At 68.2% G+C, this 50902-nt stretch carries 52 protein-coding genes; 25 read left to right on the forward strand and 27 right to left on the reverse strand.

The genetic code is table 11. The features are described 5' to 3' along the window. The first annotated feature begins 147 nt into the window (after positions 1-147). Positions 148-1431: an ATP-binding protein gene (locus tag FHR04_RS17405; protein WP_139404509.1), complete on the forward strand. Its 1284-nt coding sequence runs from the start codon at positions 148-150 to the stop codon at positions 1429-1431. Positions 1432-1521: 90 nt separating this feature from the next. On the opposite strand, the gene FHR04_RS17410 is transcribed toward FHR04_RS17405, so the two are convergent. Then, on the reverse strand, positions 1522-1725 hold the full coding sequence (locus FHR04_RS17410; protein WP_139404510.1) for a hypothetical protein: 204 nt from the start codon (positions 1723-1725) through the stop codon (positions 1522-1524). A gap of 126 nt (positions 1726-1851) precedes the next feature. Between FHR04_RS17410 and aceE the strand changes: the two genes are divergently transcribed. The 4 genes from aceE (at position 1852) to FHR04_RS17430 (ending at position 8873) form a co-directional block, all read left to right on the forward strand. Further along, positions 1852-4581, forward strand: a complete 2730-nt coding sequence (gene aceE / locus FHR04_RS17415; protein ID WP_139404511.1) for a pyruvate dehydrogenase (acetyl-transferring), homodimeric type — start codon at positions 1852-1854, stop codon at positions 4579-4581. A 94-nt stretch (positions 4582-4675) separates the two neighbouring features. Beyond that, on the forward strand, positions 4676-6532 hold the full coding sequence (locus tag FHR04_RS17420; protein WP_139404512.1) for a 2-oxo acid dehydrogenase subunit E2: 1857 nt from the start codon (positions 4676-4678) through the stop codon (positions 6530-6532). 89 nt (positions 6533-6621) lie between these two features. Next, positions 6622-7125 carry a hypothetical protein gene (locus FHR04_RS17425; protein WP_139404513.1) on the forward strand — a complete coding sequence of 168 codons (504 nt, stop codon included), beginning with the start codon at positions 6622-6624 and terminating at the stop codon, positions 7123-7125. A gap of 341 nt (positions 7126-7466) precedes the next feature. Continuing rightward, positions 7467-8873 (forward strand): SAM-dependent methyltransferase, encoded by a 1407-nt coding sequence (locus FHR04_RS17430; RefSeq protein WP_139404514.1) that lies wholly within the window; start codon positions 7467-7469, stop codon positions 8871-8873. 41 nt (positions 8874-8914) lie between these two features. Here the strand turns inward: FHR04_RS17430 and FHR04_RS17435 are convergent, their stop codons facing one another. Next, positions 8915-10186: a DUF4127 family protein gene (locus FHR04_RS17435; RefSeq protein ID WP_139404515.1), complete on the reverse strand. Its 1272-nt coding sequence runs from the start codon at positions 10184-10186 to the stop codon at positions 8915-8917. Between the two features lie 121 nt (positions 10187-10307). Here FHR04_RS17435 and FHR04_RS17440 point away from each other — a divergent pair, with 121 nt between their 5' ends. From FHR04_RS17440 to FHR04_RS17450, 3 genes are read left to right on the forward strand one after another with little or no spacing between them, the layout of a single operon-like run. Continuing rightward, the gene (locus FHR04_RS17440; protein WP_139404516.1) at positions 10308-11468 is read left to right on the forward strand and encodes an ABC transporter permease; all 1161 of its coding nucleotides are present in this window, start codon (positions 10308-10310) and stop codon (positions 11466-11468) included. Beyond that, positions 11468-12181: an ABC transporter ATP-binding protein gene (locus tag FHR04_RS17445; RefSeq protein ID WP_139404517.1), complete on the forward strand. Its 714-nt coding sequence runs from the start codon at positions 11468-11470 to the stop codon at positions 12179-12181. The genes FHR04_RS17440 and FHR04_RS17445 overlap by 1 nt, the downstream gene beginning before the upstream one ends. Positions 12182-12190: 9 nt before the next feature. Continuing rightward, positions 12191-12664, forward strand: coding sequence for a methyltransferase family protein (locus FHR04_RS17450; protein ID WP_139404518.1), 474 nt, complete (start codon positions 12191-12193; stop codon positions 12662-12664). Here the strand turns inward: FHR04_RS17450 and FHR04_RS17455 are convergent. Both FHR04_RS17455 and FHR04_RS17460 read right to left on the reverse strand, forming a co-directional pair. Further along, positions 12661-13902 (reverse strand): metallophosphoesterase, encoded by a 1242-nt coding sequence (locus tag FHR04_RS17455; protein WP_139404519.1) that lies wholly within the window; start codon positions 13900-13902, stop codon positions 12661-12663. The genes FHR04_RS17450 and FHR04_RS17455 overlap by 4 nt on opposite strands. A 78-nt stretch (positions 13903-13980) precedes the next feature. Next, positions 13981-14523 (reverse strand): hypothetical protein, encoded by a 543-nt coding sequence (locus FHR04_RS17460; protein ID WP_139404520.1) that lies wholly within the window; start codon positions 14521-14523, stop codon positions 13981-13983. 158 nt (positions 14524-14681) lie between these two features. Between FHR04_RS17460 and FHR04_RS17465 the strand changes: the two genes are divergently transcribed. Continuing rightward, positions 14682-15569, forward strand: coding sequence for a metalloenzyme domain protein (locus FHR04_RS17465; RefSeq protein ID WP_170214007.1), 888 nt, complete (start codon positions 14682-14684; stop codon positions 15567-15569). Between the two features lie 172 nt (positions 15570-15741). On the opposite strand, the gene FHR04_RS17470 is transcribed toward FHR04_RS17465, so the two are convergent. Together FHR04_RS17470 and FHR04_RS17475 are read right to left on the reverse strand one after the other, a co-directional pair. Then, positions 15742-16353 (reverse strand): phosphoribosylanthranilate isomerase, encoded by a 612-nt coding sequence (locus FHR04_RS17470; protein ID WP_139404521.1) that lies wholly within the window; start codon positions 16351-16353, stop codon positions 15742-15744. Between the two features lie 4 nt (positions 16354-16357). Next, positions 16358-16603 carry a hypothetical protein gene (locus FHR04_RS17475; protein WP_039685591.1) on the reverse strand — a complete coding sequence of 82 codons (246 nt, stop codon included), beginning with the start codon at positions 16601-16603 and terminating at the stop codon, positions 16358-16360. Between the two features lie 74 nt (positions 16604-16677). Here FHR04_RS17475 and FHR04_RS17480 point away from each other — a divergent pair, with 74 nt between their 5' ends. Beyond that, on the forward strand, positions 16678-17937 hold the full coding sequence (locus FHR04_RS17480) for an aminoglycoside phosphotransferase family protein (RefSeq protein ID WP_170214008.1): 1260 nt from the start codon (positions 16678-16680) through the stop codon (positions 17935-17937). Positions 17938-17949: 12 nt separating this feature from the next. Here FHR04_RS17480 and FHR04_RS17485 read toward each other — a convergent pair whose 3' ends face one another. The 3 genes from FHR04_RS17485 to FHR04_RS17495 all read right to left on the reverse strand — a co-directional run bounded on the left by FHR04_RS17485 (position 17950) and on the right by FHR04_RS17495 (position 21684). Next, positions 17950-18366, reverse strand: a complete 417-nt coding sequence (locus FHR04_RS17485; RefSeq protein WP_139404523.1) for an OsmC family protein — start codon at positions 18364-18366, stop codon at positions 17950-17952. 40 nt (positions 18367-18406) lie between these two features. Beyond that, positions 18407-21199, reverse strand: coding sequence for a hypothetical protein (locus tag FHR04_RS21050; protein ID WP_170214009.1), 2793 nt, complete (start codon positions 21197-21199; stop codon positions 18407-18409). Between the two features lie 86 nt (positions 21200-21285). Continuing rightward, entirely contained in the window at positions 21286-21684 is a 399-nt protein-coding gene (locus FHR04_RS17495) for a Fur family transcriptional regulator (protein WP_039685586.1), read from the reverse strand. Between the two features lie 120 nt (positions 21685-21804). Between FHR04_RS17495 and FHR04_RS17500 the strand changes: the two genes are divergently transcribed. The 6 genes from FHR04_RS17500 to FHR04_RS17525 all read left to right on the forward strand — a co-directional run bounded on the left by FHR04_RS17500 (position 21805) and on the right by FHR04_RS17525 (position 26589). Further along, a complete protein-coding gene (locus FHR04_RS17500; protein WP_139404524.1) occupies positions 21805-22758 on the forward strand; it encodes a biotin--[acetyl-CoA-carboxylase] ligase in 954 nt (317 codons plus the stop codon). Positions 22759-22812: 54 nt separating this feature from the next. Beyond that, the gene (locus tag FHR04_RS17505; RefSeq protein WP_139404525.1) at positions 22813-23391 is read left to right on the forward strand and encodes a biotin transporter BioY; all 579 of its coding nucleotides are present in this window, start codon (positions 22813-22815) and stop codon (positions 23389-23391) included. Between the two features lie 169 nt (positions 23392-23560). Then, complete coding sequence (locus tag FHR04_RS17510; RefSeq protein WP_139404526.1) at positions 23561-24547, forward strand: carbohydrate kinase family protein; 987 nt, start codon at positions 23561-23563, stop codon at positions 24545-24547. Continuing rightward, positions 24544-25572 carry an endolytic transglycosylase MltG gene (gene mltG, locus FHR04_RS17515; RefSeq protein ID WP_139404527.1) on the forward strand — a complete coding sequence of 343 codons (1029 nt, stop codon included), beginning with the start codon at positions 24544-24546 and terminating at the stop codon, positions 25570-25572. Before FHR04_RS17510 ends, mltG begins: the two co-directional genes overlap by 4 nt. Before the next feature lie 91 nt (positions 25573-25663). After that, positions 25664-25864: a hypothetical protein gene (locus FHR04_RS17520; protein WP_139404528.1), complete on the forward strand. Its 201-nt coding sequence runs from the start codon at positions 25664-25666 to the stop codon at positions 25862-25864. Continuing rightward, positions 25861-26589, forward strand: a complete 729-nt coding sequence (locus FHR04_RS17525) for a DUF421 domain-containing protein (RefSeq protein ID WP_139404529.1) — start codon at positions 25861-25863, stop codon at positions 26587-26589. The genes FHR04_RS17520 and FHR04_RS17525 overlap by 4 nt, the downstream gene beginning before the upstream one ends. A 195-nt stretch (positions 26590-26784) precedes the next feature. Here FHR04_RS17525 and FHR04_RS17530 read toward each other — a convergent pair whose 3' ends face one another. The 9 genes from FHR04_RS17530 to FHR04_RS17570 all read right to left on the reverse strand — a co-directional run bounded on the left by FHR04_RS17530 (position 26785) and on the right by FHR04_RS17570 (position 35365). Then, positions 26785-27099 carry a hypothetical protein gene (locus tag FHR04_RS17530; RefSeq protein ID WP_039685581.1) on the reverse strand — a complete coding sequence of 105 codons (315 nt, stop codon included), beginning with the start codon at positions 27097-27099 and terminating at the stop codon, positions 26785-26787. Positions 27100-27224: 125 nt separating this feature from the next. Beyond that, positions 27225-28358, reverse strand: a complete 1134-nt coding sequence (locus FHR04_RS17535; RefSeq protein WP_375782592.1) for a cytochrome P450 — start codon at positions 28356-28358, stop codon at positions 27225-27227. A gap of 127 nt (positions 28359-28485) precedes the next feature. Beyond that, a complete protein-coding gene (locus FHR04_RS17540; RefSeq protein ID WP_139404530.1) occupies positions 28486-29913 on the reverse strand; it encodes a phytoene desaturase family protein in 1428 nt (475 codons plus the stop codon). A gap of 67 nt (positions 29914-29980) precedes the next feature. Continuing rightward, complete coding sequence (locus tag FHR04_RS17545) at positions 29981-30688, reverse strand: hypothetical protein (protein ID WP_183944838.1); 708 nt, start codon at positions 30686-30688, stop codon at positions 29981-29983. After that, the gene (locus tag FHR04_RS17550; RefSeq protein WP_249039196.1) at positions 30685-31839 is read right to left on the reverse strand and encodes a glycosyltransferase family 2 protein; all 1155 of its coding nucleotides are present in this window, start codon (positions 31837-31839) and stop codon (positions 30685-30687) included. The genes FHR04_RS17545 and FHR04_RS17550 overlap by 4 nt, the downstream gene beginning before the upstream one ends. Beyond that, a complete protein-coding gene (locus FHR04_RS17555) occupies positions 31836-32492 on the reverse strand; it encodes a lysophospholipid acyltransferase family protein (RefSeq protein ID WP_249039197.1) in 657 nt (218 codons plus the stop codon). The genes FHR04_RS17550 and FHR04_RS17555 overlap by 4 nt, the downstream gene beginning before the upstream one ends. Then, entirely contained in the window at positions 32485-33417 is a 933-nt protein-coding gene (locus FHR04_RS17560) for a carotenoid biosynthesis protein (RefSeq protein ID WP_221265602.1), read from the reverse strand. The genes FHR04_RS17555 and FHR04_RS17560 overlap by 8 nt, the downstream gene beginning before the upstream one ends. A 2-nt stretch (positions 33418-33419) precedes the next feature. Beyond that, positions 33420-33833: an NUDIX domain-containing protein gene (locus FHR04_RS17565; protein WP_338084768.1), complete on the reverse strand. Its 414-nt coding sequence runs from the start codon at positions 33831-33833 to the stop codon at positions 33420-33422. Continuing rightward, positions 33830-35365 carry a phytoene desaturase family protein gene (locus tag FHR04_RS17570; RefSeq protein WP_139404531.1) on the reverse strand — a complete coding sequence of 512 codons (1536 nt, stop codon included), beginning with the start codon at positions 35363-35365 and terminating at the stop codon, positions 33830-33832. The genes FHR04_RS17565 and FHR04_RS17570 overlap by 4 nt, the downstream gene beginning before the upstream one ends. Before the next feature lie 52 nt (positions 35366-35417). On the opposite strand from FHR04_RS17570, the gene FHR04_RS17575 reads away from it, so the two are divergent. Further along, positions 35418-35921: a GNAT family N-acetyltransferase gene (locus FHR04_RS17575; RefSeq protein WP_170214010.1), complete on the forward strand. Its 504-nt coding sequence runs from the start codon at positions 35418-35420 to the stop codon at positions 35919-35921. Positions 35922-35962: 41 nt separating this feature from the next. Further along, positions 35963-36187 carry a hypothetical protein gene (locus FHR04_RS17580; RefSeq protein ID WP_139404533.1) on the forward strand — a complete coding sequence of 75 codons (225 nt, stop codon included), beginning with the start codon at positions 35963-35965 and terminating at the stop codon, positions 36185-36187. Position 36188: 1 nt separating this feature from the next. Here FHR04_RS17580 and FHR04_RS17585 read toward each other — a convergent pair whose 3' ends face one another. Beyond that, positions 36189-36770, reverse strand: a complete 582-nt coding sequence (locus tag FHR04_RS17585) for a GNAT family N-acetyltransferase (protein ID WP_249039199.1) — start codon at positions 36768-36770, stop codon at positions 36189-36191. A gap of 38 nt (positions 36771-36808) precedes the next feature. Further along, a complete protein-coding gene (locus FHR04_RS17590; RefSeq protein ID WP_139404535.1) occupies positions 36809-37267 on the reverse strand; it encodes a ketosteroid isomerase-related protein in 459 nt (152 codons plus the stop codon). A gap of 232 nt (positions 37268-37499) precedes the next feature. On the opposite strand from FHR04_RS17590, the gene FHR04_RS17595 reads away from it, so the two are divergent. The 4 genes from FHR04_RS17595 to FHR04_RS17610 all read left to right on the forward strand — a co-directional run bounded on the left by FHR04_RS17595 (position 37500) and on the right by FHR04_RS17610 (position 41588). After that, a complete protein-coding gene (locus FHR04_RS17595) occupies positions 37500-38978 on the forward strand; it encodes a hypothetical protein (RefSeq protein WP_170214011.1) in 1479 nt (492 codons plus the stop codon). 101 nt (positions 38979-39079) lie between these two features. Further along, positions 39080-40129, forward strand: coding sequence for an A/G-specific adenine glycosylase (gene mutY, locus FHR04_RS17600; protein WP_139404551.1), 1050 nt, complete (start codon positions 39080-39082; stop codon positions 40127-40129). Positions 40130-40172: 43 nt separating this feature from the next. Continuing rightward, entirely contained in the window at positions 40173-41003 is an 831-nt protein-coding gene (locus FHR04_RS17605) for an isoprenyl transferase (RefSeq protein WP_039685570.1), read from the forward strand. Between the two features lie 84 nt (positions 41004-41087). Further along, the gene (locus FHR04_RS17610) at positions 41088-41588 is read left to right on the forward strand and encodes a hypothetical protein (RefSeq protein WP_139404537.1); all 501 of its coding nucleotides are present in this window, start codon (positions 41088-41090) and stop codon (positions 41586-41588) included. 13 nt (positions 41589-41601) lie between these two features. On the opposite strand, the gene phoU is transcribed toward FHR04_RS17610, so the two are convergent. The 3 genes from phoU to FHR04_RS17625 all read right to left on the reverse strand — a co-directional run bounded on the left by phoU (position 41602) and on the right by FHR04_RS17625 (position 43944). Beyond that, a complete protein-coding gene (gene phoU, locus FHR04_RS17615) occupies positions 41602-42246 on the reverse strand; it encodes a phosphate signaling complex protein PhoU (RefSeq protein WP_139404538.1) in 645 nt (214 codons plus the stop codon). Between the two features lie 61 nt (positions 42247-42307). Beyond that, positions 42308-43258: a sensor histidine kinase gene (locus tag FHR04_RS17620; RefSeq protein ID WP_249039200.1), complete on the reverse strand. Its 951-nt coding sequence runs from the start codon at positions 43256-43258 to the stop codon at positions 42308-42310. Continuing rightward, positions 43255-43944, reverse strand: coding sequence for a winged helix-turn-helix domain-containing protein (locus FHR04_RS17625; RefSeq protein WP_139404539.1), 690 nt, complete (start codon positions 43942-43944; stop codon positions 43255-43257). The genes FHR04_RS17620 and FHR04_RS17625 overlap by 4 nt, the downstream gene beginning before the upstream one ends. A 200-nt stretch (positions 43945-44144) precedes the next feature. Here FHR04_RS17625 and metK point away from each other — a divergent pair, with 200 nt between their 5' ends. Then, positions 44145-45380: a methionine adenosyltransferase gene (gene metK, locus FHR04_RS17630; RefSeq protein WP_039685562.1), complete on the forward strand. Its 1236-nt coding sequence runs from the start codon at positions 44145-44147 to the stop codon at positions 45378-45380. Between the two features lie 90 nt (positions 45381-45470). On the opposite strand, the gene FHR04_RS17635 is transcribed toward metK, so the two are convergent. The 3 genes from FHR04_RS17635 to FHR04_RS17645 all read right to left on the reverse strand — a co-directional run bounded on the left by FHR04_RS17635 (position 45471) and on the right by FHR04_RS17645 (position 49154). Further along, the gene (locus FHR04_RS17635; RefSeq protein ID WP_139404540.1) at positions 45471-46415 is read right to left on the reverse strand and encodes a pseudouridine-5'-phosphate glycosidase; all 945 of its coding nucleotides are present in this window, start codon (positions 46413-46415) and stop codon (positions 45471-45473) included. A 179-nt stretch (positions 46416-46594) separates the two neighbouring features. Then, positions 46595-48091, reverse strand: coding sequence for a peroxidase family protein (locus FHR04_RS17640; protein ID WP_139404541.1), 1497 nt, complete (start codon positions 48089-48091; stop codon positions 46595-46597). Between the two features lie 106 nt (positions 48092-48197). Next, a complete protein-coding gene (locus FHR04_RS17645) occupies positions 48198-49154 on the reverse strand; it encodes a carbohydrate kinase family protein (RefSeq protein WP_139404542.1) in 957 nt (318 codons plus the stop codon). An 86-nt stretch (positions 49155-49240) separates the two neighbouring features. Between FHR04_RS17645 and minD the strand changes: the two genes are divergently transcribed. Together minD and minE are read left to right on the forward strand one after the other, a co-directional pair. Further along, positions 49241-50041: a septum site-determining protein MinD gene (gene minD, locus FHR04_RS17650; protein ID WP_039685553.1), complete on the forward strand. Its 801-nt coding sequence runs from the start codon at positions 49241-49243 to the stop codon at positions 50039-50041. A 1-nt stretch (position 50042) separates the two neighbouring features. Continuing rightward, complete coding sequence (gene minE / locus FHR04_RS17655) at positions 50043-50294, forward strand: cell division topological specificity factor MinE (RefSeq protein ID WP_139404543.1); 252 nt, start codon at positions 50043-50045, stop codon at positions 50292-50294. Between the two features lie 290 nt (positions 50295-50584). Here the strand turns inward: minE and FHR04_RS21055 are convergent, their stop codons facing one another. After that, positions 50585-50755 (reverse strand): glycine zipper domain-containing protein, encoded by a 171-nt coding sequence (locus tag FHR04_RS21055; protein WP_170214012.1) that lies wholly within the window; start codon positions 50753-50755, stop codon positions 50585-50587. Between the last annotated feature and the right edge of the window lie 147 nt (positions 50756-50902).

The following is a 50902-nucleotide window of genomic DNA, read 5'->3' on the forward strand; positions in this document are numbered from 1 at the left end:
ATGGCTCGGAAGAATTGCGCCATGTGCTGCGGTGGGTCCCGGAGAGAATCGGCGAGATTCTCCACGTCTTGATACGCCCTTTTCCCGCACTGGGACAGCCGGAAACTGAAGTTGTCAGCTACTGAGGCTCGTATAAAACCTGCTTCATTGGAGAAGACCGCCGTAGCTTTTGCTAATGCTGATGGCGGGGAAATATTTGTTGGAATTCAAGACGACAAAACAGAGCCTGATGTTCACAAGCGCTGGATAGGTCTCTCAGATATTGAAGATTACAATCCGCATATTGCAGTTTTATCGCATCTTTCCCCTACCATCCCTTTCCGCATTAAGTTCTATTGCTGTCCTGATTTTAACGAAAGTATTATTCTAATGATTAATATTGATAAAAGTAATGCAGTTCATAAAACTTCTGCGCAGGAAGTTTATGTCAGACAGTCAGCGCAGAATCAAAAACTCACTGATATTCAAAGAATTATATCCCTTAGTTACTCTAAGGGTGCCACCACCTTCGAAGATGAAATTCTACCAAATTGTCCGCCAGAAATTGTTGCAGAAAGTAAAGCTGTTGCAGAAATGCTTGCCGAAATTAACTCAAATCTTGATGGTATTGAGTATCTTTTGAATCAGAATCTTCTGCGATCAGATGATTTTTCTCCAACCGTAGCTTCTGTTTTGCTTTTCGCTGATGAGCCGCCATCTTACATGACGCGGCTCTGCTCAGTCAAAGTTGTAAGATATGAAACTAGAGAAGATGATCCGGAGAGGGATCATTTGAAAGATATATTTACAATAGAGGGCAGTAGTTATAAGCTTATTTACAAAATAATTGATAAGATTGCGGAAGTTTTAAGCGGTATACAGATATGGACTACGCATGGTCTCAAACCTGTAGATTATCCGAAAGAAGCAGTGTGGGAAATAGTAGTAAATGCTATTATCCATAGAGACTATTCAATATCTGATCATGTGCAAGTTAAAATATTTAACGATAGAATAGAGATTATTAGCCCAGGTAAGCTGCCAGGTTTTGTGAATGTCGAAAATATTCTTGATCAGCGTTTTTCGCGTAATCCCAGAATAGTGAGACAATTAGCAAGATATAAAAACCCGCCAAATAAAGATATGGGTGAGGGGTTAGACACAGCATTTCAAAAAATGAAGGAATGGAAATTAAAAGATCCTATTATCGAGGAATTGGCTAATAGTGTTATGGTGACAATACCACATGCGCCATTAGCTACTCCCGAGCAAGCCATACTTGAATTTTTAGAGAATAACGAATCTATCAAGAACGCTCAGGCACGCGATTTGACCGGTATAAGATCTGAGAACTCAGTAAAAAATGTCTTTTACCGTCTTAGAGATGCCGGGAGGATAGAGCGTGTACCAGGTCTCCTTGGATCCTCTGCGGCGTGGCAAATAAAAAAATAGAAACCAGAAAGTTCAATGAAGTTAAATCGAAAGCCAAGAGACGAGCCCTGATTTTTATGCGATACGTGTATCGACATAAATCTATATAGCTCACTTACACCATTCAAACCTCGCCAACCCCTCCCGTCCCTCCGCCGTTCCCCCCAATTCTTTCCCGGCCAGGGACAGGAAATACCAGCCGTCTGCCGCGCCGTAATCCATCACCAGATTATAGGTGCTGCCCTCCAGCGTGCGCGTCAGCGTCTGGCCCTTGCGGGCGGTGACGCCGGAACTGCTGTCCGGGTTTTTCTGCATTGACGCCCCCCAGTATGGCAGCGGCGGGGGCCAGGAAACCGTACATCTGCACTCACCACCCGGCGTGGTCAATGAATGGACAAACGCCTGTTGGAAGTGTGGAAGGGGGTGGCCTAGACTGGCCGCATGACAAAACCGCCGCCCAACCGCCCGCCGCGCGCCGCATTGCCTCCCAGCGAGCGCGATTCGCTCAACAGCGTGGAAACGCAGGAGTGGCTGGACTCTCTGATCTACGTGCTGGCCGACGCGGGCCACAACCGCGCGGCGGAACTGCTGCTCGAACTCGATCACTACGCCTACTTTCAGGGCGCGCCCATCGAGTTCAAGCAGAACACGCCGTACATCAATACCATCGACGTGGAGGCCCAGCCCGAGTACCCCGGCAACGAGGAACTGGAGCGCAAGTTCCGCAACGCGATTCGCTGGAACTCGGTGATCATGGTGCTGCGCGCCAACAAGGCCAGCGACGGCATCGGCGGCCACCTTGCCACCTACGCCTCGGCGGCAGAGCTGTACGAGGTGGGCTTCAACCACTTCTTCCGGGGGCCGGAAGCCGGGCCAGACCGCGACATGGTCTTCTTCCAGGGCCACTCCTCTCCCGGCATCTACGCCCGCAGTTTCCTGGAAGGGCGCTGGGGCGAAGACCGCATGAACCGTTTCCGCCGCGAGCTGTCCCCCGACGGCCCCGGCCTCTCCAGTTACCCCCACCCCTGGCTGATGCCCGACTACTGGGAATTTCCCACCGTCAGCATGGGCCTCGGCCCCATTCAGGCCATTTACCAGGCGCGCTACATCAAGTACCTGGAAAACCGGGGCCTCAAGCCCAAGGGCGACGCCCGCGTGTGGGCCTTCCTGGGCGACGGCGAGATGGACGAGCCGCAGAGCATCGGCGCGATCCGCTTTGCCGCCTACGAGAACCTGGACAACCTGATCTTTGTGCTGAACGCGAACCTCCAACGCCTGGACGGCCCGGTGCGCGCCAACTCCAAGGTCATTCAGGAGTTCGAGGCGCTGTTCCGGGGCGCCGGCTGGAACGTGATCAAGGTGATCTGGGACGGCAAGTGGGACGAGCTGTTGCAGAAGGACTACAACGGCGAGATCGTCAAGCGCTTCGAGCTGCTGGTAGACGGCGAGTCGCAGCGCTACGCGGCCTTTGGCGGGCGGGAACTGCGCGAGAAGTTCTTCAACACCCCAGAACTCAAGCGCCTGATCGACGGCTGGAGCGACGCCGATCTGGAACTGCTGAACCGGGGCGGCCACGACGTCCACAAGATCTACGCCGCGTACAAGGCGGCCACCGAGCACAAGGGCAGCCCCACCATCATCATTCCGCGCACCGTCAAGGGCTACGGCCTGGGCGAATCGGCGCAGGCCCGCAACGTGGCCCACAACGTCAAGAAGCTGGACGTGGACAGCCTCAAGGCCCTGCGCACCCTGCTGGAACTGCCCCTGACCGACGAGCAGGTGGAGCATCTGGACTATTACAACCCCGGCCCCGACAGCCCGGAAGTGAAGTACGCGCTGGAGCGCCGCGCCGCGCTGGGCGGGCTGGTGCCGTCGCGCCACGTCGAGTACCCGCACCCCACCGTGCCCACCGGCGAGTTCTACGAGGAATTCGCGGGCGGCAGCAAGGGCCGCGCCGTGTCCACCACGATGGCCGCCGTGTCGATCCTGAGCAAGCTGCTGCGCGACAAGGAAATCGGCAAGTACATCGTGCCCATCGTGCCCGACGAGGCCCGTACCTTCGGCATGGACGCGCTGGTGCCGCGCATCGGCATCTACAGCCCGCGCGGCCAGACCTACACCCCCGTCGATAGCGGCAGTCTGATGGTCTACAAGGAAAGCATCGACGGCCAGATGCTCGAAGAGGGCCTGACCGAGGACGGCGCGATGTCCTCGTGGATCGCCGCCGCCACCAGCTACGCCAACCACGGCGTGCCTACCATTCCCTTCTACGTCTTCTACTCCATGTTCGGCATGCAGCGCATCGGCGATCTGGTGTGGGCTGCCGCAGACCAGATGGCGCGCGGCTTCCTGCTGGGCGCCACCGCCGGGCGCACCACCCTGAACGGCGAGGGACTCCAGCACCAAGACGGCAACAGCCACCTCCAGGGCTACGTGGTGCCCAACATGAAGACCTACGATCCGGCCTTCGCCTACGAGCTGGCGGTGATCATCGAGGCGGGCATCCAGCGCATGTACGTGGAGGGCATCAACGAGTTCTACTACATCACGGTGGACAACGAGAACGAGGTGCAGCCCGCCATGCCCGACGACGGGCGCACCCATCAGGAAATCCACGACGGCATCCTGAGGGGCATGTACGTGTTCCAGCGCAGCGGCAACAAAAAGGCCAAGCTGCGCGCCCAGATTCTCGCCAGCGGCCCCGCGATGGACGCCGCGCAGAAGGCGGTGGAGATGCTGGCCGATTACGGCGTGGCGGCAGACCTGTGGAGCGTGACCAGCTACAAGGAACTGCATCAGGACGCCCTGCTGACCCAGCGCCACAACATGCTGCACCCCACCGAGACGCCCAGGGTCAGCTACGTGGCCGAGCAACTGACCCCCGAGAACGCCCCCGGCGTCCTGATCTCGGTGAGCGACTACGTCAAGCTGGGCGCGGACGGCCTGAACGGCCACCTCGACCGCAAGCTGTGGACATTGGGCACCGATGGCTTTGGCCGCAGCGAGGGCCGCGCCGAACTGCGCGACTTCTTCGAGGTGGACGCCAGGCACGTTGTCGTCGCCACCCTGTACGCCCTCCAGCGCGACGGCAAGGTCAAGGGCGACGTGGTGGCGAAGGCCATTGCCGATCTGGGCATTGACCCGGAACGCGACGCCCCCGTGTTGCGCTGAGCCGCCCATTGCCTCCTCTCTCCACGTGGGAGAGGGGGTTGCCACCCCAGCGCCCCAGAACTCAAATCAGAACCACAAACCAAGGAGCCTCCAAATGGCGACAGAACTGAAACTCCCCGACGTCGGGGACAACATCGAGAAGGGCACCGTCGTCACCGTGCTGGTCAAAGCCGGGGACACCATTGCCGAGGGCGATCCGATCATCGAGATCGAGACCGATAAGGCCGTGATTGAAGTCCCGGCCAGCGAGGGCGGCACCGTGGAGGCCGTGTCGGTCAACGTGGGCGACACCGTGAACGTGGGCGGCGTGATCCTGACGCTATCGGGCGGCACGGCGGCGGGCGACTCAGCAGCCTCGGCCCCAGCCCCAGCCGCACAGGGCGGCGGCGATCAGGCCGCGAACGTGGAATCCAGCGCCACCGCCGCTGACCCAGGCACGGCCAACCGCGTGGCCCAGGCCCAGCAGGAATCTCAGAAGGCCCAGGCCGCGCCCGCCTCCGCCCCGGCCCAGTCGGGCGGCGGCCGCACCGAGGTCAAACTTCCCGACGTGGGCGACAACATCGAGAAGGGCACCGTCGTCACCGTGCTGGTCAACGTAGGCGACACGGTCAAAGAGGGCGATCCGGTGATCGAGATCGAGACCGACAAGGCCGTCATTGAAGTCCCGTCCAGCGCGGGCGGCACGGTGGAGAACATCGGCGTGGCGGTGGGCGACACCGTCAATGTGGGCGGCACCATCCTGACGCTGTCGGGTGGGGCGGGTGGCGCCCAGGCTCCGGCTTCGCAGGGCGGCGGCGATGGGGCGGCCACCGTGGAATCCAGCGCCACGGCCCCAGACGCGGGCACGGCCAACCGGGTGGCGCAGGCCCAGCAGGAAGCGCAGAAGGAGCAGGCCGCGCCGCAGGGTGGTCAGACCGCGGCCCCCGCCGCTTCCGGCAATCACGACAAGACCCCCGCAGCGGCGTCGGCGGGCACGCAGGCCCCCGGCGCGCAGCGGCCCTACAACACCCAGACCTACGACGGGCGCACCGTGATTCCCGCCGCCCCCAGCGTGCGCCGCATGGCCCGCGAGATCGGCGTGGACATCCACGACGTCCACGGCACCGGCATCGCCGGGCGCATCAGCGAGGAGGATGTCAGGCGTAGCGCCGGAACGCCCAGCGTGCCGCCTGCCGCCGCCGCCCAACCATCAACCGTCCCCCATCAACCATCAACCCCGGCCGCCCCGCTGCCCAATTTCGAGAAGTGGGGCACGGTCAAGCGCGAGGACATGTCCGGCATCCGCAAGGCCACCGTGCGCTCCATGACCGCCTCGTGGACGACCATTCCGATGGTCACGCACTTCGACAAGGCCGACGTGACCGCGATGGAGGAGACCCGCAAGCGCTTCGGCGCACGTGTGGAGAAGGCCGGCGGCAAGCTGACCATGACCCACATCCTGATGAAGGTGGTGGCGAACGCCCTGCGCCAGTTCCCCAAATTCGGGGCGAGCCTGGATCTGGCTGCCGAGCAGGTGGTGTTCAAGGACTACGTGAACATCGGCGTGGCGGTGGACACCCCGGTGGGCCTGCTGGTGCCGGTGGTCAAGGACGCCGACCGCAAGAGCATCACCGAACTGGTGCTGGAACTGTCCGAACTGGCGGGCCGGGCGCGCGAGCGCAAGCTCAAGCCCGACGAGATGTCGGGGGCGACGTTCACCATCTCCAATCTGGGCGGCATCGGCGGCCACGCCTTTACCCCCATCGTCAACAGCCCCGAAGTCGCCATCCTGGGCGTCTCGCGCGGCGGTATGGAACCGGTGTGGAACAAGGAGAAGGGCGAGTTCGAGCCGCGCAACATGCTGCCCCTCTCGCTGACCTACGATCACCGCCTGATCGACGGCGCGGACGCGGCCCGCTTCGTGCGCTTCATTGCCGAGGCGCTGGAAGATCCCTTCCTGATCTCGCTATAACCCAGGCTGAACAGGGAAACCCTCGTCCGGTGGGCGGGGGTTTCCTGTTGTCGTGATTCTGTCAGGGTTGAGCCACTATCGTCCTGAACGTGAAAAAACTGCTGCTCTTTGCGCCCGTCCTTCTCGCGGCATGTGCGCCTGCCTATACTGGTCCCAAACCCGGCCCCAACGAAATCATCGTGGAAGCCACTTCTCCCAGCCCGATGCCTAACACCCTGGGGGATGAGCAGTCGGCGGGCGTCACAGGATTCGTCGTAATCTCTGTCCTGCTGCTCAAGAATCAGGCGGACGAGCTGGGACTTCCTGCGGGATACAGCAACTTCTCTTTTCCAAACGGTGCAGAGAGCATGCAGCGTCTCAGCGCTCAGGATCGCCCTATGCACGTCAAGGTCGATTGGCAGGCCAGCAGGCCGCCCACACAGAACACCGTGAATGTCCAGTGGGAGAGCCGTCCCATCGGCGGCAAGCTGCTAAGCGTGACCGTCAAAGCCAGCAGCACCGATACGGCTGTCAACACCCGCACTGTCGAGGATCGCCTGATTGCGAAATTTGTCACTCAGAACGGCATTCGGCTGCTGGCCAGCGGACGCTGAAGCTCACCTGATACGGATTCCGTTTGTTTCGTGTAGACATCGGGACAGCTCCGATCTCTACACTCCACGTCCGGAACCCGTTTTCCTCATTCGCGCTTCGCTCGGATTTCCAGGTGTTTTCAACACCTTTCAATCGGAGTCCGTATGACATCCGCAGAATCCCCGTCGACTGTGGCGGGGATTTTTGTCTCTGGCCGGGCGTCAAAATACGCTCCGCATGTTAATGACAATAAAGTTCGAGCGCTATCCATTTCCTTCCATCTGGAAACAGTTCAAGGCGCGCTCAACTGCAGTCCCTCTCATTCTTATCCTTTTTCACAATTTCAGGCCTACCGTAGCTCATGACCGCCTCACCGCGTTCGGCTTCACACTCCACCTCTTCCCGAAGGACTGCCCCCGCTCTGCTGGTCGCTGCTGGGCTAGGGGCGGGGCTGGCCGCCCGTCAGGCGCTGCGTGCCCCGCCGTCGCCGGCGCAGAAGCGCGAAACGGCGCTGCGGATCATGCAGGTGATGCTGCCGGAGCGGCGCGCCTTCGACGTGCGGCTGTGGGACGGCACGCTGCTGAAGGCCCCCCGGCAACCAGCCCGCGCCACGCTGGTGCTGAACAGCGAATACGCCCTGGACCGCATGTTGCGCTTTCCGCTGGATATCCAGATGGGCGAGGCTTACCTGCGCGGCGATTACGACATCGAGGGCGAGGTGAGCGCCGTGACCAGCATCGGGGACGATCTGGAGCTGACGCCCACCACGCTGCTGCGGCTGCTGGCGCTGCTGCCCGCGCTGCGCCGCACCCGTGAGGGTTCGCCCGAGCCGCTGGCCATCACCGCCAAACTGGAGGGGCCGTCTCACAGCCGGGGACGCGATCAGCAGGCGGTGCAGTACCACTACGACGTCTCGAACGACTTTTACAAACTGTGGCTGGACCGCCGGATGGTCTACTCCTGCGGTTACTTTCCCACCGGCACCGAAACGCTGGACGAGGCGCAGGCCGCCAAGCTGGAACACATCTGCCGCAAGCTGCGGCTGCAAGCGGGCGAGCGGCTGCTGGACATCGGCTGTGGCTGGGGCGGCATGGCCATCTACGCCGCGCAGCACTACGGGGTGCGGGTGCTGGGCGTGACCCTGAGCGAGGCGCAACTCCACGAGGGGCAGGCACGCGTGCGGGCGGCGGGCCTGGAAGACCGGGTCACGCTGGAACTGCGCGATTACCGCGACGTGCTGGCGGGTGGGGAGGGCCAGTTCGACAAGATCAGCAGCATCGGCATGGCCGAGCATGTGGGCAGCCGGAACCTCGCCGCGTACTTCGAGACGGCCTACCGCGCCCTCAAGCCCGGCGGGCTGATGATGAACCACGCAATTGCCAGCCCGCCGCAGCCGCGCAAACTGCCGCAGTGGGTGGAGGGCGGCAACTTCGCGGGCAAGTATGTCTTTCCCGACGGCGAGCTGCAGCCGATCTTTGAGACCCTGCAGCGCGCCTCCGAGGCGGGCTTCGAGGTGCGCGACGTGGAAAACCTGCGCGAACACTACGCCCTGACGCTGCGGCACTGGGCGGACAATCTGGAGGCGCACGGCGAGGAAGCCCGTGAAACCCTCGGTGAGCAGCGCTTCCGGCTGTGGCGCCTGTACCTGAACGCCTGCGTGCCCGCTTTCGAGCGCGGCAACCTCCTGATTTTCCAGAGCCTGCTGGCCAAACCCGATGAGGACCGCCGGGCGCATGTGCCGCTGAGCCGCGCCGATCTGTACGTCTAGGGTCTGCGCCGGAGTTGTCGTTCCCTGAAACTGCACACGGCTCAGCGCGGCTCCAACTCGAAGTCCCATTCGAACGAGCGGCCCCACGGCAGGCCAGCGTCCGCCAGCGCGTATTCGTTGCCAATCCGCAGCGGGAAATAGTTCTGCGCCAGCCGGAGCAGTGCGGCCTGCCCCTGCGGCGTGTCCAGCTCCTTTTCCGGCACGGCTTTTCTCAGGGCGGCCCGCAACTCGGTGCTGTAGATCACGTCGTTGGCGTATTCGCGCGCCAGCAGCGCGTCCTGCCGCAGCGGATCGGCCCCGTTCAGGCTCAGTTTGGCGTGGGCCAGCGCCGCGCCCAGGTTGTTGCCGGGCGTGCCCCAGGCCGCAAGAGAGCGCAGGTTGGCGTGCTGGCGCAGCGTGGTCAGATCGGCCCACAGCCGCGAGTTGCCCAGGTTGACCTTCTCCACGTCCGCCACCGCCACCGGCCCGCGCCGCAGCAGGGCGCTGACACGCAGGGCGGCCTTGCGCGGATCGCCGCCGTTGAACACGTACAGGGTCAGATCGGCGTCTGCCGTCTCCGTGACCGTGAAGCCGCTGCCCGCCGCGTGGTTGGCCGCACTCTGCGTCAGCGGAATGCCCTCGTACCGGATCACCTTCTGCGCCGCCGCCGGGTCGCTGTATTCCACCCGCACCGTCTTGGGCTGCGGGGCCAGGGCGCGGGCCGCCAGCATGGACAGCACCTCGTCCGCGCCGGGGGAGACGCGCACGTTGGTCAGGCCTCGGTCTGCGGCCTCTTTTGCCAGCGCCGCCCCTTCCGCCGGGGCTGGGCTGCCGGGCAGGGCGTCGTCCCAGGTGATGTCGAACTGCGCCAGCACGCCGGACGCGGCCCAGTCCAGCATGGCCCGCACCACCTCCAGATTGCGCGCCCGGTTGGTGGCGTCCGGCTCGCGCGGCAGGGTGATGAAGGCGTACACCGGCTGCCCGGTGCGCGCGTGCCACTCGCGCAGCGGCTCCAGCCGGGCCAGCGCCCCCTCGGCCGTCAGTGGACTGCTGCGCGACTGCACCAGTCCGCCGTAGGCCAGGGCGTCCAGCGCGGCGATCAGCGGGCCGTCCGTGGGCTGGGTGTTCAGCCACGCCGCCAGCAGCGCCGGGTTGGCCTCCTGCGCGGCATTTCCCAGCAGCAGGGCAGGGGGGACGTGGGGTGTGCTGCCCGCCAGCCCGGCGATTAGAGCGGGCAGCACGCGTGTCGCGGGCCGCGAGTCCAGCGGCAGCAGGGTCTGTGCCCCGGCCTGGGCGGCGAGCAGCAGGGAAAGGAGGAGGGCAGGACGAAACATGGGCGCAGGGTAGCGGGCGGGGATGAGAGGGGCGGGCTGGGAAAGGGGTGGGCTGGGAGAGGGGCCACCTCTGTAACATCCCCGCCCCCAGATGCGGGCCGCCCGGCGTACCTTGGGCAGGATGAAATGGACGGATCTCTGGGGACTGGCCTGGCGCGGGCTGACGCGGCGGCGGGTGCGGACGGGCCTGACCGCGCTGGGCATCACGGTGGCGGTGGCGAGCATGGTCATTTTCCTGTCGCTGGGCGAGGGCATCCGCAAGGTGTTCGTGGAACAGCTCGGCGGCATCGGCCCGGACATTCAGGTGAGCCTGAGCGGCTTCACGCAGGGCTTCGCGCCGCAGCCCAATCTGCCCGATAAGGCGGTGGGCGACATCCAGGCGCTGGCCCCGGAACTGGGCATTAAAACTGTGACCCCGGTGGTCATGACCGTGCGCGGCAGCCTGGACGTTTCGCAGAGCGTCGTGCTGTACGGCTTGCCCGCCACGCAGGGCGTGACCGCCGTGTTTCCCAATTCGGTCACGGCGCAGGGCCGCGCCTTTGCTGCCGCCGACGAGGGCAAAGGGGTGGCCGTGGTGGGCGCCAAGGCCGCGCAGAACCTGAACCTGAAGGTGGGCAGCACCCTCAACCTCAACCGCCGCAACCGGGCGGAGGTGGTGGGCGTGCTGGCCCCCGAATCCGGGCTGGTGGACAACTTCATCTTCCTGCCGCTGAGCACCCTGCAAAAGGCTGAGGGCGCCGAGGGCCGCGTCTCGCTGGTGGCCGTCAAGCTGGACAATCCCCGGCAGGCGCGCGAGGTGGCGACGGCGCTGTCGGACAAACTTGATCTGGAAGCCTCCACCCAGTCGGACTTCCTGAGCTTCGTGGAGCGGGCGCTGAAGATCAGCGATGCGGTCAGATTCGGCATCTCGCTGATCTCGCTGATCGTGGGCGGGCTGGCCGTGGCGAACACGGTGATGATGGGCGTCTTCGAGCGCACCCGTGAATTCGGCACGCTGCGGGCCATCGGGGCGCGGCCCGGCTTCGTGCGGGCGCTGGTGCTGAGCGAGTCGCTGCTGCTCTCCTTGGTGGGCGGTGTGGGTGGCGTCGTGGTGGGGCTGGTGGGCATCTGGGGCGTCAACCTGTACACCCAGGATCTGGCCGGCATCGACGCCGCCGCGCTGACGCCCCGGCTGGTGGGGCTGGCGCTGGGCATCAGCCTGTTTCTGGGGCTGGTTTCGGGGTTGCTGCCCGCCCGCACCGCCAGCCGCCTGAACATCACCGAAGCGCTGGGGAGGGTGTAATGACCGCCGTAACCGCACGAACAGCCGAGTCCCCGGTCTCCACTACGCCGCCCCTGCACGTCGAAAATCTGTCGCGCATTTATCCTAGCGGCGAGGGGCAGGTGCAGGCGCTGGCCTCCTTCACGCACACCTTTCCCCCCGGTATGACGGCGGTGGTGGGGCCGTCGGGCAGCGGCAAGAGCACCCTGCTGAACCTGCTGGCGGGCTTCGACACGCCCAGCACCGGGCACGTCCGGGTGGGCGACGTGAACCTGACGGCCCTGTCGGAACCGGCGCGGGCCGACTTCCGGCTGGCGCACTACGGGTTCGTGTTCCAGAACCACAATCTGGTCAGCATCCTGAGCGCGCAGGAGAACGTGGAGTTTCCTTTGACGCTGGCGGGGTTGCCGCCCAGGGAACGGCGGGCGCGGGCGCGGGAACTGCTGGCGCTGGTGGGCCTGGAGAACCGCGCTGGGCACCTGCCCAACCAGCTTTCCGGCGGCGAGGCGCAGCGCGTCGCCATCGCCCGCGCCCTGGCCCGCGATCCGGGCATTCTGCTGGCCGACGAGCCGACGGGCAACCTGGACAGCAAGACCGGCGAACTGGTGCTGTCCCTGCTGACCGGGGCTGCCGCCGAGGGCCGCCGCGTGGTGCTGATCACGCACGATTCAGAGGTGGCCGCGCTGGCAAACCACCGCCTGAGCGTGCGCGACGGCGTAGTCACCCCAGGCTAAACTGACTGCATGACCCTGCCCAGTCGCCTCCAGCGCTTTCGCCAGCGGGGCGGCGTTTTCGTGGCCGCGCAGTTCGTGCTGATCGGGCTGGTGGCGCTGAGGGGACGAAAGTGTAAAAGCGTCGGCATCTTACAGAAAGCGGCTGGCCTGAGCCTGATGGCCCTGGGCGGCGCAATCGTCGCGAGCGGCGGGCGCAGTCTGGGCCGCAACCTCAGCGCCCTGCCGGAGCCGCTGGACGGGGCGCAACTGGTCACGACAGGTCTTTACGGTCACATTCGCCACCCGATCTACAGCGGCCTTGTGGCGCTGGGCCTGGGCTGGGGCGTTCTGAGGGGCAGTCCGGGAGCGCTGGGCTGGACGGCGGCCCTCGCCACCTTGTTCCACTTCAAAGCCAGCCGCGAGGAAACGGCGCTGCTGGCCCGCTTCCCGGAGTACGCCGCATATCGCAAACGGACGAAACGCTTTGTGCCTGGAGTGGTTTAGCTGGGTAGATCTGGGCGCAGCTCCGGCGTGCCTGTCCCCGGCCCCAGCAAAGGCAACGGGCGCGGCGGGGCGACGTACTGCTGACGTGCGGCCACGCTGACAAGCTCCAGTTCCGGGTAGCGCAGCGCGGTGAGTGCCCCGCCGAACGCGCAACCGGTGTCGATGTCCACCGTGCGGCCCACCCAGACCGGGGCGGCGACGGGCGTGTGGCCGTAGACCACGATGGCCTCCCCGCTGTACCCGGCCGCCCAGTCGCGGCGCACCGGCAGGCCCAGCTCGTCGTAGGTGCCGTCCACGTCGCCGTACAGGGCAAAACTGCGAACGCGTCCGGAGACGCGGCCCTGGTAGCGCTCCGGCAACCCGGCGTGCGCGGCCACCACGCGCCCAGCGTCCAGCACCAGATGGCTGGGCAGGCTGCCGAGAAAGGCGCGAACCTCGGCTTTGAATCCCTCGCCCGCCGCGTCCAGTTGCGCCAGGGTCACGTCCAGCCCGTGCATGACCTTCACCGCCTTGCCGTCCAGGGCGCGGGCCAGCTTCTCGTCGTGGTTGCCCGGCACGCACCGCGCCGTGCCCGCCCCCACCATGCCCAGCACCAGCCGCAACACGCCCGCGCTGTCCGGCCCCCGGTCAGTCAGATCGCCCAGAAAAACGGCGGTGCGGCCTGCGGGCGCTGTGACCTCTGAGCCATTCACAACGTAGCCGAGCTTTCCGAGCAGCTCCAGCAGTTCGGGCAGACAGCCGTGCACGTCGCCGATGAAATCGAAGGGGCCGCGCAGGTCACGCCGATCCGGCGGCAGCGGCACGCGCACGGTCTGCGCGGCATCGATCTCGGCGGCCGAGCGCAGGACGTAGACCGGCCGGAACCCCTCCTTCTGCAGGCCGCCCAGCGTGCGCCGCAGTTCGGCGAATGCGGGCAGAATAGAGGCCGCATCACGGCCCAACCGCGCGGCGCGGGCTTCCAGCACTGGCCGGGGCAGGTCGAGGACGATGGCGGCGGCGGGCAGGTCATGGGCGCGGGCTGCCGCCAGTACCTGCCGCCGCTCGTCCGGGCGGGTCAGCGCGGCGTCGATTACGGTCAGCCCACCGCGTTCCAGTCGGTGGGTCAGGGCCTGGAAGTCCGTGACCACTTCATGCGCCCCGAAATGCCGCGCCGCGAAGGTGCTGCGGCCCGCGCCGGGCGCACCGATCACCGCGATCAGGGCGGGGGAGGGCAGGGAAAGAACGGGGGAATCGGTCATGGATACAGGCTGCGAAGGGCATGTTGGCACAGTTGCCCCGCCTGGGGTGGCTTTCGGGCGGGAAGGGGCCAGCCCCGATCAGCCGCCGGGTTGCTCCGGCAGTGGCGCCTGTGCCACACCCTGCAACAAGCCCAGAATGCTGCCCACGTAGTCCAGCCGCTTGCGCAGGCCGTAGCGCCGCAATTCTGATCGGAACTTTTCCAGGGCCCGTTTCAAATCCGGCAAAAGGAGCTGGTCTTCCGGCCTGGGTGGGCGGCCCCTGGCAATGGGCCCGGCCACCATAAAACTCTGGAAAATAGCCTGGAAGTGCCAGCCCATCTTCCCGACTTCGGTGTCCTCCAGCGCTTCCAGACGGCGTTGGTACGCCTCGTCCGAGAGGAAGACGAAGGCCATGCCAGCGAACCAGCTGTCCAGCTCCGGCATGGTCTTGACGAAGTCCTCGGTGTAGGCGATCTCGGTGGCAAAGCCAAGCTTGCGGCGCGCGTACTCGTCTTTTAATCCCGTGAACATCTCGCCCAGCCGCGCGTCCCAGCTGGCTAGCGCGGCCTGCCGCGAGTCGCCCAGCACGGTGCGGGCCATCAGAAAACCGTCCATAAAACTCAGACCATCGAGATTTGCCATTCGTCTATGCTCCTCCCGGACACGCCTATGCGCCAGAGCCTTTTCTGCTGTTCCTGCTGCACATCAGTCAATATTAACGCGTGTTCGCCTGTGTCCAGCAGAAGAGCTGCAGATAGAGTGCTCTATTCTCGCCGTAAGCTGACCCGCATGAGGTTCCGTTGAGCGGTGTGGTCTGGCTGGCCCTGGACGGCGTGGGTCACCCCAGTGACGCGCCGCCCGGCAGCGTGTGGGAGCAGGACTTGCTCACCCTGCGCCCCCTGATCGACGCTGGCCTCGCGCTGGACGCCACGCTGGGCGTGCCGGGCCTGCCCCAGTCCGGCACCGGGCAGACCTGCTGGCTGACCGGCACCGACGCCGTGAGGTACATGGGCGAGCACTTCGGGCCGCATCCGGGGCCGACGCTGCAACGGCTGCTGAGGCGGGCCAGCCTGTCCACGCGGCTGGCCGAAGCTGGACTGCGCCCAGCGCTGGCCAATCACTACGTCCCGCAGTACCTGGAGGCCCAGGCCCGCCGCCCCCGCATGGGCTGTTTTCCCTTCTCGTTCACGGCGGCGGGGCTGCCCCTGAATCCGCCGGGCGTGCCGCCGCTGGGCGCGACGCTGGGATTGAATTACCGCGCGCCATTCGCCGCCCTTCAGAGTCTGGCCGAGGTTTCGCAGCTGGGGCAGCGGCTGGCGCTGGCCGCCCATGAACACGATCTGATCGTGGCCGACCTGTGGTTCGGTGACCTGCTGGGCCATCTGGGCCGCCCGGAAGGGCCGTCCCCAGAGGCGCAAGACGCGGCCTTCGCCTATCTGGCGCGGGTGGACGCCCTGCTGACCGGGGTGCTGAACGCGGGGGCGCGGGTGGTGATCGGCAGCGATCACGGCAATCTGGAGAACCTGAACACCAAGGCCCATACCGTGGCCCGCGTGCCGTTCGCCGGAGTGGGGGTGGAATTGGGCGCGGCGACGACTGTGGTGGAGGCGGGCCAGACCATCGCCGGGTGGTTCGGCCTGGATTCCGTTGATGACGGACAATCTCGGGCGCCACGCTCGCCAGACTGAAAGTTATCCACAAAGTTATCCACAGGGGCTGTGGACAGACTGTGGATAACCTGAGCGCTTCACGGCCTCCAAATCTGCGGTTTATACGGCCTGGACAAGTTTACTGGCCTCTTTGCCTGACGTTTCACGACGTCTGAAGTTATCCACAGGCTCCCGTTTCACTGTGGATAACTCAGGGGGTGGTGGCCCGTGCAGCCCTCACGAAGGCGGCCACTTTCGACGAATCCTTCACGCCAGGACGGGCTTCCAGGTGGCTCACGGCGTCCACCCCGGCAGGCCGCAGCACCCGGATCGCCTCGGCGACGTTCCACGGCCCCAGCCCTCCGGCCAGCCACGTGCCGGGGGGGAAAGTGGCCCGCAGGCTCTCCCAGTCCAGTGGCACGCCGCCGCCCGGCTGCGGCGCGTCCAGCATCAGGGTGACGCCGGGCACGTCCTGCCAGAGCTTGCCTTCGGTGACCAGATCGGCGGGGCGGAGGACGCGCAGCACCGGGTAGAACGCGGTCACCGCGCGCACGAAGCCCTCAGACAGTGGGCCGTGCAACTGCACCGCCGACACCCGCGCTGCCTCCGAGAGCCGCAGCACCTCGTCGAGTCCCTGATCCAGAAAGACGCCCACCCGCGCCACCGCCGGCCCCACGCTCAGGCCCGCCTCGCGCGCCACAGAGGCAGAAACCAGCCGTTTGCTGACCGGCGCGAAGATGAACCCCAGGGCGTCTGCGCCCGCCTGCGCCGCCTGCACCGCGTCGTGGACGGAGGTGGTGCCGCAGATCTTGACGCGGGGCATGAGGTCAGCCACCGTGGGCTTCCAGCGCCTCGACGCGCGCTTCCAGCTCCCGGTTCTTCTGGAGCAGCGCCAGCAGCAGCAGGGCGTAGTGGTCATACAGCTTGGGCCGCTCCATGCGGTAGTCGCCGGCCATCCAGCCGTTCAGCAGGCGTTCGGCCTCGGCCAGCACCTCGCCTGCGGGCACGTCGCGGTAGCTGCGCGCGCCGATGATCTCGCGGGCGAAGTTCAGTTCACGTTCGGGATCGGTCATGCCTCTATTGTGCCGCGCCCAACTGCGCCAATCTGCGGATGCGCGGCCCCTGGGGCGTGTGGAAGGCTGATCCCATGTCCCTCCCGCGCCGTGAAACCACGCTGCACCTGCTGTTCACGCGCGGCGGGAAGGCGGCCCTGCGCACCCTGACCACCGACCAGACCTCCTATTTCGGCGCGAACGTGCTGGAAGCGGCCGGGGAAGGGAGCGTCCTGCTGCGGCGCCTGCAGTTCAGGTTTTCCGGCGAGGTGGGCGGGGTGCGCCGCGCCGAGTCGGTGTGGCATCTGGAGGCAGCGCCGGGGCTGGACCTGGACTGGCAGCCCGCCTCCGAATGGCCGGAGCGGGCGCGCGAATGGTTTGAAAGTGCCCGTACCCCGCCGGGCAACGTGCCGTGGATGCACGCGGGCTGGCACGCCGACGCCCTGGCGTGGCTGGACGCCGAACTGACCGAGCAGGGCTGGGTGCGCCGGGGGCCGCCCACCGTCCTGAAGCACTGGCAGATCAGCGTGCTGTGGCGGGTGGAGACCTCCGGCGGGCGGGTGTATTTCAAGGGCGTGTCCGACTTCTTCCGCCGCGAGGTGGAGGTCACGCCGCTGCTATCGCGTGAATTGCCCGGTGCCGCGCCGCCCGTGCTGGCTGCCGACACAGAACTCGGCTTCCTGCTGCTGGCCGACGCGGGCAAGGAATGCGGCGTGCCGGACCTGAACGCGCTGATGCGGCAGCTTGCGCACCTTCAGCGGGCCAGCGTGCCGCTGCTGGGCCACTGGGCGCTGCGGGACCGGGGGCCGGAATACGTGCTGTCGTGGCTGGACCGCCTGCTCTCGGACGGGGTGTTGCTGACGGATCAGCAGGGCGGCTTCACGGCTGAAGAAGCCGCGCGGCTCCGTGCCCACCGTTCAGCATTGGAAGCCGCCCTGCGTCGCCTGAGTGCCAGCCCGCTGCCGCGCACGCTGGGGCACGGTGACCTGCACGGCGGGAACGTGGTGGAACGCGGCGGCCGCTTCACCTTTCTCGACTGGTCCGACGTGTGCCTGACCCATCCGTTTCTGGACGCCCACCCGGCCTATTTTCTGGGATTCGAGGCGCTGGACGCCCTCGACGGGGATCAGCGCGCCCTGGTGGCCGACGCGAGGGACACCTACCTGCAGGCCTGGACCGACTTTGCCCCGCCCACTGAACTCCGTGCCCTTTTCGAGGACGCCCGGCTGGTGGGCGAACTGTTCCGGGCGCTGGGTTACGTGGACGGCATCCAGCCTGCCGTGGAGGACAAGGCCGAATGGCACGGCGCGCATCTGGAGCATCTGCGGCGCTTGTTGGGAAGAGAAGAGGGTTAAACCACCGGCAGCTCAGCCCTGCTCGACCCTCGTCTCCACCGTGATCTCGCTGTTCAGGCTGGCGGCCACCGAGCAGTACTTCTCGTGACTGAGGTGCGCGGCGCGGTCCAGCGCCTCGGCGGTCACGCCCTCGCCGGACGCGATGTGCCGCACGGTGATGTGGGTGTAGCGTTTGGGGTCCGTGTCGGCCCGCTGGCCCTCGACCTCAATGCGGTAACTGGCCAGCGGGGTGCGGCGTTTTTTCATCACCTCCACCACGTCGTAGGCGGTGCAGGTGGCCAGGGCGCCCAGCAGCGCTTCCATCGGGGAAACGCCGATTTTGGTGGCGCTGTTGTCGATCAAGAGCTGGTGGCCGCTGGCGCTGACGCCCAGGTAGCGCTGCTCGCCCAGCCAGGTGACGTTCAGGGTCTTCGTGTTGGCAGCAGTCATGCCCTCAGGCTAGAGCATTGGCGGTCAGGGTCACCTGTGGTCAAGGGCCGGCAGGGGCAGGGGCGGCCGGACGGGGGGCCAGGATCGCCACCGCCAGCACGCTCAGGCCGGTGACCAGCACGGCAACCCCCAGGCCCGCCGAGGCATTGGGAAAGAAGGCGGCGTCCAGCAGCGCACCCTTGACGCCCGCCCCAGCGATCAGGGCCAGCCCAGCGGCCCAGGACGCTCTGGCCCCCGCCCCGCCCGCCCGGTGTGCCCGGATGGCGGCGGCCAGACCCACCGCCAGCAGCGCCAGGCTGGAGGCCACCAGCCAGGTCCGCAGGTCCGCCGCCTGCGCGCTGAGGCGAACGCCCACGGCCAGCGGGACCAGCAGCGTCCAGCCGCCCAGCCACAGGGTCTGGGTGACCGGCCAGTGTGCCCTGGCGTCTGGGGGCAGCCCGCCGATGGGTCGGGTCAGTCTGCCCAGCACCCCCAGGCCGCTTTCCGTGCGGGTCAGCCCCCACACAGCGGCCAGCGCCGCACTGCCCAGCGCCGTCACCTGGGCACGGTCCTGTGCCGCTGCGTCGGCGCCCGGCCAGCCCGCTAGAGTCAGATTCAGCAGGATCAGGCCGCCCAGACCAAGCAGGGTGTCCATGCGGGTCCAGCTCAGGGTCAGTCTCAGGGGCGCGGTCAGCAGGGCCAGCAGCGCCAGCGCGCCCGGCAGACCCAGCGCGGGCCACCATTCCTGCGCGGCGCGGGCCAGGGCCAGGGCCAGCACGGTCAGGGCGGTGCCCTCGGCCAGCAGGCGCGGCGAGGCCGAGGCGAAGGTGCGCGGCGTGGCCCGCAGCAGCGCCGTGCCTGCGATCAGCGCTGCCGCGACGCCCAGGCCCAGCCATCCAGGCCGCTGGGCGCCGTCCACGTTGAAGACCAGCAGCAGGCTGCCCAGCGTCAGCAGGGGCGTGGCCGCCCAGAAGGGAACCGTGCCGCCTGCGCCGTCTGCCCTGCGCGTCCACAGCAGCGCCGCCGCCAGCAGCACTCCGCCCGCCAGCACCGCCGATCCGGCCGCCAGCAGCGCCACGGCCAGCACGCCGCTGCACAGGCCCGCCAGCAGCGTGGGGGTCCAGCGAATGGCGGGCGGTGGCGGGGAAACAGGCTGGGAGGTGGGTTGTCCCTTTTCCTGCGCCGCGCCGTTGAGTGCTCTGGAACGGCGCGGCGCGGTGGCCCAGCCGCCCTGGCCCAGGCGCCACGCGGCCAGCAGGCCCAGCGCGGCGGGCGCGGCCCCCAGCAGCGCCGCGCGCAAGTCATCCGGCGCGGCCAGCAGCGGGATGGCCCCCAGCGCGAGGCCAGCCGTGATCCACACGCCCCACAGCGCTGTGATGGCCAGACCCACCGCGCCCACCCGCAGCCAGAACCGGCTGTGCCCGTACAGGCCCACCAGCAGCAGGACCGTGGCCACCCCGGCCAGTGCCAGGGCTTCGGTGCGCGGTCCCAGCACGCTCAGGGCCAGCGCCCCGGCCACGCCCGCTGCCCCCGCCGTCAGGCTGCCGGCCAGGGTGTTTGCGAGCGGCGCCTCCTGCGCGTGTCGGCGCGCCCAGGCCAGCCGAGCCGTGACCACCAATGCGCCCAAGATGATCAGGGCCGCCCCCAACGCGCCCGCCTGCGGTCCGCCGCTGTTCAGCGCCGCAGCCACCGCCGTCGCCACCAGCGCCTGCGGGGTCAGGACGGCCCAGGCCGCGCTCAGGGTCACGCGGTCGGCGCGGTCCGGGTGGCCTTCGCCTGACTCCGGCTCCGGCCGCAGCCGCGTCAGCAGCGCCAGCGGGACGGACAGGGCCAGCAGGCTGAAGGCCAGCCAGGGCAGCAGGGCCAGGGGTCCGCTGCCCAGTTGCAGGGTGGACCGCGCCGTTTCCTGCACCCCGGACCACAGGTCAAGGCCCGAATGGCTGGCCGAGGCCACGAACCAGCCCAGCGGCACGGTGCCCGCCGCGCCCAGGGTCAGCGCCAGCGCCGCTTGGCGGGAGGTGGGGGCGTCCGGGCCTGTCGGGTCCTCCTCCTGTGGGCCTGGAAGGGCGGTGGCCTGCGCGGCACGGCCCTGCCACACGGCCACCGCCGCCAGCAGCAGCGCCGCGCCCGCCGCCGGGATGGACCAGCGGCCCAGATCGTCGGTGAGCATCCAGGTGCTCAGGGCGGCCCCGCCCACCGCCAGCGCGCCCAGCAGGGGTTCGCGGCGGCGCAGGCCGTCGCCCAGCAGCGCCGCGCTCAGGGCCAGCAGGCCCACCATCACCGCCCCCGGCCCCCATGCTTCCGGCAGCCGCTGGGACAGGCTGCCCACGCCCAGCGCCGCCACGCCGTACCCCAGCCCGCGCAGCGCCCCCGACACCGGCCACGGCACCCGCCGCGCGTTGAAATACAGCAGCCCGCCGAAGGCGAACACGGCCACCAATAGAGTCCATGCCGGAGCGCCCAGCGCCCGCAGGGTAAAGGCCAGCCCGCCCAGCACCAGCACCCCGCCGATTAGACTGATGCGCGCCCGGCTGAATTGCGGCCCCCACAGCGACGGCCCGCGCGGTCTGGGCGGCGCTGGGGGAGGCGCAACGGGTGGGGCCGCGGGGTGATCCTCCGGCCAGGTGGGCGGCGCAGAGCTGCCGGGTGGCGTCTGAACTTCGGGGAGCGCCCCGTCCATTTCGGTCAGGCGCGGTGGGTCCACCTCCAGTTGCCGCAGGCGTGAAGCCCGCAACTCAGTTTCCAGCACTTCCAGGCGCTGGGCCAGCCCACGCGCCTGCTGCTGCGCCTTGCTCGCGCGGGACAGGGCCGCGAACGACAGGATCAGGGCCAGGAGGGCCAGCAGTTCAAACATGCTCCAGCTTACGCGCCCGTCTGTGGCGAATCAGGCTGTTCGGGAACGGGTCCAAAACAGTCGGGCCTGAATGCAGCCGGGCTGTTTCAACCGGTCTTTTCGGGCTGGCAGTCCGGACACACGCCGATGAATTCCAGCCGCACGTCCGTGACCTGAAACCCGGCGGGCAACGCGGCGGCGGACAGGGGCGGCAGTTCGCCGGCGTCCACATCGAAGATCGCGCCGCAGCCCCGGCAGACCGCGTGGTGGTGGTCCTCGCCCGCACGCTTGTAGTCGTAGCGGGTGGCCTGCCCGGCGCGTTCCAGCGTGACCACCACGCCGCCCTCGACCAGGGCGTCCAGCGTGCGGTACACCGTGCCCAGGCTCACGCTGGGCAGGTTCTGGCGCACCTGGGCATGAATCCAGGCGGCGTCCGGGTGGGACCGCGCCGCCCGCAGCACCTCGATCACCGCTGCCCGCTGCTTGGTCTGCCGCACCATCGTCATACTGGCAGTCTAGCAAAGCTGCTGCGGGTGAAATTGGGAGGTCGGGCGCGGTGTCGGGGAACCGGGCCTGCGGCCCCCCCTTGCTTTTCGTTCACCCGAACCCGTAGAACACTGAACGAGATGCCCCACCGCCTGCTTGCGTTGTTGACCGACACCCCCCAGTCCGGGGAGGTGCTGGCCGGGCGGCTGGGGCTGGGCCGCGTGACCGTGAACACGCTGGCCCACCGGCTGCAGGAGGACGGGATTCCGTTGCAGATCACCCGCGCCGGGTACGCCCTGACCCCCGGTACGCCTGCGCCGGGGCTGGTGCGCCGGGGCGGCGTGCTGGGGGCGGACATGCGCTACTTGGGCACGGTGGGCAGCACGCAGGATGAAGCCCGAGCCTGGGCCGACGACGCGGCAGACCCCGCCCCACACGGCGCGGTGGTGGTGGCTGAGCGCCAGACGGGGGGGCGTGGGCGGCGTGGGCGGGCGTGGACCCCGGTTCCCGGCGGCCTGACCTTCAGCGTGCTGCTGCGGGGTGGGGGAGAGGACGGCCAGACGCCGTTGACCCTGCCCGAACTGGCCCTCATGCCGCTGGCGGCGGGCGTGGCGGTGCAGGCGGCCTGCGGCGCCGGCGGCCTGAAATGGCCCAACGATCTGCTGGCCCCGGATGGCCGCAAGCTGGCGGGCATTCTGCTGGAGGCCGATCTGCGCGGCGAGGAAGCCCGGCGCGCGGTGCTGGGCATCGGCCTGAATGTCTCGGGTGCCCCGGCAGGCGCAGCCCACCTGAGTGAACTGCGCCCCGGGGTGACCCGCGCACAGGTGCTGGGCGACGTTCTGTTCCAGCTTGAGCGCTGGCTGCGCGCCCCGCCCGCCGAGATTCTGGAGGCGTGGGCCGCCGCGAGCGTCACCCTGGGCCGCCCGGTGCGCGTGCAGACCCCGCGCGGGCCGCTGGAAGGTGTGGCCGAACGGCTGGACGCGAGTGGCAGCCTGATCGTGCGGACCCTGGACGGCCCCCACACCGTCAGCGCTGGGGATGTGGAATTGATCGGGGCGCTGGATGGTGGGCTGCACGGTGGCCCCGCCCCGTGAAACCAGTCCGCCTGCCTCGTTTCCCACACGCTAAACCCCCCTCAAGGAGAATCCATGACCCAGCTGACCCACCCCACCCTGGCCCGTACCCTCGCTCCCGCCTCCGGCCTGACCCGTGACCTGCTGCTCATCGCAGGCGGCGCGGCCCTGATCGCGCTGCTGGCGCAGGCCGAACTGCCGCTCAAGCCTGTGCCGGTCACTCTGCAAACCCTGGGCGTGCTGCTGGTCGGCGCGGCACTGGGCTGGAAGCGGGCCTTCGCGGCGCTGGCGCTGTATCTGGCGGCGGGTGCGGTGGGCCTGCCGGTGTTCGCGGGCGGCATCGGCAGTGTCGCCAAATTCGCTGGCCCCACCGGCGGTTTCCTGCTGTCCTTTCCCTTCGCCGCCGCGCTGGTGGGCTTCCTGGTGGAACGCTTCGCGCTGGACCGCCGGCCCGCTGGCACCGTGCTGGCCATGCTGGCGGGCAGCGCCATGATCTACGCGCTGGGCCTGCTGTGGCTGGGGGCCGTGACCGGCCTGAGCGGACAGCCGCTGCTGGGCGCGGGCCTGATTCCCTTTCTGCCCGGCGACGCGCTGAAATTGGGGCTGGCGGCGACGCTGCTGCCGGGGGCGTGGGCGCTGGTGGGCCGCCGCTAGGCCCTGGCGGACTTCCCGTTTTCAGGGTGCGTCATCAGAGCGTTTTTGCTCTGGCGGCGCATTTTCCCTTCTGCCGGACTCCCTGGATTGCAACGAGATTCGACTCTCCCGGACATCGTTCATCCGGCGCACCCCGCCATATCCAGCCGCGCTATGCTGCGCCGCAGTCATGAGTGAACGAAAGCCTCTGGTGTCGCTGGGCGACCTGAACTGGGATGTGCTGGCCAAGCCCGATACCATGCTGCTGTCGGGCGGCGACACCACCGGGCGGCTTGAACTGTCGGGCGGCGGCAGCGCGGCCAACCTGGCGGTGTGGGCGCGGCGCTGCGGCTGCCCCAGCATCTTCGTGGGCAAGATTGGCCGCGACCGATTCGGCGAACTGGCCACCGCCGAGTTGCAGGCCGAGGGCGTGCAGACCGAGCTGATTCTCAGCACCGAGCATCCGACCGGGGTGGTGCTGGCCCTGATTGACCGCCGGGGCCAGCGGGCCATGCTGACCGGGCAGGGCGCGGACTGGGAACTGCTGCCGGACGAATTGCCGCAGGGCGTGCTGCGGGCGGCGGGCCACCTGCACCTGACCGCCTGGAGCCTGTTCCGCGATCCTCCCCGCGCGGCGGCGCTGGCGGCAGCGACGCTGTCCAAGTCCTCCAGAACGGGGGAGGGCAACGCCACCCTCAGTCTGGACCCCGGCAGCTTCCAGATGATCCAGCAGATGGGCCGCGAGAACTTTCTGGACATCGTGGACCACGTGCCCTTCGACCTGCTGTTTCCCAACGACGACGAGGCCCGCGCCATGAGCGGCTGCTCGCATTCCGGCGACGCCCTGAGCTGGCTGCGCGAGCGGTACCCGCACGCGCTGGTGGTCCTGAAGATGGACGCCGAGGGTGCGTTGATCGAGGGGCCGGACCAGCCGCGCGTGCACGTGGCGGCCACCCCCGACACCCTGACCGACGCCACCGGGGCCGGGGACGCCTTCGGCGGCGCGTTCCTGGCCGGCTGGCTGACCCACCGTGACGCGGCGCAGGCGGCCCGGCTGGCTGTCGAGGTCGGCGGCTGGGTGGTCTCCCGTTTCGGGGCCAGACCGCCCGCCGACGCTGAACTGCTGGCCCGGCTGGCGCGGCAGCCCCTGAGTGCCGTGACCGGGGCGGGCCTGTGACCCGGCTGCGCGGCGGCCGCCCGGTCTGGGCCAGGGTTCTGCTGATCCTGCTGGCGCTGCTGCTGCTCGCGGCGCTGGGCGCGTTCCTGTACGTCCGCAACCTGACCGCGCCTGCAGGGGGTGGCCCGTACACGCTGGAGGTCAAGCCCGGCGACACGCTGGGGGCGGTGGCCCGCGAGTTGCAGGGCAAGGGGATCATCAAGAGCGCCGACGCCCTGCGCTTAGTGATGCGCCAGAACGGCACGGCGGGCAGCCTCAAGGAGGGCCTGTACGATCTGGACGGCTCGCTGAGCGTGCAGGGCGTGGCCGAGAAGCTGGCGGGTCCGGCGCGGATTCCGGTGGTCAACGTGACCGTCCCGGAAGGCAGGCGTATCCAGGACCTTCCGGCCATCTTCCAGAAGGCGGGCTTCGACGGCGCGGCCATCCTGGCAGTCCTGAAAGACCCCAGCCTGAGCAAATACGCGGCAGGCAAGCAGAACACTCTGGAAGGCTTCGTCTTTCCCGCCACCTATGAATTCCGCCCCAAGGAAACCCCGCGCAAGATCGTGGAGACCATGGTGGCGCGCATGAACGATGAGTTCACGCCGGAGCGCGTCGCCCAGGCCAAGGCCCTGGACCTGAGCGTGCGCGACTGGGTGATTCTGGCAAGTATGGTGCAGGCCGAGGCCGCCAACGATCTGGAAATGCCCATCGTGGCCGGGGTGTTCCTGAACCGCCTGAAAGACGGCATCGCGCTGGGCAGCGATCCCACGGTGGCCTACGGGCTGGGCAAGGACCTGCCGGAACTGGACCGCTCGGCCGGGGACTTCACCAAGGACACGCCCTACAGCACCTACACCCGCATGGGCCTGCCGGCCGGACCCATCAACAATCCCGGTGAGGCCGCGCTGCAAAGCGTGCTGAACGCCAACCGCAAGCTGGCCGACGGGCGCGACGCGCTGTACTTCCTGCACGCGCCGGACGGCAAGATCTACGTCAACCACACCTACGCCGAACACCTGCGGGACAACGAGCGCTACCGCTAGCGGGCTGAGGGCCACACCGCCGCAGGCCGGCCTGGGGTGTCTCAAGATCCTCTGAAGGTACGAACCGTCACGCCGCCTACACTCTGAAGGTATGCCCGCACGTGAATTTCTGGAACGGCGCAACGCCCTGTGGCAGCGGCTGCGCGACCTTTCTGCCGAAGAGGGCTGGCCGGATTCACCGGAATTTGGCATGGCCCTGCAAGAGCTTTGCGACTTGATCGGCTGGGACCGGCAACGGGTGCTGGCCGGCCTGGGCCTGGATGAAGCGCCGGTTCAGGAGGACCGACCTTGAGCGGCCCGGAAATCATTCCCTTCGACTGGCAGCGCATCTGGCTCGGGGACGCGCCGCCGCTGTTCCTGCTGGAAATCGTCTTCCGCACCGTCGTGATCTTCGTGTGGTTGCTGTTTCTGCTGCGGCTGACCGGCAAGCGTGGGCTGGCCCAGCTCAGCGCGCTGGAACTGGTGATTGTGATCGCGCTGGGCTCGGCGGCAGGTGATCCGCTGTTTTACCCGGAAGTGCCGCTGCTGCACGCCATGCTGGCCCTGGCGCTGGTGGTGGGCTTTCAGCGGGTGCTGGCGCGGTTGGTGGTGCGCTCCGAGCGGGTGGAGGCCTTCATGGAGGGCCAGCCGGTGGAACTGGTCCGCGACGGCGTGTTCAGCATGGCGGCGCTGGAGCGGGCGAACCTCAGCCGCGAGGACCTGTTCGAGAAATTGCGTGCCCAGGGCGTCTTGCAGCTGGGCGAGGTCCGCCGCGCCTACTTTGAGCAGGACGGCCACCTGACCGTGTTCCGCCACGACGCCGACCCGCCGCCCGGCCTGCCGGTGGCGCCGCCGTGGGATCTGGAACCCCCCTCTGTGCTGGACCCGGATCTGCCCCAGCAGGGCTTCGTGGCCTGCCTGGACTGCGGGCGCGTGCAGCAAGCGGCTGGGCTGTTGCCGGGCTGTGCCTGCGGGGGACTGGCCGGGTGGACGGCAGCCACCACCGATCCGCTGGCGGGGCCGGGGCGCGCAGGCTGAGCACAAGAAAACCCGCCGACTGCGGCGAGTTCAATGTGAAGCCAGGCTTCTAGAGCATTTGTCAAAAGTGCTGTTTGCTTTTGTCCGAACGGAGTGAGTGAATTTTGCTGAGCATTTGGGACTTGCAAAGCTGCGGAGCAGAGAATGGAGGCATCAGAAGTCTTCTTTTCTGATGCAGCAATTCGGACAAATGCTCTAACTGCAGCGCTTGACGGCGTACAGCTGATTCAGCTTGGAAATCCGCTCGTCGGCAGCCTTCTGCACCTGATCGTTGGTGTATTCATTGGCCACGATGCCTGGAATGAAGAAGATGGCCCAAGCGACGTTCTGGGCGCTCAGGCCCCGGTTCTTCCCAGCCTCGTCACGGGCCGACTGGGCGCGGGCGATCTCGCCCTTGATCTCGGTGCATGACAGTTCGGTGTCGGGCTTCTGGGAGTTGGGGTTGTACCGTGGGGCGCAGGCAGACAGGGCCAGGGCGGCGGTGACGGCGAGCAGCAGAACTTTTTTCATGGTTGATCCTCCGCTCTCCGTATACCACCCGCTTTGTGACTTGTCACGCAAATCCTTTAGGCAGTGCTGAAGAGTGGAAGACAGGTGCAGCTCTGACCGGAGGCGAAAAACGCTTTGCACCACCCTCACGCCCGCCGCACCACCAGCGGCCCTTTCGGCCCCAGCGTGATACCCGGCACGGGGGTGTCGTCGCCGCGCACGGCCCGCAAGGGGGGCAGCGCCGCCAGTGCGTCCAGAATCAGCATCTGCGCCAGATGCATGCCCAGGCACAGGCGTTCGCCGCCGCCGAAGGGCAAGTAGGCCCACGCGGGCGGCTTGTGCTGCCAGCGCTGGGGCTGGAACTTCTCCGGCGCGTTCCACAGCCCCGGATCGCGGGCCGAGAGGTACGGGGCGTACAGCGCCAGCGTGCCGCGCGGCAGCCGCACGCCGTTCCAGTCCAGCTCGCGGCTCAGGCGGCGGCTGCCCATCCAGCCGGGGGGGTGCAGGCGCAGGGTTTCTTTCAACACGGCCCCGTGGTGTTCGGGCGCGTGCCACCCCGGATGCTGGGCCAGATGCCACACCGCGTAGGCCAGCGCGTGCGTGGTGGTGTCGTGCGCGGCGGCCAGGGACACCCGCGCCTCCTCCAGCCCGCCGGGAATGGGTGCGAGGACGGCCAGTAGGTCATCCCCACCCCCGGTCAAGCGCCACGTGGCAAGACGGCGCAGCTCGGCGTCCACCCGCAGGAACAGCCGTGGGCGCGGCAGCGCCGGCACCGGGAAGGGGCGGCGCAGCGGGGCCAGGAAGGCGTGCAGCAACCCGGCATCGAACTCGCCGCCGAAGTAGGCCGCGTTCAGCAGCCGCAGCACCGCGCCGTCGGCCCACTCAAGCGCGTCGAATTCACCGTCTGGGATGGGCAGCAGGGCCGCCTGGGTGCGCCCGCGCAGGGTTTCCAGGTGCTTTTTTCCAAAGCCCGGATTGATGGTCTGCCGCCGCCTGCGGTGCAGGGGCGCGTCGGTGAGGATCACGCCGCCGGCCAGATACGGCACCACCGCCGAGAAGCCGCCCGCGCTGCGGAAGGTGTCCAGATCGCTCAAAAGCCGCCGGTTCCACGCCGGGCTGAAGCCCACGACAGACGGGAGGCCCAGCCGCAGCCGAAAAAGATCAGTGCCCGCCGCCCGCGCCCGCCGCGCGCCGTCCTCGATCAGCGGCAAAGGTGACAGCGCCCAGTCCTGCAGGTGGCCGTTGCCGGGGCGGGTGGGCGGCTGGGGGAGGTGGTGGATGGTGGATGGTTGATGGTTGATGGAATGGGGCAGTCGGGTTTTTCGGCTCTCCTTCCCTTGCCACTCCCCACTCACCACTGACCCCTCCTGCGGCTCTCCCACAAGCCACAAGCCACGCGCCACAAGCCTAACCCCACGTCTCGCCCACCCCCGGCACGTCCAGCCCGCCCAAATCGTCGTAGGGCAGGCCCAGCAGCGTGCCCGCGCCGTTCCAGCCGCTCAGCATGCTCAGGGGGACGCCGCCGCCGGGATGCACCGTGCCGCCCACCTGCACCAGATTGCGGGCGTGCGGCAGCGTCCAGCCGGGGCGCAGGCTGCCGCTCAGGCCGTGGGGGGCGCGGCCGTACAGCGCGCCGCCCTGCGAGACGCGGGCGTAGTCGGCGGGGCCGAGGGGCAGCCATTCCTCGATGTCCAGGGGAAAACGCTCCTGCAATTGCCGCAGCAGCAGCGCCCCGTACTGGCGTGGATCGTCCTCCAGCCCCGGCTTCGGGGGCGCGTTGACCAGCAGGAAGGCGCGCTGGCCGTCCAGGTGCAGGTACAGCGTGGGATCGCGCGGCAGGCGTCCGGCGCGGATGTCCTGCCACTCGCGGGCGTACTGCGCGGGCCAGAAGATGTGGTGGGCCGGGGGGCGGTTTTCTTTCAGGCGCAGTTGCAGCGCGAAGCCGCTCACGCCGCGCGGCGCGGGTTTCTCGTTCAGGCCCAGCCAGCCCAGCGTCAGGGCTCGGTCGGCGGCACTGACCCAGGCGTCGGCGGCAAAGGCCCCGGCGTCGGTGTGCGCCCCCAGCACGCGCCCGCCGTGAACGATCAGCTGGCGCACGCGCGTGCCGTATTCGAAGCGCACGCCCAGCTCCAGCGCCCGCCCGTACAGCCGCTCGGCCAGCGCCAGCAGCCCGCCCTGCAGGTGCCACACGCCGTAGCCCAGTTCCACCCAGGCGATGTTGTGCAGCACGGCGGGCGCGCGGTAGGGATCGGCCCCCAGGTACGTGGCGAAGCGCAGCCAGAACGGCGTCATGAACGGCCCCGAACGCACGTAGCGGGCCAGCGTCGTGCCGGGGGCGGCCCGCACCCCCCGCGTCAGGGCGTAGCGGGCCAACCGTGCGGAAGTGGGCGGCGGCGCGAACAGGAAGGTGGGCGCGGCGTCCAGGTACATCTGGCGCGAGGCGGCCAGCAGCGCCGAATAGCGTTTGCCCTCGGAGTTCGAGAGCTGCTCAAGCGTCGGCTCCAGGCTGCCGGCCACATGCAACGCCTCCGGGGCGAAGGTGCGGCCCTCGCCGGGCCGGGCGGCGTGCGCGTGGTAGGTGGTGGTGGGGCGGGCGGCCTCCAGCATGGGGGCCGGCAGCGCGAGGCGTTCGTGCAGCGTGCGGAAGATCTGCGGCATGGTCACGACGGTGGGGCCGCTGGAGAAGTCCTCGTAGCCCAGCGCGGCCTTGCCGCCGGGTCGCTCCAGCGCGTCCAGCACGGTCACCTGCGCCCCGGCCCCCGCCAGCCGCAGCGCCGCCGCCAGCCCCGCGAAGCCCGCGCCGATCACCGCGACGTGTTTGGGAGCGTGCCTCAACCCCGCGTTTCCCTGTCAGCCCTGCCAGTCATGGCCTGAAGATAATGCGGATGGGCGACCAGGGCCGTCACTTTTGCACGCTGATGGAATACGCCAGCAATTCCTCGCGGGACAGCAGCTTTGTACCCTTCAGCACGCTCAGTCGGCCGCCCGGTTGACCCGGCTGGCCCAGTTCCAGCACGTAGCGGTAGCCCGCGTTGTTCCAGACGTAGCGCTCGCGGCCCGACACGCGGGTGTGCGTGCCGCCGGTCAGCTGAATGCCGGGGGTGCCGTCGCGGTTGCGGCTGGCGTAGGTGACCTTCCCTCCGCTTTCCCAGACGATCACCGTGTGCTTTGCGGTGGCGGCCAGCACGGTGGCTCCCGGCACGTAGCGGCACCCGAAACGGCCCGCCGGAACGACATATTCATTGATGTGCGTCATGCGGTACTGCGGATCGAGGGTGTTCTCGATGTTGCTGCTGTGGATGAAGTATTCAGGATTCTGGCTCTGCGTTTGCCCGGCGGGGATCAGCGGCGTGTACACCTGACCCGCGCCGGGTTCGGGGCGGCCCAGTTGCCAGTTCTGGACGCTGAGTTTTCCGCCCACCCACTGCGCCAGTTTCACCGGCCCGGTCTCGGCCGCAGGAGTCGTGACCGCCAGCACCCGCCCCGGCGTGTCGCACCACGACTGGGCGGGCTGCCAGCCGCCGATGTTGGCGTAAGAGCTTTCTGACCACCGCGCCTGGGCCGCCGCGCTGCCGAGCAGGGTCAGGGCCAGAAGAACCGGAAGTTTCATTCCTTCAGCTTCGGCCCGGAGGCTGAGGCGCGTCTGATGGACAGGGCCGGCCCCCGCTCATCCTTCGCTTCGCCCTGCGGATATTCCCGCCCCTTCCACACCACCCGCCGCCGCGCCGCGCGCAGGTACACCGGCAGCGCCAGCAGCGGCGTGGCCGGCCCCAGCAGCCCTTCCAGTAGATCGGCGGGGGTACGGCGGCCCGCGATCACGGCCACGGCGGTGCGCTCCAGCAGGCCCAGCACGCGCAGCGCCCGCGCGCCCGGCACATTGACCAGCCACGGCAGCGTGTACACCGCCAGATGCGCGGCGGCGCTCAGCAGCAGCAGCGGGCGCGAGTGCAGGTGGATGGGCAGCACGTTCTTGGAAAACCCGCGCACCGAGTCCGGGTAAGAGCGGTACATCCGCACCCCGATGGCGTCCCGCCCCAGCGCCGAGGCCACCCGCCCCCCACGCGCTTTCAGGCGGCGGGCGAGCTGGGTGTCTTCCAGCAAGTCCCGGCGCACCAGCGCGTAGCCCCCGGCCCGCTCCAGCGCCCCTCTGCGAAAGGCCATCACCTGCCCGTTGGCGATGGTGGCGGCGGCCTGCGGCAGCGTGATTACCGGATATGGAAAGTACGACAGCACGGCGGCGTCTACCAGCGGCGTCAGCAGGCGCTCGCCTATTGTTCGGTTGGATTGACGTGGCTGCACGCTCAGCAGATCGGCCCCGCTCGCCTCCAGCTCGTGCAGCACGGCCCCCAGCGCCCCGGCGTGCCACGCCACGTCCGCGTCGGTGAAGATCAGGAGGTCGCCCGACGCCAGCACCGAGAGCTGCTGACAGGCCCACGGTTTGCCGAACCAGCCGGGCGGCAGCGGCTGGCCCCGCACCACCCGCGCGCCCAACTGGCACGCGATCTGCGCCGTGTTGTCGCGGCTGCCGTCGTCCAGCACGATCACCTCGTTCGCACCCTGCGCCAGCACGCCGGGAAGGGTGTGCGGCAGGTTGGCCGCCTCGTCGCGGGCCGGAATCAGGATGGAGACGCGCGGACGGTCTGCCGGCAACGGCTGCGGGCGCAGGCGCGGAAAATGCACGGCGTTGATCAGCAGCACCGCCGCCTTGCCCGCCAGCCACGCGAAGGCAAAGGTGTGGTAGGCGCGGGCGGCGGGTTTCACCGGTCTCCGGTGATCCGGGTCAGCAGGCGGGCGGGCCAGTCCACTGTCTCGGTGCCCGTCGCCCGCCCCCGCATCACGCGCAGGTAGCCGGCCAGCGGCTGTTCCGGGTTGCTGGCGGCGAGTTCGGCGTCCAGCACGCCCAGTTCGTGGGCCAGCGCTTCCGGGAGCGACGTGGTGGCTGCCCCGACGCGCAGGTACGCCTCCGGCCACTGCCCGCCGCGCATCACCACGCGCAGGGCCACGGGGATCAGCGGCACGCCCGCCGTCCGCGCGATCCAGGCCGCGCCGGGGTGCAACGCGCCCAGACTCCCGCTACTCTGCACGGCCCCCTCTGGAAAGACTGCCACCCACGCGCCGTCCTGCGCGCCGCGCACCGCCTCTCGCACCCGGCCTGCCTCCAGCGCGCCCATGCGCCGCAGGAAGGGAAAGCGCCCCAGTTGGCGCGCCGTCATCAGCACCCGGAAGTCCGCGCCTGCCCACCACGCCAGTTCGCGCAGCACGTAGCCGTCCCACCACGAGTTGTGATTGGGGGCCAGCACCGCGCCGCCTGTGGGCAGGGTACCGCGCAGCCACACGCCACCCAGCCCGGTTCTCAGGCTGCGGCGAATGCTGTGCTTCAAGACGGGCGTGGCCCACGGCGCGCGGTCAGCCACGCCGCCTCACCAACCGCGCCAGAGCGAGGCCCAGCAACATGGCAAGCAGGGTGACGGCGGCCTCCAGATAGCGGCCCACCAGCACCAGACCGCCAGGAAGGAAAAAGGCTTCGATGGGGTAGGCGACGGCGAAATTGATCTGGGCCTCTCCCTTTCGCGCCTGCAACACCTCCGGGCCGACGCGCGTGATGACCCACGAAATCCCGCCCCCCACCGCCCACCAGCCCAGGAAATTCTGCAAGGGTGCGCCCGCCCAAATCGGGTTCGGGTCACTCCACAGCCAGTAGCGTTGCGCGGTCATCAGCGGTTCTAACCCCACGTCCCACAGTGCGAGCAGCAGCCCGGCCAGCCACGCCCGCCCGCCGGAGAGCAGCAGCCCGGCCAACGTCAGCGCGAACCAGCCCAGCGGCACCATCAGCGGCACGCCCAGCACCAGGGGATCGGGGGCGGTGGCGTAGGAATAAATGCCGAAGGGAAAGCCGGTGCGGGTGCCGATCACTTCCGCGCTCAGGCCCAGGCCGCAGGCCAGCAGCGCCATCAGCCACGAGCGGCCCCAGCCCACGCGCTCGGCGGCGTACAGCAGCGCACCGACGAACAGCGCCGCCGTACTCGCCAACCCCAGCACGCCGAAGCCCTCCGGCCACAGCGGGACGGGGACGTGCAGAACGGCGTAGAGGGCAATCAGCCACATCCACGGGCGCGTCTCGGAGATGAGTTGTCGTGTTCGCGCTTGAAGCGTACTGGAAAATTCACTGCCCAGCGCGTCCCCCGCCAGTGCCAGCACCCCGGAGAGCGGCACACCAACCCCGATCAGCGCCCAGCCCGCGCTCTGATCGGCCAGCACCAGCAGCGCCCCCAAAAAAGCCACGCCCAGAGCGGCAAAGGCGAGGCCAAAACGAAGAAGATGGGATGGGAGGCGGATCAAGGTCAGGCTCCGGCGTGCTGGCGCAGGGGTGGAGGTTGCCTCAGTGCCGCGAAGTAGCGGGCTGTCGCATCTGAAACGGCTTGCGGCAATGCGTCCTGCGGCCACCAGCGCGTCTCATGGGCGTCGTCGCCGGCCCGCGCCTCGCCCCCCGCGTATTCGGAGGTAAAGACATGGGTTTCCCAGTCCACCGTGTTGCCGTCCAGGTAAGTGTGTCGGTGCTGGAAGACGCCCAAAGGGTGCAGAGCGCCGACGCTCAGGCCGGTTTCCTCGGCCAGTTCGCGCCGCGCCGCCCGTGCGGGCGTTTCCCACCAGCGACGGCCCCCGCCCGGAATGTCCCACAACCCATTGTCCCCCCGCCGAATCAGCAGCACTTCTCCGGCTTTCAGAACAGCCACGCCTGCCCCCACACGCCTCACTTCCAGCCTCTCCGCGTCAGATCCTTGACCAGCACCTGCGCGGCGTTGCGGCCACTCGCGCCCATGATGCCGCCGCCGGGGTGGGTACTCGCGCCGGTCAGGTACATGCCTTTCAGGCCCGGCCATTTGTACTGGCTGGCGCGCATCCAGGGGCGGAAGGAGAACATCTGGTCAAAGCTCATTTCCAGATGCATCACGTTGCCCCGGTGCAGGCCCAGGTTGGTTTCCAGCCACTGCGGCGTCTGCACCAGCTCGCCCACAATCGTGTCGCGCGTGCCGGGGGCGTAGTGTTCAAAGGCGTTCAGGATGTTCTCGCGTGCCTCGGCGGTGCGGGTCTCCCAGGAGCCAGACGACAGCTCATACGGGTAATACTGCGCCCACAGCCACAGCGCCTCGCCGCCAGGAGGGGCCAGCGAGTCGTCCACGGCGCTAAAACTCATGGCGATTAAAGGTGGATCGCTCGACGGCTCCCCGGCCAGGTACTGCCCGTAGCCCTTCATCAGTTGCTGCTCGTTCTTGATGAGGAGGCCCAGGCCCACGCGGCTGTCGGGTTCGGTGTGGTGGCGGTACTTGACCTGCTCGGACAGCGCGAGGCGCAGCACCATGCCGAAGCCGTTGCCTACGCGCACATTTCTGGCAGATTCGGGGACGAACTCGTCCGGCAAAGCCCCGGCAGTGGTCAGCACATGCGCCCCGGACACGACGGCGCGGGCGGTGTAGGTGTCGCCGTTCTCCAGCCGGATGCCCTGCGCCTTGCCGTCCTTGACCAGAATGTCCTTGACGGGCGCATTCACGAAAACCTCGCCACCGTCGGCCTCAATCGCCCGCTTGAGGGCCTGGGACAGCCCGCCGCTGCCGCCCTTGGGCCGGGCCACGCCGCCCTCGTGGTACAGCGGGTGCCACAGCAAAAAGGGGGCGCTCAGCGGGTCAGTCGGCGGCGGCCCGCTCTGGGCGGCCATCCACGTCAGCGGCGCACGCACGCGCTCGTCGCTGAAGTATTCCTTTGCCACCTCGCCGTAGGGCTTGAGGATGCGCGGCAGTTGCTCCATCCAGTCGCGGCCCTTGCCCGAACTGACCACCATCTTGCCCATGTCCAGCGGGCCGGGCGCGGAGTTGAACAGATCGGCGACGCTGCGGGCAAACGGCGTCCAGTCGTCCAGAAAACGGGTGTACGCCTCGCCCTGGCCGGGAAACAGGGCTTCCAGTTCGCGGGCGGTACGCCCCGCGTCGCGGTGGATGAACCACGGGGTCTCGCCGTCGTAGGCGTGGAACATCGGATCGACTTCCAGGTAGTGCAGGCCGTGGCGGGTCAGCTCCAGTTCGCGCACCACCGGGGTCATGCGGATCAGGATGTGGGCGCTGCCGCCGTAGTCGAAGCGGTAGCCGGGCACCAGTTCCTCGGTGCTGACCGCCCCGCCGACGATGTGCCGCCGCTCGAACACGCCCACCTTCAGGCCCGCCTTGGCCGCGTAGGCCGCCGTCACCAGCGCGTTGTGGCCCGCGCCCATCACGATCACGTCAAAATCCGGCATCAGGGTCAGTGTGGCATGAAGGCAGCGGGACGGACGGGAAGGAATGCGCCAGATGACCGATGCCCGCCGCTTGCCCCCACCCTCAAACTGGGCCATGCTCCCCTTCACCGTCCGCCGCCTCGGCCCCGGCGATGAAAGCGCCCTGGCCCGCATCGCCCGTGAGGAAACCGACTTCACGGGCGAGGAGCCCAGCCCGCCGCTGACAGCCGAGGCCGCCCGCACCTTCCTGTCCGATCCCGCCGTGTGGCACTGGCACGCCGAGGCGGACGGTCAGCCCGTCGGCTTTCTGCTGGCCTACGTTCACCGGCAGCGGCACGGCGAGGCCCGACATGTCATGTTCGAGGAGATCGGCGTGCGCGAGGGCTGGCGGCGGCGGGGCGTGGGCCGCGCGTTGGTGGACGCTTTGCACACTCAGATGCGGGCTGAAGGGATAGAGGAGGTCTGGGTGCTGGCCGACAACCCGGAAGCCCAGGCGTTCTACGAAAACTGCGGTTACGCGGTGGACGAGTTGCAGGGCGTGATGCTCTCGCGGCAGATCGGTGACCCAGGCGGGTGACAGAGAAGCGTAAGACCCCGCCCCCTACACTGCCCCCATGTTTGGCAATCGCCGCGTGCCCCCCCCACATCGTCCTGATCTTCAGCGTGCTGCTGGGGGCACTGTGCGCGGTGGGGGCCTTCTTCGCCGTGCGTTCGGGAAGCTGGCTGTGGGCCGGCATAGCGGGCGTGCTGGCCGTGTGGTTCGTGGTGGACGCCGTGCGCTCCTACGGCTGGAACGAGAACAGGAAGCGGCTGGCCGCCGAGAAACAGGCCGCCGCCCGCTGAGCTACCCTTCCCCGCGCCTGAGCCAGAACCGCATCGGCTTGGGCGTCTCCGCGTCGTCTCCCACGTCCGGCCAGCTCATGGTGGTCTGCAGATCAGGGCGTTCGATGTACCCCCGCGCCGCCCAGAAGGCGTTCAGCGGGCGGTAGTCGGCGGGCCTCGCCGGATGAGCCTCCGGACGCTGCACCGCGCAGAAGGCGGTCACGCCCAGCCCCAGCCGCCGCGCGTGGGCCTCGCGCCCGTCGAAGAAGGCGTGGCCCAGCCCTCGTCCCCGGTATTCAGGCCGCAGCACGCTCTCACCCAGGTACAGCACGTCCGACCCGTCAAGTTCAGAAGTCTCAAACGGAGCCCTGACCTCCGCCGTCTCGCCCGCCAGCGGCACGGCGGTGCTGGCCCCGATCACGGCCTGACCGTCGCGGGCCAGGATCACGACGGCGTTCTCGTTGTTCAGGTAGGTTTGCAGGTACGTTTCCTCGTACTCGGGCGTGCCGTCGTACAGGTACGGAAACGCGCGGAACACGCCGATGCGCAGCCGTGCCAGTTCGGCCACGAAGGGCCGCGCCTCGGGGCCGCTCAGGGCTGTCACCCGGATTTCTGGCGGCACAGTGTTCAGCCGCGCAGTGTTCAGCCGCCCACCTGCCGGGTCCAGTCCTGCAGGTTGTAGTAGTTGCTCACGCGGGCGATCTGGCCGCCATGCACCTCGAAGAACGCGCCCACGGGCAGCGCATAGTTCTGCCCTCTGGCGGCGGGCAGGTCTGCGTCGGTCTTGAGGTACTCGCCGTGGATCACGAATTCGGCGGCGGCACGCACGCCGTCGGCGCTGACCATCACCGTGACGTCGCGGGCTTCCTCGCGGTAGTGGGCGTCCATGTGGGCCAGAAAGGCGGCGAAGGCGGCCTTGCCCAGCTCGGTGCCACCCTGGTTGATGTCGTGTTGCACGTCGTCGCTCAGCAGTTCCAGCATGCCCGCCGGATCGCTGTTGTTGAAGGCAGCGTAGTAGCGCGTGATCAGCTCGTGCGTCCGTGCCTGTGGGCTGGGAACGGCGTCGGTGGCTGGGTGGGGGTCAGTGGTCCGTGAACTCATGCCCGTCAGCATAGGGCGGGCCGGGCCGCGAGGTGGGAGTGGGGGGACCCAGTGTGGCCCGCGCTCGGGTCTACCCGCGCCCAGTCGCGGCGCCGGAAACCGGGGGGACGGGGGGCAGTTGCGCCCCCGAGGACGCTGCATTCTGCTACTTTAGAAACAATTCAGACCGTAGCATCACGCGCCGTTGGCCGGTCCGGTCAGGTGCGTGCGTTCTAAAATGGAGGTTTCCCGCATGAAATCAATGCGTTACATCGTGACCCGCCCCTGCCTGCAAGAAGGCAGCCTGAGCCTTCTCAAGTACCTGCAGTCCACCTTTCCGCAGAGTGGCCCCGCCGTCTTCGTCGACGACAAGGGCGAGGAACACAGCGTGCAGGTGGACACCGAGCGGGCTCGCATCTGGGGCCTGGGCGGGTTGTACCACGCGCAGCATCTGGGCGTGAACGACGTGTTGATCATCACCAATCTGGCCCCGGCGCGCTATCAGGTGGAGGCCATCGTCAAGCCGCATGCCCCGCCGCCCCTGCCCCGGCGTGAGCAGGGCAAGGCCCCGGAAACGCGGCGCGTGGTGGTGTCCTCCACCGCCCATGTGCGCGAGGTCCGCATGCAGGAGGTCGCGCCCCAGCCGGCCGAGGCCCCGCCCGCACCGGCCGAGGCCAGCGTCCCGGACCCCGTCAGTCAGGAGGTCCGGGTCACCGAGGTGCGCGCCAGCCACGCCGAGAGGGCCGCTGACCCGCGAGCCACCGATCCGAAAGCCACCGATCCGAAAGCCACCGATCCGAAAGCCAGTGAGCAGCGGGCCGGCGAGCCGAAAGCCACGGCGCAGCAGGTCAGTCAGCAGACCAGCGAGAAGATCCGGGCCGACTGGAAAGGGGTGGCCACGCCCAGCCCCGCGCCCGCCGAGCCGCCCATGCAGCCGCGTGTCGGTGGCGAGGCCCTGCGCGCGGAGGCCCGGACCGGCACAGCAACCGGGACCCTGCCGGCGGCTGACCCTGCGCCGTCTCCCCTCGGCGCGAATGCCCAGGAACTGGACCAGATGCCCGAAGCGCAACTGGCCGAGCTGGCCCGGCTGACCGGCTACCGCCTGGACCATCTGGGCGGCGGCGTGCTGCGCCTGAAGGCCGAGTTGGGCGCGCACAGTTACGCGGTGCTGGTGGCGCTGGACGAGGCGGCCCGGACTACCCCTGCCTGGAACGAGGAGCAGGGCTACCGCGTGCTGCTGTGCAGCGAGGGCGACGAGCCGCAGGGCGTGTCCCGACTGACCCACGAGGCACTGGCCGCCCTGAACGAACACGCGCGGCTGGCCCCGCTGTCGCCGGTGGACCTGCGCGGGTACTGGAAGGCGGGCCATGTAGACCTGGAATCCGCCGCCAGCATCGCCGAACTGATCAGCGCCCATCTGGCGCAGCGCGGCATCTTCAGCTTCGTGCTGCTGACGCTGGCGCAGCAGCCGGCCCACAGCGTGATCAGCGTGCCGCGGCTGGCCGAGAAGTTGGGCAGCGGCGTCAACTACGCCGAACTGGGCAGCATTCTGGAAACCCTGACCCGCGCCCCCTTCCTGGCCCTGACCCCGCTGCCTGGCGGCCAGTTTCTGCTGCGCGTGGGCGTGGCCGACATCCTGGCCGATCTGGCCGAATACTCCGAGGGCGTGCGCCGCCGCATCCGCACCCCGGCGGCGTCCGGCGCGGTCCGGCGCGAGGGCGTTCGGGCCTAGACCTGAGACGCAACGCCTGAGCGGCAGGCCTGCCGTCAAAACACACGGTTGACCGGTCACTGCGCCCCTACACTGGCGCGGTGACTGCCGGTTCAGCCCCCATGTCCGCCCCTATTCCCGAATTGCGCGCGGCGCTGCTGGCGTGGTTCGATGCTGCGGGCCGTGACCTGCCGTGGCGGCTGGGCTCCGAGGGGCGGCGCGATCCCTACCGCGTGTGGGTGGCCGAGATCCTGCTGCAGCAGACGCAGGTGGCGCGCGGGCTGCACTACTATGACCGCTTTCTGGAGGCGTTCCCGACAGTTGAAGCCCTGGCCGACGCGCCTGTTGAGGCGGTGCTGAAAGCCTGGGAGGGCTGCGGCTACTACGCCCGCGCCCGCAACCTGCACCGCGCGGCGCAGCTCATCGCTGCGGACGGCTTTCCCACCGATTATGGCGGCTGGCTGGCGCTGCCGGGGGTGGGGCCGTACACCGCCGCCGCTGTGGCGAGCCTGGCCCACGGCGAGGCCCGCGCGGTCAACGACGGCAACGTGCGCCGGGTGCTGTCACGGCTGTACGGCGAGGCCCGGTCCACCGACGCGTGGGTCCAGGCGCGGGCCGACGCCCTGCTGTCACCGGACCGTCCTGGCGCGTGGAACGAGGCCGTGATGGATCTGGGGGCCACGGTCTGCACGCCCCGAGCGCCGCGCTGCCCCGAATGTCCCCTGGCGGCCCACTGCGCGGCGCGGGCGAGCGGCACGCCCACGGCCTTTCCCGCGCCCAAAGTCAGAACGGCGGCGCGGGCGGTGCAGGCGGTGGCCCTGCTGATCGGCGATGACAGGCAGGCCGTGCTGGAGCGGCGAGAGGGCCAACTGCTGGGCGGCCTGATGGGCCTGCCGATGCAGGCGGTTGGCCCGGACGGCAGCGTGTCGGAGGCTTTGAAGACGGTGTGTGAGCGGCTGGGTGCCACCCCCGGCGAACTGCTGGGACAGGTCAGCCACAGCATGACCCACCGCCAGATCACGCTGCACGTCTACGCGGCGACTTCCGGTCTGCCCCGGCAGGCGGTGGCGACGGCGGCCCTCTCGAAACTGGACCACAAGGCGTTGGGGCTGCTGCAGGCGCGGCAGCAGAGCCTGTTTGCCGCGCCACTCACCGAAGGTTCATCCGTTTGAGGGACGCGCCGATCTTTTGCCGCGCGCTACACTACCCCTGCTTATGAAGTCCAAGCCCGCTGCCGCCGCCGTCCGCACGCTCCAGAAAACACGCAGCGCGGCGCGTGGGGCGCTGCTGTGGGGTTACGAGCAGCGACTGGCCCGCGAGGTGGGTGCGGGGGGCAAATTGCCGCGTCATCTGGGCCTGATTCTGGACGGCAACCGCCGTTACGCGCGGGCCGGGGGCATGGGCCGCGAGATGGGCCACTCCTTCGGGGCCGACAAGGCCCACGAGGTCTTGCAGTGGTGCCTGGAACTGGGCATTCCCGCCGTAACCATCTGGGTGCTGTCCACCGACAACAGCAGCCGTGACCCGGAAGAGATCGCGCACATCCTGAGCCTGCTGCAGCGCGAGGCGCTGAACCTGTCCACCGATCCGCGCATCCACGCCAACCGCGTGCGGGTGCGCGCCATTGGGCAGCACAGCAATTTTCCGGGCCATGTGCTGGACGCCCTGCGCGAGTTGGAATCCAAGACCGCCCATTACGACGGCATGCGCCTGAACATCGCCGTGGGCTACGGCGGGCGCGAGGAGATCGTGGACGCGGTCAAGACCCACCTGTCGGCGCAGGCCGCCGCCGGGCTCACGCTGACGCAGGCCGCCGCCGAACTGGCCCCGGACCACATCAGCGCGCACCTGTACACCGCCGACACCCCAGACCCCGACTTCATCATCCGCACCAGCGGCGAGATCCGGCTGTCGGGCTTCATGCTCTGGCAGAGCGTGTATTCCGAGTTCTACTTCTGCGACGTGTACTGGCCGGGCTTCCGCCGGGTGGACTTTCTGCGGGCGCTGCGGGACTTTCAGGGCCGGGACCGGCGTTTCGGCAAGTAGGGCTGCCCGGGCGGAGCGCCCCCACCGGGGGAGGACGGCAAATCTTCCGCGCCGCGCCTCACCGGTCCTCTACACTCGCCGGCTGTGAATCCTGCCCTTCTGAAGCCCGCCCTGATGTCTCTTGCCGCCCTGACTGCCGCCGTCTCGCTGGCGTCCTGTGCGCCCGCCGCTGGCGATTCCAGCACCAGGAGTTCCACGACCCCGGTACCACGCTATCCGTTCAAGACGGGCACGACCTGGACCATCAGCGGAACCGACCAGAACTTCAATAAAATTGAAGGCAAGATCACGCTGGTTGACGAAGACCCTCTGTACCGCGACAACAGTGGCAGAGGGAGCTGGTTCTACGACGCCGACAACGGCTACATCGCCCTTTACGAGCTGGAGCGGTCCACGCGCTTCGTGGTCTGGGATGTCTCCGAATCCAAACGGCTGGTGGCCTGTTACCTGGGTGGGTCGTATGACAGCAACCAGACCCGCTATGAGGGCGTAAGCCTGGCAGGTTCAGCCGACGAGATCAACGGCCTGTTTGCCAAGCTTGGGAACGGTGTGCTCGGCGGCAGCTGTGTGGTGACCCGCAGCTGAAGCCCGCTGGCCCTCAGGCCTCGCGCACCCCGGTGACCCAGTAGCGCACGCGCTCGGCGACGTTTTCCATGTGGTCGCCGACGCGCTCCAGACTGCGCCCCACCCGCATCAGCATCAGCGCCTTGCTGATGTTGCGCGGGTCTTCGAGCATGTAGGTCACCAGTTCACGCTGAATCTGCTCGTACAGGTCGTCGACCTCGTCGTCCATCGTGATGGTGGCCTCGGCGCGGGTCACGTCGCGCTCCGCGATGGCCGTGCGCAGGTTCTGACTCATCTCGCCCAGACGGGTCAGCATGCGCGCCAGATTCACGTATTTCTTGAGCGCCGGGGCCTGGGCCAGTTCCGCGCCGTCCTCGGCGACGTGCACCACGTAATCGCCCATGCGCTCGATGTCCGACAGGCTTTTCAGGATCAGCGCCACCAGCCGCAGGTCACGGGCCACCGGCTGGTGCAGCGCGATGATCCGCAGGCATTCGGCCTCGATGCGGGCCTCCTGGGCGTCCACCTCGCGGTCCAGGGCGCGGACCTCCGGGAGCCGCTCGGTCTGTTCGTGCAGCAGCACGTCGGCGGCCACCGGCAGCATCTGTTCGACGGTGTTCAGCATGTTCAGGGCGCCGTTCAGGACGCTTTGCAGGTCATTTTCAAGCACTTCACGCATGGGGCACTCCTTGGTGGGTTCCGGCAGGTGGGAGGGGCGGGGCGGCGGGTCAGCCCCTCGTCTAGCCCATGCTGCCAACCCCCGGCAGCGTGAAGCAAAAGGCGTTGCGCCCGCCTAAGCGCGCGGCCCAGGCCTGACCGCCCCAGCCCTGCACGACGCTGCGGACGATGTACAGCCCCATGCCGCTGCCCTGTCCGGTGGCTCCTGCGCCGCGGGTATGGGCCTGAAACAGGCTGTCGCTGTCGGGAATGGGCAGGCCGTGGTCCAGCACGCAGACCTCGGCCCAGCTGCCGCGCGCGGCGGTCTGAACCTCGATGTCCTGGTCCGGCGGCCCGTATTTCAGGGCATTCTCGATCAGGTTCAGCAGCACCTGCAGCAGCTTGTCGGGATCGGCGCGCACCAGATGGTCCGGCCCGAAACTCAGGCGCGAGCCTCGGGCGGTCAACTCGCCTTCCAGCAGGCGCTCGGCGCGGGCGAACGCCTCGGCCAGCGGCAGCGTGCGGGCGCGGGTGGGGCGGAATCCCACCGCCAGGTCCTCCACCAGCCGCGCCAGGCGCCCGGTTTCCTGCAGCCCCTGGCGCACGAAGTTCTGCGACAGCTCGCGCGGCATGTCGTACTCCAGCGCCTCCAGCACGCCTCTGAGGGCCGTGACCGGGGTGCGGAACTCGTGCGAGAGGACGGCGGTGGCCTCGCGCAGTTCGGCCTCGCGGCGGCGGTGGGCGGTGAGGTCCTCCACGATCAGGGCGCAGGCGTCACCGTCGCGGGTGGCCGCGCAGCGCAGCGTGCGCCCGCTTACCTCCAGCTCCAGCTCGCCGCCGCGCTCGATCAGGGCCTCCAGGGTGTGCCGCCGCACCACCTCCAGCACCGGACGGCCTGCCGCCCGCGCCTGCGACACGCCCCACAGCCGCGAGGCCGCCGCGTTGAGGCGGACCACGGTGCCGCCCTCGCACAGCAGCACCGCCTGGGGCAGCGCGTCGATCCAGAAATCCGCCGTTCCGCCCGTGGAGTTCACTTGGCCTCGGCCCACGGGCGCATGCGGTAGCCCCGGCCGCGCACGGTTTCCAGAAAGGCGGGCCGGCCCACTGTCTCGCCCAGGTGCGAGCGCAGCTGCGTGACGTGCTGGTCCACCGTGCGCTCGCCGCCCAGAAAATCCGCGCCCCACACCCGGTCCAGCAGTTCGGTGCGCGAATAGACCCGCCCGACGTGCTGGGTCAGGAAGGCCAGCAGGTCGAACTCGCGGCGGGTCAGGTTCAGGCGTTGCGCGGCCATCCGGGCCTCGGCGCTGCCCAGGTCGATGGACAGCGGGCCGTTCGCCAGCGTCTGGGGCGTGTCCGGCTGGCTGCGCCTCAGCAGGGCGCGCACGCGGGCCACCAGTTCGGCGGCGCTGAAGGGCTTGGTTAGGTAGTCGTCCGCTCCCGTTTCCAGGCCCTCCACGCGCTCGGCCTCGGCGGCGCGGGCGGTGAGCATCAGCACCGGCAGGCGGCGCAGGTCAGGGTCGGCCCGCACCCGGCGCAGAAAGCCCAGCCCGCTCTCGCCGGGCAGCATCCAGTCCAGCACCAGCGCGTCGGCGCCGTTCAGGGCGTCCAGGCCGCCCGCCGTGGATTCAAGGGCCGTGACCCGCAGCCCGGCGCGCTCCAGGTGAAAGCGCAGCACCTCCCGCACCGTCTCCTCGTCCTCGATGACAACGACGTGGCTCATTGCCCTCCATTCTGAGGGCTCAGGTCAGGGGAATGTCAGGGGAATGGGGCGTATCCTTCCTTTTTTGCCCCCCTTCCGGTGCGTTACCCTGCTCTTGCCACGCTCCGGGCATGGGGCGGGGCCGTCAGCCGGGCACACAGCGCCATCCCTCTCCAGGCTGTTCTGTGAGACGCCTCCCCGGCACGTACAGGAGCTGAGACATGCAAAAGTTCTATACCTCGGAATCGGTTTCGGAAGGTCACCCGGACAAGCTCGCGGACTTCATCTCGGACAGCATTCTGGACGAGTTTCTGCGCCAGGAACCCGGCAGCCGGGTGGCGGTGGAAACGCTGCTGACCACCGGCATGGCCGTGGTGGCCGGCGAGGTCCGCGCCGAGACCGCCCACGTGGACATTCAGAAAACGGTGCGCGAGGCGGTCAAGCAGGTGGGGTATACCCGCGCCAACTACGGCTTCGACGCCGAGTACAGCGCGGTGCTGGTGGCGATCCACGAGCAGTCCCCGGAAATCGGGGCGGGCGTGGACACCTCCGAGGAATGGCGCGAGATGACCCCGGAACAGCAGGCCGATCCGGCCCAGGCCCACAGCCGCATCGGCGCGGGGGACCAGGGGCTGATGTTCGGCTACGCCACCGACGAGACGCCCGAGCTGATGCCGCTGCCGATCTCGCTGGCGCACGCGCTGACGCGCCGCCTGGCCGAACTGCGCAAGGACGGCACGCTGCCCTACCTGCGTCCCGACGCCAAGGCCCAGGTGACGGTGGTGCGCGACGGCGAACCGCACGAGGGCGGGGCGGTCAGCGTGGACACCGTGGTCATCAGCACGCAGCACGACGAGGACGCCACCCAGGAGCGCATCCGGGCCGACATGCTCGAACACGTCATCAGGGCCGTCATCCCAGAGGAATTGCTGACCCCGCAGACCAAGTACTTCATCAACCCCAGCGGGCGTTTCGTGATCGGCGGGCCGCACGGCGACACCGGGCTGACCGGGCGCAAGATCATCGTGGACACCTACGGCGGGGCGGTGCCGCACGGCGGCGGGGCGTTCTCGGGCAAGGACCCCACCAAGGTCGACCGTTCGGCGGCGTACTACGCCCGCTACATCGCCAAGAATCTGGTGGCCGCCGGGCTGGCCCGCCGCGCGCTGGTGGAGGTCGCCTACGCCATTGGCCGCGCCCAGCCGGTCAGCCTGCGGGTGGACACCTACGGCACCGGCACGCTGAGCGACGAGCGGCTGGCCGAACTGGTGGGCGCCCACTTCGACGCCCGCCCGCAGTCGATCATCGCGCAACTGGGCTTGCAGCGCCCGATCTACGCCCAGACTGCCGCCTACGGCCACTTCGGACGCCCGGAGTTCCCGTGGGAGCAGACGGACCGGGCCGAGGGGTTGCGGCTGGCCTCCGCAGGGCAGGAGGCCCAGACCGCCGGGGGGTAACCCCCTGACACCCCACCAGAAAAGAAATAGCCCCCTCCATATGGCAGGGGGCTGTGTCTGGGCCGATTGATCAGGAACGGTGAGCGGCGCTTACGCCTCCAGCCGGGCGTACTCCACGGCCACCCGCGCGGCCACCGCCGCGTTGTGGCGCACCAGCGCGATGTTGGTGTCCAGACTGCGCCCGCCGGTGATCTCCACGATGCGGCCCAGCAGGTACGGCGTGGTGTCCTTGCCGGTCAGCCCCAGCGCGTTCATGTCCGCCAAGGCCTGCTCGATCTGCCCGGCCATCTCGTCGGCAGGAATCTCGTCCGCCTCGGGAATGGGGTTGGCGAGCATCACGCCGCCGCCCAGACCCAGGGTCCACTTGGCGTGCAGCACGCGGGCGGCCTCGGCCTCGTTCGCCACGCTCAGCGGCGAGGCAAACCCGATGCGGCGCGAGTAGAAGGCGGGGAATTCCTCGCTGCCCAGCGTGATGGCGGGCACGCCCTGGGTTTCGAGCACCTCCAGCGTCAGGCCGATGTCCAGAATGCTCTTGACCCCGGCGCTGACCACGCAGACCTCGGTGCGGGCCAGTTCCAGCAGATCGGCGCTGATGTCCATCGTCTGGCCCGCGCCCCGGTGGACGCCGCCGGTGCCCCCCGTGGCAAACACGCGGATGCCGGCCAGCGAGGCGATCCGCATGGTGGAGGCCACCGTTGTCGCGCCGTTCTGTTCCAGCGCCACCGTCACCGGCAGGTCACGGGTGCTGATCTTCTGCACGGTCTTGTCGGTGGCCAGCGTTTCCAGCTCGTCGGGACTCAGGCCCACTTTCAGGCGGCCGCCCAGCACGGCAATCGTGGCGGGCGTCGCGCCGTTGTCGCGCACGATCTGCTCTACCTCGCGCGCCATGTCCACGTTCTGCGGGTAGGGCATGCCGTGACTGATGATGGTGCTTTCCAGCGCCACCACCGGTCCCCCGGCCTGGAGCGCGGCGGCGACTTCAGGGGTCAGGTCCATTAAAGCGGCGACTTCAGGGCGAATTCCTGGGAGGTTCATGTCCCCCAGGGTACGCGAGGAGGCAGGCTGCCGCCCCAGGTGTTATACGGATTCCGTTTGTTTCGTGTAGGAACCGGGAGAGCGCCGGTTCCTACACTCCACGTCCGGAACCCATTTTTCTCTTTCTCGCTCCGCTCGGATTTCCAGGTGTTTCCAACACCTTTCAATCGGAGTCCGTATTAGAACTCCACCACCACACCAGCGAAGCTGAGCAGATCGGTGATGCCGAAGTCGCCGTTCTGGCCGAAGATGGGGGCCCACTCGGGGTCCAGGGCCAGGTACGAGGTGTGATCGCCTTCCAGCACACCCACGAAGACCTCGGTGACGATGCGCGCGCCCACCGCGCCCAGGCGCTTGCCGCCTTGCTGCACGTCCGCCTCGCGCAGGATGTAGTACCACAGCGGCGTCCGGGCCTCCAGATGCAGGTCTTTCAGATCGTCCAGATCTGCGGCAAGCAGTTCGTCCAGCTTCATGGCGCGGGCCACCCGCTGCCCCGAGGGCACGCTGAAGGTGAGCTGTCGCAGCAGGTTGCGCTGGGCCAGCGAGGCCACGTCGCCCGCACCGAAGCCGGGCAGCGCGAACAGCACGCTGGACAGCCTGGTATCGATCTTCTTGTTGGGCTTGACCCGCCCGTCGCCAAAGTCGAAGAAGGTCTGCCAGTCCACGAAACGCCGGGGCGCCCGGTGTTCGCCGCGCAGATCGTCCGGGTCCAGGCTGGGCGGCAGACTGGCATCCAGGATCAGCCCGACGAACTGTCCGGCGTCGTCCGCGCCGAAGTTGGCACGGTAGCTGGGGCGCACCTGCGAATGCCCGAAACGGTAGGCGGCCACGCTGAACTCCACCGGAATGTACGGCGCGTTGCGCCACTTGTAGAACTTGCGCCCGCTTTCCAGCACGTCCTGCACCACGCCTGGTCCGCAGGTTTTCGGCAGAAATTCATGCACGATCATCCACTGGTAGTGCCAGCGCACCAGCCGCTGCGCCTCCATAAAGACCTCGGCGGGGCGGGCAGCGGCGCCCAGTTCGGCGCGCACATGGTCCACCGCCGCGTTGTGGAAGCGCAGCAGGGCCAGGTGAAGCTGCGACACGATCAGGTTCTCGTCGTTGCGCGGGTCGCCGGTCAGGGCCACGCCCTGGCGGTTGCGCGGCAGATCGTGGCGGGTCACGCCGCCGCGCGACACGGCCTCACAGCCGTCAATCGCCTCGGTCAGCAGTTTGATACCCCGGTCAAAGGGATCGGCGGGCTGCTGATCGTACAGGTGGGGCGTCGCGCCCGGTCCGCTGCCGTACACGCTGTCCAGTTCCAGCGCGGGCGTGCGGAAGTTGGAAATCGCTTCCGGGTCCACCTGCCGCTCCAGGCTGGAGGTCGGGTCGAAGGTCAGGTCATGGTCCAGAAACTGTCCCAGGAAGGTCATGCCCGCCGACAGGTCCGGGTTGTTGGGATTGTTCACGCTGCGCGCCGGATCGCTGAGCAGCGCCACGGGGTCGCTGAGGTCGTCGCCCGCGTCCATCCGCCCGCCGGGTTGCCCCAGTTCCATCAATGCGGCGCGCAGCGTGGGCGTGTCCAGCCCGATGGGCGGCAGCGTCGGAAACAGCCGCCCGAACTTGCCCTGTTCGTAGGCCACACTGCGCGGCGGATTTTCCCCACCCATCGGATAATGCCCGTGTCTGGTCATGCCCCACCCTCCTGATTGCTGCCCGGCGAACCCCTGCGAGACCGGTTCCCGCACGGGTTGCTGCACCTGGGGTCACCTTAAAGGCGGGGGCGTGATCAGGCCATGATCAGTAACCTGCCCGCCGCCGCACCGCCGCCCGCGTCAGGTCCGGCACCACCGTCTGATCACTTTCCACGGTCAGGGCCGCCGCCGCGTGGCCTTCACGCGCCGCGTCCGGCAGCGTCTCCCCGCCCAGCAGCGCCGCCAGGAACGCGGCCAGCGTGGCGTCCCCGGCCCCGGTCACGTCCGCGACCTCCGCGCTCAGGGCGGGCAGTTCCCACGAGTCATCTGCCGCCGACAGCAGGCTGCCGCGCCCGCCGCGCCGGACCCACACCACCTCCACGCCGCGCCCGTGCAGGGTCAGCGCCGCCTCCCGGATGGCCGACGCGTTATCCGCCACGTCGGTCCCCACCAGCGCCGAGAGTTCGCTCAGGTTGGGTGTGATGGCCCAGGGCGCGTGTCCAGCCTCCAGCGCGGGCAGCAGCCGCACCGCCTTGGGCACGCTGACCGGCTCGAAGACCACCCGCGCCCCACCCTCCCCGGTTTGGTGCAAGAGATGCAGGAGCGTGTCGGGCGGGAGGTTGCCGTCCGCAACGATGTAGTGTGCGCCGCGCAGCAGTTCATCCTGCTCCAGCAACGCTGCTGGTGTCAGGGCGCTCATGATTTCCATCGCGGCCACCGCGATCAGCAGTTCGCCGCCCCTGTCCAACACTGCCGTGTAGGTTCCCGTGGCCTGGTCCGCCGCGCGCCGGGTGGGCGACACGTCCACGCCCGCCTCCGCTGTCTGCCGCAGCAGGCCGTCGCCCAGCGCGTCCGTCCCCACCGCCGAGAGCAGCGCCACGCGCACGCCCAGTCGGGCCAGATTCTCGGCCACGTTGCGGGCCACGCCGCCGGGAGTCTGCGCGGCGCGGCCCGGATTGCTGGTGCCCGGCACGGCGGGGGCCAGCGTCTGCACCTTGAGGTCCATATTCGCGCCGCCGACCGCGATGACCTGGGCCGTCTGGGAAGGAGGATGGGCAACCATTTGCCGAGTATGTCAGCCGCCAGCCTTTCCCGCCGCCCGGCACCCCCGCCCACGCCAAAGCGTCACACGCGCTACACTGCCGGGCAATGGATGCCAAGGTAATTGTGGTCACGTCGGGCAAGGGTGGCGTGGGAAAAACCACGACCACCGCGAATATCGGAGCGGCGCTGGCCAAGCTCGGCGAGAAGGTTGTGGTGATCGACGTGGACGTGGGCCTGCGAAACCTGGACGTGGTGATGGGTCTGGAATCGCGGGTGGTGTTTGACCTGATCGACGTGCTGGAGGGCAAGTGCCGCATGAGTCAGGCCCTGATTCGCGACAAGCGCATCGAGAACCTGCACCTGCTGCCCGCCAGCCAGACCCGCGACAAGGACGCCCTGGACCCCGACGTGTTCCGGGAGGTGGTGCGCGGCCTGATCGAGACCGAGGGCTTTGACCGCGTGCTGATCGATTCGCCGGCCGGCATCGAGTCGGGCTTCCGGACGGCCGCCGCCCCGGCCACCGGCGCGTTGGTGGTCGTCAACCCCGAGGTCTCCAGCGTGCGCGACGCCGACCGCATCATCGGGCTGCTGGAAGCGCAGCAGATCAACGAGATCCGGCTGGTCATCAACCGCCTGCGGCCCAAGATGGTCGCCAGCGGCAACATGCTTTCCGAGGCCGACATTCTGGACATCCTGGGGGTCAAGCCGATCGGCGTGGTGCCCGAGGACGAGGGCATCATCGTGTCCACCAACGTGGGCGAACCCGCCGTACTGGGCAAGACCCGCGCGGGCGAGGCCTTCATGGCCACCGCCCGCCGCCTGAGAGGTGAAGACGTGCCGTATCCCAAGCCCGATGTGGAAGGCGGATTCCTGGCCGCCCTGCGCCGCCTGTTCGGGGGGGCCTGACATGTTTTCCTGGCTCAAGCGTGGGCGCTCCAAAGAAACCCTGAAAGACCGCCTGGAACTGGTGCTGGCCTATGACCGCGCCCAGATTCCCCCCGGCAAGGTCGAAGCCCTGAGAAACGACCTGCTGGAAGTGGTGCAACGCTATTTCCCCACCGGCCACAGCAGCATCGAGATCGAGCAGCGCGGCGATATGGTGGTGCTGCTGGCGAACATTCCCATTGACGAGAACGCCCAGAGCCGCTCGAACTCCTGAGCGTCTGAAGACCGCTGCAGACTGCTGCAGCCGCGCCGCCGACCTGTCAGGTTTGGCGGCGCGGCTGTTCTATGGTCTGGCAGCGACTGGTCCGAATCCAAGACGGGGCAGGGGAGGGGGCGCCCTTTCACGTCAGTCGTGTGTTGCGGTGAATTATACGGATTCCGTTTGTTTCGTGTAGAAATCGGTGCTGTCCCGATTTCTACACTCCACGTCCGGAACCCGTTTTTCTCTTGCTCGCTCTGCTCGGATTTCTAGGTGTTTTCAACACCTTTCAATCGGAGTCCGTATTATTTGTCCGGCAGATCGCGGCCCCACACGCTGCCGATCGCTACGCCCAGCGCCACCCCGATCGCGATGCCAGCGCCTGTATTTCTCGTGGCCAGCCCGATGATCAGGCCCAGCGCAATTCCAACCGCCAGACCTGTGCCCAGAGCGGCGCCCTTGGTCTTGAACCTCATGTCCTGACCTTAGAGCATTTGCTCTGTACCGGACATCTTAGCTTCAAGCCGCTCCTGATGCGTGAAACGGCGTGCTCAGTAGCCTGACCAACTCAGGTAACTCGGGCAGGTTCCACCGCAGCGCATGGCACAGCTGTTCCGCGCCAT

Source organism: Deinococcus radiopugnans ATCC 19172 (assembly GCF_006335125.1).
Lineage (GTDB): Bacteria > Deinococcota > Deinococci > Deinococcales > Deinococcaceae > Deinococcus > Deinococcus radiopugnans.

Coding starts and splice junctions, on each gene's coding strand:
- FHR04_RS17410 (WP_139404510.1), bottom strand. CDS start 1,725: ATGCAGAAAAACCCGGACAGCAGTTCCGGCGTCACCGCCCGCAAGGGC.
- aceE (WP_139404511.1), top strand. CDS start 1,852: ATGACAAAACCGCCGCCCAACCGCCCGCCGCGCGCCGCATTGCCTCCC.
- FHR04_RS17420 (WP_139404512.1), top strand. CDS start 4,676: ATGGCGACAGAACTGAAACTCCCCGACGTCGGGGACAACATCGAGAAG.
- FHR04_RS17430 (WP_139404514.1), top strand. CDS start 7,467: ATGACCGCCTCACCGCGTTCGGCTTCACACTCCACCTCTTCCCGAAGG.
- FHR04_RS17435 (WP_139404515.1), bottom strand. CDS start 10,186: ATGTTTCGTCCTGCCCTCCTCCTTTCCCTGCTGCTCGCCGCCCAGGCC.
- FHR04_RS17440 (WP_139404516.1), top strand. CDS start 10,308: ATGAAATGGACGGATCTCTGGGGACTGGCCTGGCGCGGGCTGACGCGG.
- FHR04_RS17445 (WP_139404517.1), top strand. CDS start 11,468: ATGACCGCCGTAACCGCACGAACAGCCGAGTCCCCGGTCTCCACTACG.
- FHR04_RS17450 (WP_139404518.1), top strand. CDS start 12,191: ATGACCCTGCCCAGTCGCCTCCAGCGCTTTCGCCAGCGGGGCGGCGTT.
- FHR04_RS17455 (WP_139404519.1), bottom strand. CDS start 13,902: ATGACCGATTCCCCCGTTCTTTCCCTGCCCTCCCCCGCCCTGATCGCG.
- FHR04_RS17460 (WP_139404520.1), bottom strand. CDS start 14,523: ATGGCAAATCTCGATGGTCTGAGTTTTATGGACGGTTTTCTGATGGCC.
- FHR04_RS17470 (WP_139404521.1), bottom strand. CDS start 16,353: ATGCCCCGCGTCAAGATCTGCGGCACCACCTCCGTCCACGACGCGGTG.
- FHR04_RS17475 (WP_039685591.1), bottom strand. CDS start 16,603: ATGACCGATCCCGAACGTGAACTGAACTTCGCCCGCGAGATCATCGGC.
- FHR04_RS17480 (WP_170214008.1), top strand. CDS start 16,678: ATGTCCCTCCCGCGCCGTGAAACCACGCTGCACCTGCTGTTCACGCGC.
- FHR04_RS17485 (WP_139404523.1), bottom strand. CDS start 18,366: ATGACTGCTGCCAACACGAAGACCCTGAACGTCACCTGGCTGGGCGAG.
- FHR04_RS21050 (WP_170214009.1), bottom strand. CDS start 21,199: ATGTTTGAACTGCTGGCCCTCCTGGCCCTGATCCTGTCGTTCGCGGCC.
- FHR04_RS17495 (WP_039685586.1), bottom strand. CDS start 21,684: ATGACGATGGTGCGGCAGACCAAGCAGCGGGCAGCGGTGATCGAGGTG.
- FHR04_RS17500 (WP_139404524.1), top strand. CDS start 21,805: ATGCCCCACCGCCTGCTTGCGTTGTTGACCGACACCCCCCAGTCCGGG.
- FHR04_RS17505 (WP_139404525.1), top strand. CDS start 22,813: ATGACCCAGCTGACCCACCCCACCCTGGCCCGTACCCTCGCTCCCGCC.
- FHR04_RS17510 (WP_139404526.1), top strand. CDS start 23,561: ATGAGTGAACGAAAGCCTCTGGTGTCGCTGGGCGACCTGAACTGGGAT.
- FHR04_RS17520 (WP_139404528.1), top strand. CDS start 25,664: ATGCCCGCACGTGAATTTCTGGAACGGCGCAACGCCCTGTGGCAGCGG.
- FHR04_RS17530 (WP_039685581.1), bottom strand. CDS start 27,099: ATGAAAAAAGTTCTGCTGCTCGCCGTCACCGCCGCCCTGGCCCTGTCT.
- FHR04_RS17545 (WP_183944838.1), bottom strand. CDS start 30,688: ATGAAACTTCCGGTTCTTCTGGCCCTGACCCTGCTCGGCAGCGCGGCG.
- FHR04_RS17570 (WP_139404531.1), bottom strand. CDS start 35,365: ATGCCGGATTTTGACGTGATCGTGATGGGCGCGGGCCACAACGCGCTG.
- FHR04_RS17575 (WP_170214010.1), top strand. CDS start 35,418: ATGACCGATGCCCGCCGCTTGCCCCCACCCTCAAACTGGGCCATGCTC.
- FHR04_RS17590 (WP_139404535.1), bottom strand. CDS start 37,267: ATGAGTTCACGGACCACTGACCCCCACCCAGCCACCGACGCCGTTCCC.
- FHR04_RS17595 (WP_170214011.1), top strand. CDS start 37,500: ATGAAATCAATGCGTTACATCGTGACCCGCCCCTGCCTGCAAGAAGGC.
- mutY (WP_139404551.1), top strand. CDS start 39,080: ATGTCCGCCCCTATTCCCGAATTGCGCGCGGCGCTGCTGGCGTGGTTC.
- FHR04_RS17605 (WP_039685570.1), top strand. CDS start 40,173: ATGAAGTCCAAGCCCGCTGCCGCCGCCGTCCGCACGCTCCAGAAAACA.
- phoU (WP_139404538.1), bottom strand. CDS start 42,246: ATGCGTGAAGTGCTTGAAAATGACCTGCAAAGCGTCCTGAACGGCGCC.
- FHR04_RS17625 (WP_139404539.1), bottom strand. CDS start 43,944: ATGAGCCACGTCGTTGTCATCGAGGACGAGGAGACGGTGCGGGAGGTG.
- metK (WP_039685562.1), top strand. CDS start 44,145: ATGCAAAAGTTCTATACCTCGGAATCGGTTTCGGAAGGTCACCCGGAC.
- FHR04_RS17635 (WP_139404540.1), bottom strand. CDS start 46,415: ATGAACCTCCCAGGAATTCGCCCTGAAGTCGCCGCTTTAATGGACCTG.
- FHR04_RS17640 (WP_139404541.1), bottom strand. CDS start 48,091: ATGACCAGACACGGGCATTATCCGATGGGTGGGGAAAATCCGCCGCGC.
- FHR04_RS17645 (WP_139404542.1), bottom strand. CDS start 49,154: ATGGTTGCCCATCCTCCTTCCCAGACGGCCCAGGTCATCGCGGTCGGC.
- minD (WP_039685553.1), top strand. CDS start 49,241: ATGGATGCCAAGGTAATTGTGGTCACGTCGGGCAAGGGTGGCGTGGGA.
- minE (WP_139404543.1), top strand. CDS start 50,043: ATGTTTTCCTGGCTCAAGCGTGGGCGCTCCAAAGAAACCCTGAAAGAC.
- FHR04_RS21055 (WP_170214012.1), bottom strand. CDS start 50,755: ATGAGGTTCAAGACCAAGGGCGCCGCTCTGGGCACAGGTCTGGCGGTT.